The organism is Tistlia consotensis USBA 355, from assembly GCF_900177295.1.
GTDB lineage: Bacteria > Pseudomonadota > Alphaproteobacteria > Kiloniellales > DSM-21159 > Tistlia > Tistlia consotensis.
Genome location: NZ_FWZX01000022.1, coordinates 1 through 57,671 on the forward strand (window position 1 = coordinate 1; position 57,671 = coordinate 57,671).

The 57,671-nt window shown below is 71.6% G+C and carries 41 protein-coding genes (1 of these 41 running past the window's edge); 22 read left to right on the forward strand and 19 right to left on the reverse strand.

Going from position 1 to position 57,671, the window contains the following annotated elements; translation table 11 throughout:
• Positions 1-8,588: beta strand repeat-containing protein (locus tag B9O00_RS21765; RefSeq protein WP_143596308.1), on the reverse strand; the 8,588-nt coding region annotated here is incomplete at its 3' end.
• Between the two features lie 19 nt (positions 8,589-8,607).
• Entirely contained in the window at positions 8,608-9,090 is a 483-nt protein-coding gene (locus tag B9O00_RS21770) for an LEPR-XLL domain-containing protein (protein ID WP_159460288.1), read from the reverse strand.
• A 354-nt stretch (positions 9,091-9,444) separates the two neighbouring features.
• Here B9O00_RS21770 and B9O00_RS21775 point away from each other — a divergent pair, with 354 nt between their 5' ends.
• Complete coding sequence (locus tag B9O00_RS21775; RefSeq protein ID WP_085124850.1) at positions 9,445-10,689, forward strand: threonine synthase; 1,245 nt, start codon at positions 9,445-9,447, stop codon at positions 10,687-10,689.
• An 18-nt stretch (positions 10,690-10,707) separates the two neighbouring features.
• Here the strand turns inward: B9O00_RS21775 and cysS are convergent, their stop codons facing one another.
• On the reverse strand, positions 10,708-12,237 hold the full coding sequence (cysS, locus tag B9O00_RS21780) for a cysteine--tRNA ligase (RefSeq protein ID WP_085124851.1): 1,530 nt from the start codon (positions 12,235-12,237) through the stop codon (positions 10,708-10,710).
• Between the two features lie 292 nt (positions 12,238-12,529).
• Between cysS and B9O00_RS21785 the strand changes: the two genes are divergently transcribed.
• From B9O00_RS21785 to B9O00_RS32640, 4 genes are all read left to right on the forward strand, one after another.
• The gene (locus tag B9O00_RS21785; RefSeq protein ID WP_143596309.1) at positions 12,530-14,365 is read left to right on the forward strand and encodes an autotransporter assembly complex protein TamA; all 1,836 of its coding nucleotides are present in this window, start codon (positions 12,530-12,532) and stop codon (positions 14,363-14,365) included.
• The gene (locus B9O00_RS21790; RefSeq protein ID WP_159460289.1) at positions 14,365-18,870 is read left to right on the forward strand and encodes a translocation/assembly module TamB domain-containing protein; all 4,506 of its coding nucleotides are present in this window, start codon (positions 14,365-14,367) and stop codon (positions 18,868-18,870) included. Before B9O00_RS21785 ends, B9O00_RS21790 begins: the two co-directional genes overlap by 1 nt.
• 78 nt (positions 18,871-18,948) lie before the next feature.
• A complete protein-coding gene (locus tag B9O00_RS21795) occupies positions 18,949-19,371 on the forward strand; it encodes a helix-turn-helix domain-containing protein (RefSeq protein ID WP_085124854.1) in 423 nt (140 codons plus the stop codon).
• Between the two features lie 74 nt (positions 19,372-19,445).
• On the forward strand, positions 19,446-20,186 hold the full coding sequence (locus B9O00_RS32640) for a hypothetical protein (protein ID WP_159460290.1): 741 nt from the start codon (positions 19,446-19,448) through the stop codon (positions 20,184-20,186).
• 759 nt (positions 20,187-20,945) lie between these two features.
• On the opposite strand, the gene B9O00_RS21810 is transcribed toward B9O00_RS32640, so the two are convergent.
• Positions 20,946-21,224 (reverse strand): hypothetical protein, encoded by a 279-nt coding sequence (locus B9O00_RS21810; RefSeq protein WP_085124857.1) that lies wholly within the window; start codon positions 21,222-21,224, stop codon positions 20,946-20,948.
• 202 nt (positions 21,225-21,426) lie between these two features.
• On the opposite strand from B9O00_RS21810, the gene B9O00_RS21815 reads away from it, so the two are divergent.
• Positions 21,427-21,891, forward strand: coding sequence for a helix-turn-helix domain-containing protein (locus B9O00_RS21815; RefSeq protein ID WP_085124858.1), 465 nt, complete (start codon positions 21,427-21,429; stop codon positions 21,889-21,891).
• A 165-nt stretch (positions 21,892-22,056) separates the two neighbouring features.
• On the opposite strand, the gene B9O00_RS21820 is transcribed toward B9O00_RS21815, so the two are convergent.
• A complete protein-coding gene (locus tag B9O00_RS21820) occupies positions 22,057-23,733 on the reverse strand; it encodes a ShlB/FhaC/HecB family hemolysin secretion/activation protein (RefSeq protein WP_143596311.1) in 1,677 nt (558 codons plus the stop codon).
• A 211-nt stretch (positions 23,734-23,944) separates the two neighbouring features.
• Here B9O00_RS21820 and B9O00_RS21825 point away from each other — a divergent pair, with 211 nt between their 5' ends.
• From B9O00_RS21825 to B9O00_RS21860, 8 genes are all read left to right on the forward strand, one after another.
• The gene (locus B9O00_RS21825; protein ID WP_085124860.1) at positions 23,945-25,381 is read left to right on the forward strand and encodes a FecR domain-containing protein; all 1,437 of its coding nucleotides are present in this window, start codon (positions 23,945-23,947) and stop codon (positions 25,379-25,381) included.
• Positions 25,382-25,473: 92 nt separating this feature from the next.
• Entirely contained in the window at positions 25,474-27,816 is a 2,343-nt protein-coding gene (locus B9O00_RS21830; protein ID WP_085124861.1) for a CHASE2 domain-containing protein, read from the forward strand.
• A gap of 250 nt (positions 27,817-28,066) precedes the next feature.
• A complete protein-coding gene (locus tag B9O00_RS21835) occupies positions 28,067-29,194 on the forward strand; it encodes a TRAP transporter substrate-binding protein (RefSeq protein WP_085124862.1) in 1,128 nt (375 codons plus the stop codon).
• Positions 29,195-29,295: 101 nt separating this feature from the next.
• A complete protein-coding gene (locus tag B9O00_RS21840; RefSeq protein ID WP_085124863.1) occupies positions 29,296-29,925 on the forward strand; it encodes a TRAP transporter small permease subunit in 630 nt (209 codons plus the stop codon).
• A gap of 3 nt (positions 29,926-29,928) precedes the next feature.
• A complete protein-coding gene (locus B9O00_RS21845) occupies positions 29,929-31,284 on the forward strand; it encodes a TRAP transporter large permease (protein ID WP_085124864.1) in 1,356 nt (451 codons plus the stop codon).
• 20 nt (positions 31,285-31,304) lie between these two features.
• A complete protein-coding gene (locus tag B9O00_RS21850) occupies positions 31,305-32,702 on the forward strand; it encodes an amidase (RefSeq protein WP_085124935.1) in 1,398 nt (465 codons plus the stop codon).
• Positions 32,699-32,878, forward strand: coding sequence for a hypothetical protein (locus B9O00_RS21855; protein WP_085124865.1), 180 nt, complete (start codon positions 32,699-32,701; stop codon positions 32,876-32,878). Before B9O00_RS21850 ends, B9O00_RS21855 begins: the two co-directional genes overlap by 4 nt.
• Before the next feature lie 42 nt (positions 32,879-32,920).
• Positions 32,921-33,466, forward strand: a complete 546-nt coding sequence (locus B9O00_RS21860) for an SEL1-like repeat protein (RefSeq protein WP_085124866.1) — start codon at positions 32,921-32,923, stop codon at positions 33,464-33,466.
• Between the two features lie 6 nt (positions 33,467-33,472).
• On the opposite strand, the gene B9O00_RS21865 is transcribed toward B9O00_RS21860, so the two are convergent.
• The 5 genes from B9O00_RS21865 to B9O00_RS21885 all read right to left on the reverse strand — a co-directional run bounded on the left by B9O00_RS21865 (position 33,473) and on the right by B9O00_RS21885 (position 37,557).
• Positions 33,473-33,655 carry a hypothetical protein gene (locus B9O00_RS21865; protein WP_085124867.1) on the reverse strand — a complete coding sequence of 61 codons (183 nt, stop codon included), beginning with the start codon at positions 33,653-33,655 and terminating at the stop codon, positions 33,473-33,475.
• A gap of 54 nt (positions 33,656-33,709) precedes the next feature.
• Positions 33,710-35,125 (reverse strand): dihydropyrimidinase, encoded by a 1,416-nt coding sequence (hydA, locus tag B9O00_RS21870; protein ID WP_085124868.1) that lies wholly within the window; start codon positions 35,123-35,125, stop codon positions 33,710-33,712.
• A gap of 17 nt (positions 35,126-35,142) precedes the next feature.
• Positions 35,143-35,910, reverse strand: a complete 768-nt coding sequence (locus B9O00_RS21875) for a hypothetical protein (protein WP_085124869.1) — start codon at positions 35,908-35,910, stop codon at positions 35,143-35,145.
• A 142-nt stretch (positions 35,911-36,052) separates the two neighbouring features.
• Positions 36,053-36,652 carry a class I SAM-dependent methyltransferase gene (locus B9O00_RS21880; RefSeq protein WP_085124870.1) on the reverse strand — a complete coding sequence of 200 codons (600 nt, stop codon included), beginning with the start codon at positions 36,650-36,652 and terminating at the stop codon, positions 36,053-36,055.
• A gap of 302 nt (positions 36,653-36,954) precedes the next feature.
• Positions 36,955-37,557 (reverse strand): PAS domain-containing protein, encoded by a 603-nt coding sequence (locus B9O00_RS21885; RefSeq protein ID WP_159460291.1) that lies wholly within the window; start codon positions 37,555-37,557, stop codon positions 36,955-36,957.
• 172 nt (positions 37,558-37,729) lie between these two features.
• Here B9O00_RS21885 and B9O00_RS21890 point away from each other — a divergent pair, with 172 nt between their 5' ends.
• Positions 37,730-37,918, forward strand: coding sequence for a DUF3008 family protein (locus B9O00_RS21890; protein WP_085124872.1), 189 nt, complete (start codon positions 37,730-37,732; stop codon positions 37,916-37,918).
• An 11-nt stretch (positions 37,919-37,929) separates the two neighbouring features.
• Here the strand turns inward: B9O00_RS21890 and B9O00_RS21895 are convergent, their stop codons facing one another.
• The gene (locus tag B9O00_RS21895) at positions 37,930-38,331 is read right to left on the reverse strand and encodes an SRPBCC family protein (RefSeq protein WP_085124873.1); all 402 of its coding nucleotides are present in this window, start codon (positions 38,329-38,331) and stop codon (positions 37,930-37,932) included.
• Between the two features lie 100 nt (positions 38,332-38,431).
• Positions 38,432-39,811: an enoyl-CoA hydratase/isomerase family protein gene (locus B9O00_RS21900; RefSeq protein WP_089229695.1), complete on the reverse strand. Its 1,380-nt coding sequence runs from the start codon at positions 39,809-39,811 to the stop codon at positions 38,432-38,434.
• Positions 39,812-40,160: 349 nt separating this feature from the next.
• On the opposite strand from B9O00_RS21900, the gene B9O00_RS21905 reads away from it, so the two are divergent.
• From B9O00_RS21905 to B9O00_RS21925, 5 genes are all read left to right on the forward strand, one after another.
• Entirely contained in the window at positions 40,161-40,538 is a 378-nt protein-coding gene (locus B9O00_RS21905; RefSeq protein WP_085124875.1) for a thioesterase family protein, read from the forward strand.
• Positions 40,539-40,567: 29 nt separating this feature from the next.
• Positions 40,568-42,715, forward strand: a complete 2,148-nt coding sequence (locus B9O00_RS21910) for a thiamine pyrophosphate-dependent enzyme (RefSeq protein WP_085124876.1) — start codon at positions 40,568-40,570, stop codon at positions 42,713-42,715.
• A complete protein-coding gene (locus tag B9O00_RS21915) occupies positions 42,712-44,238 on the forward strand; it encodes an indolepyruvate oxidoreductase subunit beta family protein (protein WP_085124877.1) in 1,527 nt (508 codons plus the stop codon). The genes B9O00_RS21910 and B9O00_RS21915 overlap by 4 nt, the downstream gene beginning before the upstream one ends.
• Before the next feature lie 19 nt (positions 44,239-44,257).
• Positions 44,258-45,943, forward strand: coding sequence for an AMP-binding protein (locus tag B9O00_RS21920; protein WP_085124878.1), 1,686 nt, complete (start codon positions 44,258-44,260; stop codon positions 45,941-45,943).
• Between the two features lie 75 nt (positions 45,944-46,018).
• Positions 46,019-47,053: a winged helix-turn-helix transcriptional regulator gene (locus B9O00_RS21925; protein WP_085124879.1), complete on the forward strand. Its 1,035-nt coding sequence runs from the start codon at positions 46,019-46,021 to the stop codon at positions 47,051-47,053.
• Positions 47,054-47,140: 87 nt separating this feature from the next.
• Here B9O00_RS21925 and B9O00_RS21930 read toward each other — a convergent pair whose 3' ends face one another.
• The 7 genes from B9O00_RS21930 to B9O00_RS21960 form a co-directional block, all read right to left on the reverse strand.
• Positions 47,141-48,697, reverse strand: coding sequence for a class I adenylate-forming enzyme family protein (locus B9O00_RS21930; RefSeq protein WP_085124880.1), 1,557 nt, complete (start codon positions 48,695-48,697; stop codon positions 47,141-47,143).
• Positions 48,698-48,772: 75 nt separating this feature from the next.
• Entirely contained in the window at positions 48,773-49,525 is a 753-nt protein-coding gene (locus tag B9O00_RS21935; protein ID WP_085124881.1) for an SDR family NAD(P)-dependent oxidoreductase, read from the reverse strand.
• Positions 49,522-51,927 carry a xanthine dehydrogenase family protein molybdopterin-binding subunit gene (locus B9O00_RS21940; RefSeq protein ID WP_085124882.1) on the reverse strand — a complete coding sequence of 802 codons (2,406 nt, stop codon included), beginning with the start codon at positions 51,925-51,927 and terminating at the stop codon, positions 49,522-49,524. Before B9O00_RS21940 ends, B9O00_RS21935 begins: the two co-directional genes overlap by 4 nt.
• Positions 51,920-52,681: an N-acyl homoserine lactonase family protein gene (locus B9O00_RS21945; RefSeq protein WP_085124883.1), complete on the reverse strand. Its 762-nt coding sequence runs from the start codon at positions 52,679-52,681 to the stop codon at positions 51,920-51,922. Before B9O00_RS21945 ends, B9O00_RS21940 begins: the two co-directional genes overlap by 8 nt.
• A complete protein-coding gene (locus tag B9O00_RS21950) occupies positions 52,678-53,163 on the reverse strand; it encodes a (2Fe-2S)-binding protein (protein WP_085124884.1) in 486 nt (161 codons plus the stop codon). The genes B9O00_RS21945 and B9O00_RS21950 overlap by 4 nt, the downstream gene beginning before the upstream one ends.
• Positions 53,160-54,035: an FAD binding domain-containing protein gene (locus B9O00_RS21955; protein WP_085124885.1), complete on the reverse strand. Its 876-nt coding sequence runs from the start codon at positions 54,033-54,035 to the stop codon at positions 53,160-53,162. The genes B9O00_RS21950 and B9O00_RS21955 overlap by 4 nt, the downstream gene beginning before the upstream one ends.
• 171 nt (positions 54,036-54,206) lie before the next feature.
• Positions 54,207-55,247: a winged helix-turn-helix transcriptional regulator gene (locus B9O00_RS21960; protein WP_200808627.1), complete on the reverse strand. Its 1,041-nt coding sequence runs from the start codon at positions 55,245-55,247 to the stop codon at positions 54,207-54,209.
• A 374-nt stretch (positions 55,248-55,621) separates the two neighbouring features.
• Here B9O00_RS21960 and B9O00_RS21965 point away from each other — a divergent pair, with 374 nt between their 5' ends.
• Both B9O00_RS21965 and B9O00_RS21970 read left to right on the forward strand, forming a co-directional pair.
• Entirely contained in the window at positions 55,622-57,451 is a 1,830-nt protein-coding gene (locus tag B9O00_RS21965; protein ID WP_085124887.1) for an ABC transporter ATP-binding protein/permease, read from the forward strand.
• Positions 57,448-57,671 carry the start of a glucoamylase family protein gene (locus tag B9O00_RS21970; RefSeq protein WP_085124888.1) on the forward strand. It continues 1,027 nt past the right edge of the window, so 224 of the gene's 1,251 nt are visible here — the first part of the coding sequence; its start codon is at positions 57,448-57,450; its stop codon lies off the right edge, out of view. Before B9O00_RS21965 ends, B9O00_RS21970 begins: the two co-directional genes overlap by 4 nt.

Sequence of the window (57,671 nt, forward strand, 5' to 3'; positions counted from 1 at the left end):
GACAGCGTCGCCCCGCCCGGGCTCGAGGCATCCTCCGGCACAGACGTCAGCGTCGCCGAGCCGCTCGCCACCGGCGCGTCGTTGACGGCGGTCACCGAGCCCGAGAGCGTCGCGGCGTTGCCGGAGATCGCGGTGATGCCGCCGGTTGCCGAGGAGATGTCCTGGGTCCCGGTCGTCACCGCACCCGAGGAGTTGTCGATGACGCGGAAGCTCAGGCTGCCCGGCGTGCCGTTCCAGTCGGCTGCCGGCACGAAACGGATGCTGTCCGTGGTCTTGAGGACCAGCGCGTTGCCGTCGGCCCGCGTGCCGATGTCCGTCCAGCCCGAGCCGCTGTCGTACTGCCAGACGCCCTGCGTGCTCGTCGCCGCGTTGCCGACGATCGCGACGCCCGCCAGCGTGTTGGCATGGCTGCCACCGCTGCCGCTGGTCACCTCGTCGGCGCTGTCGTCGAAGGAGCTCGCGAAGAGCGTGGCCACGGTCGAGCCCCCGCCGGTCGCGTCCTCGGCCGTGGTCAGGCTGGCGTCGCTCGCGACCGGCGCGTTGTTGACGCCGGTCACCGAGGTGCCGATGGCGACCGAGCCGGAGGAGTAGACGGTGGTGCCGCCGGTGGCGCTGCCGCCCGAAAGGTCGACCGTGCCGCCGCTGGTCACGGCACCCGAGGAGTCGTCGATCAGCTTGACCGACAGGCTGCCCGGCGTGCCGTTGAAGTTCGAGGCCGGCAGGAAGCGGACCAGGGTCGAGCCGCTGAGCAGCAGCGCGCTGGACGAGGAGGGCGAGCCGACCGCCGTCCAGTGCGCGCCGCTGTCGGTCGAATACTGCCAGACGCCCTCGCTGCCGCTCGCCGCATTGCCGACGATCGCGACGCCGGCCAGGGCGTTGGCGCTCGACCCGCCCGAGACCGTGTCGGTCGAGTCGTCGAAGCTCGCCGTCACCAGGCTGGCGACCGTGGCCCCCGAGGGATCGGCGCTGTTCTCCGCGATCGCGGACAGGGTCGCGCTGCCCGAGGCGACCGGCGCGTCGTTGACCGCGCCGACCGTGACGTCGACCGTCCGAGTCACCTCCTGGGCGCCGCCGGTGCCGGTGTTGCCCAGGTCGTTGACCAGGATGGTCACGGTCGCCGGGCCGTTGAAGTCGCCGGTCGGCTTGTACTGCAGGCCGTTCAGGGCGGCGTTGATCTCGGCCAGCGTGCCCTTGAAGGTCATGGTCGTGTCGCCGGTGCCGTCGCCGCTGCCGCTCGTCGTGCCGCCGTCCGCGCCGAAGGCGTTCGTCGTCTCGGTGAAGGCGAAGTCGAGGCCGCTGGTGGTGCCGAGCGTCGCCGTGCCGTTGGTCACCGTGATGCGCACCATCACGTCCTGGGTCGGCGAGTCGGCGTCGGCGAGGGTGATCTGGTTGCCGTTCCCCGAGGAGAAGGTGAGGGTCGCGTCCTCGCTGACCGAGGCCGTGGTCGGGCCGCCGAAGACCGGCGCGTCGTTGGCGCCGCCGACGGTCAGGGCGATCGACGCGCTGTCGGTCAGCACGTTGCCGCTGCCGACGTTGCCCCTGTCGCTGATCGCGAGGCTGATCGAATCGCTGCCGGTGTAGTCGGTGTCCGGCGTGTAGGTCAGCTTGGCCAGCGCCGTGTTGAGGTCGGCGATCGTGCCGGTCAGGGTCACCGAGTGGCTGCCTGCGCCGGTCGCGGTGACGCCGCTGGTCGCCGAGGTGAAGTCGAGCGAGCCGTAGGTCGCGCCCAGGGTCACCTGGGCCGTCGTGTAGCCGCTGTTGTCGACGTCGGCGGCGTCGGCGACGCTGACGCCGGTGATCGCGGTCGTGGTGTTCTCGCCGATCGTGAAGCTGCCGGTCGCGGCGGCGACGTCCGGCGCGTCGTTGACCGGGGTCAGGGTGATCGCGACGCTCTTGCTGTCGGTGCCGGAGCTGCCGGCGGCCCCGTTGTTCTCGCCGTAGCCGCGGTCGTCGACCGAGACCGACAGCGCGACCGTGCCGCCGATGTTCTGGCTGTTCCGGTTGCTGGCGCCGAGATAGCTCAAGGTCGCGAGCGCGGCGTTGAGGTCGCTCACCGTGCCGCGGATCGTCATCGAGCCCGAGCCGTTCGAGCCGGCCTGGAAGCTGACGTTGCTGGTCGAGCCCAGGGTCAGCGTGCCCTCCGGCACCGAGAGCGTGACGTCGACGGCATTGCTGCGCGCATCGACGTCGCTGATCGAGATCGCGTCGGCGCCGGTGAAGGCGAAGGAGACGTCCTCGGTCGCGGTCACGGTCGCCGGGCGGGTGATCACCGGCGCGTCGTTCTGCGGCGTGATACCGGTGATGTCGAGCGTCGCGCTGTCGGTCAGCGTGCCGCCGCTGCCGCGGTTGCCGCGGTCGCTCAGCGTCACGGTGATGGTGTCGCTGGTGCCCGGATCCTCGCCGGAGCGGTAGGTCAGGGTCGCCAGGGCCGCGTTGATCTCCGCCGCCGTGCCCTGGATCGTGAAGCTCTGGCCGCCGTTGCTGCCGCTGCTGAAGGCGAGGCCCGTCGTCGTGCCGAGCGTCAGGCTGGCGCCGCTGGCGCCGGCGCTCAGCGTCACCTGCAGGGGGTTGCTCTGCGAGCCCTCGCCGCGCGCCACGTCGACGTCGGCGACCGACAGGCCGGTGATCGACAGGGCGGCGTTCTCGGTGGCCGGATAGGCGAAGGTCGTGCCGCCGGCGGTGGTCAGCACCGGCGCGTCGTTGACCGCGCTGACGGTGATCGGCAGGTCGCGGGTGACCGACTGCGGCGCGCCGCTGCCGGCGACGCCGTCGACGGTCGGCGCCGAGTGGCCGTTGTCGTCGACCACGATGCGCAGCGTCTCGCTCTTCGGCGAGCCGTACTGCGTGTTGAAGTTGGTGTCGGGCTGGTACTCGAGGCGGGCCAGCGCGGCGTTGACCTGGGCGGCGGTGCCGCTGATCGTCACCGAGGTGAAGCCGGCCGTCGTGCCGAGGCCGGTGACGCTGTCGACCGAGACGCCGTCGCCCGTCGGGTCGGCGTCGAAGCGCAGGTCGCCGTTCGACGAGGGCAGCGAGACGGTGACCGTCAGGGTCGAGGACGCACCGTCCTCGGCCAGGTCGACGTCGGAGACGACGATCGGATGGCCGGAGCCGTCCTTGACGTCGACCCAGCCGGCATCCTCGGCCAGCACGACGATGCCCGCGTTCGACGAGGCGGTGCCGCTCAAGGCCGAGCCGTTGACCGAGACGACCGGCGCGTCGTCGACCGAGGTGACCCGGATGTCGATGTCGCTGGAGGCCGTCTGCGCGCCGCCGGAACCGGTGTTGCCCTGGTCGTCGGCCAGCACGGTCAGCCGGAAGGTGCCATAGTCGTTGCTGGCCGGCGTATAGACCATGCCGTTCATCGCGGCGTTGATCGCCGTGGCCGTGCCGGTCAGCACGACCGTGCCGCTGCCGTTGCCGGTCACCGTCACGCTGCTGGTCGTCGCCAGGGTGAGGATGCCGGGCGAGCTGCCCTGGACGCTGTTCTCGTTGCCGAGGTTGCTGAGCGTCAGCGTGACCTTCAGGTTGGCGCCGGCGTCGACGTCGCCGACCGTGACCTGGTTGCTGCCGCTGAAGGTGAAGCTGCCGTCCTCGGCGATCTGCGCCTTGTTCGGCGTGGTGATCGCCGGCGGGGTGTTGACGACCGGCGGGTCGTTGACCGCGTTGACGGTCAGCGCCAGCGTGCCGGTCGCGGTCAGGATGCCGCCCGCGCCCTCGTTGCCGCGGTCGCTGGTGGCCACGGTGATCGTCGCCGAGCCGTTGTAGTCCTGGGCCGCCCGGTAGACCAGGTTGCCCGAGGCCAGCATGGCGTCGATCTGCGCCTTGCTGCCGGCGACGGTCACCGCCGAGCCGCCGCTGCCCGAGACGACGGCGGCGCTGAGGCCGGAGTTCTGCACGATCAGGGTGCCGTTGGAGGCGGTCAGCGTGACCTGCAGGGTGCCGTCGTTGACGCCGTTGGCCTCCGGATACTGCGCCTCGATGTCGGTCACGACGATCCCGGACAGCGCGAGGTTCGTGTCCTCGTTGACGCTGAGGCTGACCGTCTGGCCGTCGAAGTCCGAGCCGTCGTAGGTCATGCCCGGCTTGTCGTTCACCGGGCGCACGGCGATCGCCACGCTCGCCGACGCGACCTGGGTGCTGGAGGTGCCGGTGTCCGGCGTGTTGACGATCGCTGGGCTGTTGCCGTCACCCGGGTCGCGGCCGCTGTTGCCGTTGTCCGAGAGCGTGACGCTCATCGATTCGCTGCCGCGCAGGTCGTTGAAGTCCTGCGTGCCCTGATAGCGGACGCCGCTGCCCAGCGCCGTGGTCAGCTCGGCGACCGTGCCGGTGACGGTCAGGGTGCCGGTGCCGTTGCCGCTGACCGAGAAGGTGCCGCTGGTGCCGTCGCTCGACTGCGAGACCAGCTGCAGCGTGCCGTGGGCGACCCCGAAGGTCAGGGTCAGCGTGCCGTTCGTGGTCTGCGAGACGTCGATGTCGGAGACCGAGAAGCCGGTGATGACGACCGAGGTGTCCTCGTTGACCGTCACCGAGGTCGGGGCGGTCAGCACCGGGCTGTCGTTCACCGGGCCGACGTTGATGTTGAAGGTCGCGCTCGGCTCGCTGCCGCCGGAGCCGTCGGAGACGGTGAAGTTGAAGCCGTCGGTGTGATTCTCGCTATTGTCGTGGATGTACTTGATCTTGTTGGCGGCGAGATCGGCGAGCGTGAAGGCGCTGCCGACGCCCAGCGTCTTCTGGCTGCTGCCGTCGTCGAGCACCAGGCGGCCGTACTGCACGGCGCTGGTCAGGCGGATCTGGACCTGGGTGCTGCTGTTGTCCGGATCGGTGATGTTGAGCATCGCCGTCGTGATCGTCGCCGTCTCGCCCTCGTAGGAGACGGTGCCCGGCAGGCCGCTGTTGGTGACAATCGTCGGCGTGTCGTTGACCGGCGTGACCGAGATCGAGACGGTCGAGGTGTTGCCCAGGGCGCTGTGCGGGTCGGTCGCCGAGTAGGTGAAGGAGTCGGTGAAGTTCTCGCTGCTGTCGTGGACGTAGGTGACCAGGCCGCCGGTCAGCTGCGCATAGGTGAAGGTCGCCCCGGCCGTCGCCGCCACGCCATTGATCTCGACCGTGCCGTGGCTCGGCAGGCTCTCGACCTTGTAGGTCAGGGTCGAGGTCGCGTCGTCGCTGTCGCTGGCGTGGATCAGCGCGGTGCCGAGCACCTGGGTGCCGCCCTCGGCGACGGTGAAGGAGCTGCCCGAGGTGAGCGGCGCGTCGTTCACGTTGCTGACGCTGAAATTCAGCGTGTACTGCGCGCTGGTCGACTCGCCGCCGCCCGGCACGTTGCTCGCCTGGTCGGTCAGCCGCACCTTGACCAGGTCGGTGGCGGCGTCCGGCTCGCTGTTCGGATCGTGGAAATAGGCGACCTCGCCGGCGGTGACCTGGCTCGGCGTGAAGCGGTCGCCGGCGGCGAGCGCCACCCAGACGCTGTTGGCGCTGTCCCAGACCCGGATCGAGCCGCCGCCCGGCAGCTGGTCGATGACGTAGACGAGCTGCGTCGCCGAGCTGTCGGGGTCGACCGGCGAGAAGTTCGCGCTGGTCAGCGCGACCGCGTTGTCGATGCCGCTGAGGTCCTTGCTGGTGTAGACCGTGGCGACGTCGTCGGCCTCGGCAAGCGAGAGCGTCGTCGAGCTCTGGGTGATGTCCGGCTGGTCGTTGACCGGCGTCACCAGCATGCTGAAGGTCCGGCCGGTCGCGTCGGGCGTGTTGGCGTCGCCGTCCGAGACGCTGAAGACGAAGGAGTCGCTGGTCGTCTCGCTGCCGTCGTGGCTGTAGGTGATCAGGCCGCCGTCGATGTCGGCCTGGGTGAAGGTCGAGTTGACCGTCAGCGCGACGCCGTTGCGATAGAGCGTGCCGTGGGCGGTCGCCGTGGTGACGGTGTAGGTCAGGCCGGCCGCCGCGGTGTCGCCGTCGCCCGCGGCGAGGTAGCTGCTGGCGATGACGTTGCCGGCCGAGCCTTCGGAGACGATCAGCTGGCTGTTGGCGGAGAGGCCGGGCGAGTTGCCGCCGGCCGTGGTGGCGCTGCCGCCGCCGGTGCTGCTGTCGACCTGCGACTGGGTCAGCAGCACGATCGGCAGGACCTGCGCCTGGCTGGTCGTCGTGCCGTCGGACACCGTGAAGGTCGCGGCGTAGCTGCCGGCCGTCGCCAGGGCGCTCGACACGAAGACGACGTGCCCGGCGTCGATGTCAGCCTGGGTGAAGCTGGTGACCGCGACCCCGGCGTTGGTCGACAGCTCGAACTGCGCGTTGGCCGGCACGCCGCCGGTGATCGTGTAGGTGATCGCGCCGGCCGCCGTGTCGGCGTCGGTGAAGGTCAGGGTCGATCCGCTCAGCGTCGAGCTGCTGCCGACCAGCTGCGAGATCCGCCCGATCGTGTCGACCGTCGGGTCGTTGAGCGGCGTCACGTTGATGTCGAAGGTGCCGTCGACCGCCGCGCCGTCGCCGTCGCGCATCTTGTAGGTGAAGGAATCGTCGGCGGTGCTCGGGTTCGAGTCCGGCTCGGCGCCGTCGTGGCGGTACAGCAGCTTGCCGGAATCGACATCGGCCTGGGTGAAGGTGGCGCCGTCGCCGAGGCGCACGCCGTCCAGATAGAGCGCCCCCTTGCTCGGGCCCGTCATCACCGTGTAGGTGACGCGCGCGCGCACCGAGTCCGGGTCCGCGATGTCGAGGTTGACCTGGCCCGCGCCGTGGCCGCCGATCGTCGCGCTGCCGCCCTCGTCGACCGTGAACATCGTGCTCGAGACGCCGGACTGCGCGGGCGGGTCGTTGACCGCGGCGACGTTGAGCGTGACCGTCGTCGGCCCGGCCGTCGAGGGGGTCAGGTGGGTGTTGCCGTCGGTGACGCTGACCGAGAAGCTGGTCGAGGCGAGCGCGCCTTCCGGCTCGGCCCCGGTCTGGATGAAGCGCAGCTTGCCGGCATTGACGGCGGCCTGGGTGATGGTGTCGCCGATCACCGCGTCGACGTAGCCGGCGCCCTTGTCGATGACCAGGCGGCCGACCGCCCCGTTCGGCAGGCTGTTCAGCGTGTAGGTGATCAGGCTGGCGTCGCCGTCGGCATCGGCGGCGGTCAGCGCGACGGTCGAGTAGTCGGTCGCCTCCGGGCCGATCCGCTCGTTGACGCTGATCGCCGTGCTGGAAACCGAGATCGCGGCGTTGACGTCGGTGACGTGGACCGTGAAGGCCTGGGCGGTCAGCTCGCCGCCGGCGCCGTCGCGAACCGAATAGGTGAAGCCGGCGCTGTAGTCCGAGCTCAGGTTGCTGCCGGAATAGCGGAACTTGATCAGGCCGTCGACGACGTCCTGATAGCTGAACAGGGCGCCGATCGTCGCCGTCACGTCGGTGCCGCCGATGGTCTTGGTGATGCGCACGTTCGACGGCAGCGACTCGACCCGGAAGATCAGCTGCTCGCTGGTGTTGTCGGGGTCGCTCGCGACCAGGTCGGTCAGCTGCAGGGTGTAGGTCTGGTTCTCGGCGAAGCTGACGCTGGCCGCGCTGACGCTGGGCGCGTCGTTGACCGGCGTGACCGGCTGCGAGGCCGTCGCCGAGGCGAGGCTGAAGGGCGTCGCGTTGCCGCGCGTCGAGGCGTCGACCTTGGTGCCGATGGTGCCCAGCGAGCCGTCCCAGACCACGTAGGTCAGGGTCGCCTCGCCGCTGAGGTTGCTGTCCGGCCTGAAGCGCAGCTTCGCCGCCGACGAGAGCAGCAGCGCCTGGCTTTCCGAGACCGGGCCGACGTCGCTCCAGTGGGTGCCGTCGGTCGAGTACTGCCAGGTGCCGCTGAGGCCGCCGAGCGCGGTGACGGCGATGCCCAGGCTGTCGCCGTCGACGTCGGTCGCCCGGTCCTGGCCGTTGATCGTGATCAGCGAGGCGACGGCGAAGCCGGCGTTGTCGATGTCGGAGACGTCCTCGACGATCGGCGGCAGCACGACCGTCGAGGTGTCGCTGTGGACCGGCGCGTCGTTGACCGCGGTCACGACCTGCGTCGCCGTGCGGCTGCTGACGCCGAAGGCGCTGTCGCCGCCGGTCGAGGAGATCGCGACCGTCTCGCCGTTGGATCCGCTGGTCTGGTCCCAGGCGCGGAGCGTCAGCGTCACCGTGCCGTTGAAGTCGGCGTTCGGCTGGAAGCGCACGTAGGTGTGGCCGTCGTTCGCCAGCAGCACCGCCGAGCCGTCGCTCGGGCTGACGATGCCGGTCCAGGTCGTGCCGTCGTCGGTCGAGAACTGCCAGGTGCCGCCGCCGCTGCCGTCGTCGGCGCCGACCACCGCGACGCCGCCGAGGGCGCCCGAGTCGACGTCGGTGTAGCCCGAGCCGGTCAGCAGGTCGGCGACGCTGGAGCCGTGGTTGGCGGTGCTGGAGATGTCCTCCGCGATCGGCGCCAGGATGGCGTTGCCGCCGAGGTCCGGCGCGTCGTTGACCGCATGAATCGTCACCGTCGCGGTCGAGGCGGTCGAGTGCAGGCTGCTGTCGGCCGGATCGACGACGACGTACCGGAAGGTCGCGTTGCTGTCGCGGTTCGAGGCCGGCGTAAAGCGCAGGTCGACGTGACCGCCGCTCACCGTCAGCGTGGTGCCCGAGTCACCCAGCGTGATCGGGCTGCCGTCGGCCTGGGTCAGGGTGCCGCCGTCGACCGAGAGGATGCGGATCTGGGTCGGCGTCCTGGACCCGGCTGTCGACGAAGACGATCTGCTGCACGTCGCTGCGGCGGTCGTCGGGTGCGGCGGTGACCGCCGTCGGCACGAGGCCGCCGGCATCGCCCGCGGCGGTGCCGTCGGTGGTCGTGACGGTGCCGCCAGCCGCCGTGTCGCCGGTGCTGCCGTCGGCCGTCCTGCCGCTGTCCTGGCTGCCGGCCTCGTGCCCGTCGGCCGTGCCGTCGCTGGTGATCGCGACATCGGCGGGCGCAGCGGTCGAGGCGCCGCTGTCGGTCGCGGTGGCGGCCGGCTGCTGCGTCGGGTGGCTGTCGACGTCGGCCTGGGTCTCGTGCTGGCTGTTGTCGGCGACGTGGTCGATCGTCACGACCGCCGCGGCATCGAGGAGCACGCGCGGCTCGAGCAGCAGCATGTGCGAGTGAGCCCCGGTCGCGCCGACCGGCCGTCGCCGCCGCAGGATTCCGGCGCCGTTCGCCCCCTCGTTCAACGACATGCCCCAGCTTCCCCCAAGAGATGGGCCGCTGCCCTCGACAGGCCCTTTTCAATCCATTGGCGAAAGATAGCCGGCCGCCACTGTGTGCGCCAGCGAAATCTGTTAACCTATCGTTTACAGTTTAATTTACACGAGAGTTAATTGCACTGCCCCGCGCACTTCACGCACGATCGGTGCAGGCAAGGGGTTGAGCGGGATATATTCGAGATGTGACGAGGCGGCCGGCAGGCGCTATTCTTGAGACCTTGGTTAATCAAACTGTGAGCAGACACCTTGGGCCGTTTACCAAACTTTGTCACTCATCTGGAATGCTCCGAGACCGGACGAGAGTATGCCCCGGGAAGGAAGTACAACCTTTCCGATAGCGGAAAACCCCTGCTGGTGCGCTACGACCTGGCCGCCCTCGGCAAGGCGCTGAGCAAGCGCGACCTTGCGGGGCGGCGGTCCGGCGGCTTCTGGCGCTATGCCGAGTTCCTGCCGGTCGCGGCCCCCGAGAACCGGATCAGCCTGGGCGAGGTCGAGACGCCGCTGATCGCGCTCGACCGCATCGGCCGCGACCTCGGCCTGCCGGACGGCCGCCTGCTGGTCAAGGACGAGGGCCGGCTGCCGACCGGCTCGTTCAAGGCGCGCGGCCTGGCGCTGGCGGTCTCGATGGCCAAGGAGCTGGGCGTCACGGACCTCGCCATGCCGACCAACGGCAACGCCGGCGCCGCCCTGGCCGCCTACGCCAGCCGTGCCGGACTGACCTCGACCGTGCTCTGCCCGGCCGACACGCCGGAGATCAACCTCTCGGAGATCGAGGCCCAGGGGGCCACGGTGCTGCGCGTCAACGGCCTGATCAACGACTGCGGCAAGCTGGTCGGCGAGGGCAGGTCGGCGCGGGGCTGGTTCGACGTCTCGACCCTGAAGGAGCCCTACCGGATCGAGGGCAAGAAGACCATGGGCCTGGAGCTCGCCGAGCAGCTCGGCTGGCGCCTGCCCGACGCGATCTTCTATCCGACCGGCGGCGGCACCGGCCTGATCGGCATGTGGAAGGCCTTCGACGAGCTGGAGAGGCTCGGCTGGATCGGCTCCGAGCGGCCCAAGATGATCGCCGTCCAGGCCAGCGGCTGCGCGCCGATCGTCAAGGCCTGGGAGGCCGGCGAGGAGCACGCCCCGCTGTGGCAGGACGCCCACACCGTCGCCGCCGGCATCCGCGTACCGGTCGCGATCGGCGACTTCCTGATCCTGCGCGCGGTCCGCGAGTCGGGCGGTTTCGCCATCGCGGTCGACGACGAGCGGATCCTCGCGGCCCGTGACGAGGTCGCGCGCCGCGAAGGGCTGCTGCTCTGCCCAGAGGGCGCGGCGACCTTCGCGGCCTGGCTCGCCGCCCTCGACCGCGGCTGGCTGCAGCCCGAGGCCGAGGTCGTGCTGTTCAACTGCGCGACCGGCCTGAAGTACCCGCTGCCGACGGTGACCCGCAGCCTGGACCGCAACAGGCCGGTCGACTGGGCCAGCCTGACCAACCGCGACGCCTGACGCGCCCGGCCGCCCGCCTCAGGCCGGCAGCGGCAGCCACTCCCAGGCCGTGCCGCCCGGCTCGTCGCGCAGCGCGACGCCCTCGGCCAGCAGAGCGTCGCGGATCGCGTCGGCCCGGGCGAAGTCCTTGGCCTTGCGCGCCTCCTGCCGCTCGGCGAGGCGCGCCTCGATCTCCGCCTCGGTCACGGTGCGGCCGGCCGGCTTGATCGCCAGGTCCTCGGGCGCATAGGTCAGCAGGCCCAGGCCGAGCGCCAGCTCGTAGACCGCCGCCAGGCGCAGCGCCGCCTCGGGCCTGAGCTTCCTGTCGAACAGCAGCTCGCCGAGCAGGGTCAGCGCGACCGGGGTCGCGAGGTCGTTGGACAGCGCCTCGTCGAGCCGGTCGACCCAGCTCCGCTCGGCCTCGGACAGGCCCTCGGCCAGCGCCGCGATCAGGCCGGTCAGGGCGCCGCCGCGCGAGGCGCGGTGCTCCCCGGCCAGGTGCACGATGGCGGCGGCCTCGGGAACCTCGGCTCTCAGCTCGCCGACCCGGCGCAGCAGCCGGCGCAGGTGGGTGCGCGCGCCGACGATCGCCTCCCAGTCGAACTCGAGCTCCGAGCGGTAGCTCGCGGTCAGCAGGAACAGGCGGTAGGCGGCCGGATGCAGGCCCTGGTCGACCAGGCTCTGCAGCGTCAGGAAGTCGCCGCTCGACTTCGACATCTTGGCCTGGCGGACGATCAGGAACTCGTTGTGCATCCAGAGGTTCGCGCCGCTCCGCTCCGAGCGGGTGTAGCCCTGGTTCTGGGCGATCTCGTTGCAGTGATGGACCTGGCGGTGGTCGATGCCGCCGGTGTGGATGTCGAACTGCTCGCCCAGGTACTTGAAGGACATGACCGAGCATTCGAGGTGCCAGCCCGGCGCGCCGACACCCCAGGGCGAGTGCCACTCCATCTGGCGCTGCTGGTCGCTCGGCGACCGGCGCCAGATCGCGAAGTCGGACGGGTTGCGCTTGCCGCCGGGCCCGGCGACCCGCTTGCCGGCCTCCTGGCCCTCCAGGTCGAGCAGGCCGAGACGGCCGTAGTCGCTGGCCTTGGCGGTGTCGAAGTAGAGGCCGTCCTCGAGCTGGTAGGTGTAGCCGCCGGCCTCCAGGGCGAGCGCGAAGTCGATCATCTCCTGGATGTGGTCGGTGGCGCGCGGCCAGACCGAAGGCTGCAGGATGCCGAGGCGCTCCAGGTCGCGGAAGAAGGCCTCCGTATAGTAGGCCGCGACCTGCCAGATCGTCTTGTTCTCGCGCCGCGCCGCGAGGTCCATCTTGTCGTCGCCCTCGTCGGCGTCCGAGGTCAGGTGGCCGACGTCGGTGATGTTGATGACGTGGGTGACGTTCCAGCCCTTGAGCGTCAGGGCGCGGCGCAGGGTGTCGGTGAAGACGTAGGCGCGCAGGTTGCCGATGTGCGCGAAGTGGTACACGGTCGGCCCGCAGCTGTAGACGCGCACGTTGTGCGGATCGATCGGCTGGAAGATCTCCAGCCGGCGGCCGAGGGAATTGAACAGCTGCAGCGGGCGTTCGGTCATGGTGCTCGTCGGGTGATCGGGGGCCGGCGCGGCCGGGGCGCGACACCATAGCCGGACGGCGCCCCAGGTCAAAGGCACCGGCGGGCCGAGGCGCAACGGCCGGCCGCCTGGGGCTGGCGCGACCGGCTCGACGCTATATCTGGACGGCGGCGCGAGCTAGGTTGAGGCGAGACGAGCAGGGACCGACAGCCTTCCAGTGGCATCTTTGAAACGCCTGACGCCCCAGCCTTCGGCCAAGCCACGCCCGGTCTGCCGCGCGCCCCGGCTCGCTCTCCTGCCCGCCGTCCTCCTCGTGCTGCTGCTGCCGCTGCTGGCCCGGCCGGCGGCCGCCGAAGGCCCGGACCCGGAGGACACGACCACGGCCGCCGGGCAGTCGCCGGCGACGGCGATGCCGGCCGCCGGCGAGCGCGCGCCGGGCGACGAGTCCGTGCCCTACGAGGTCTCGATCGCGGGCGACCTGCCGGGCGACCTGCAGGGCCAGCTCGAGGAGGTCTCGCAGCTGATCGCGCTGCAGGACCGGCCGCCGGACACCATGGCGGCCCTGCGCCGGCGGATCCGCGACGACGTGAGCCGGCTGGAGTCGGTGCTGCACTCGCAGAGCTACTTCGACGGCAAGATCGAAAGCCGGGTCGAGGCGGACAGCCGGCCGGCCCGGGTCACGCTGACCGTCGAGCCCGGCATGGAGTACCTGCTGGAGTCCTACAGCATCGACTACCGCCCCTCGGACCCCGGCCCGAAGGCACCCCACGACGCCGCCGACCTGGAGCTCAACATCGGCATGCGGGCCCGCGCCGAGCCGATCAAGCAGGCCGAGGACCGCCTGATCCGCCGGCTCGGCAACCACGGCTACCCCTACGCCCGGATCGTCCAGCGCCGCTATCTGGTCGACCACGCGCGCACGGTCATGGATGCGCAGCTGACCGTCGACACCGGCCCCAGGGTCGACTTCGGGCCGCTCGCCATCGACGGCCTGACCGACGTCTCCGAGGACTACCTGCGGCGCATCGTGCAGTGGCCGAAGGGGACGGTCTTCGACCGCCGCGAGATGGAGAAGGTGCGCCGCCGCATCATCGAGACGCATCTCTTCGACACCGTGCTGCTGGAGCCGCCGGACAGCCCGCCGGGCGACGGCGTCGCACCGGTCAAGGCGACCCTGGCCGAGAGCAAGCACCGCAGCGTGGCGCTGGGCGCCGGCGTCACCAGCGCCCAGGACCGCTTCCAGCTCAAGGCCAGCTGGGAGCACCGCAACCTGTTCCACGAGGGCGAGAACCTGCAGCTGACCGCCAAGGCGTCGCTGCTGCTGCAGGCGCTGAGCGCGGACTTCCGCAAGCCGAACTTCCTGGCGCTCGACCAGAGCCTGATCGGCCAGAGCTCCTTCAGCCGGGAGCGCAGCGACGCCTACAACGCGCTCTCCTTCGACAACTTCGGCGGCCTCGACCGCAAGCTCTCCGAGCACTGGAGTGGCCGCGCCGGGCTCGCCTTCGAGCTGTCGGAGATCACCGATCAGTTCTCCAGCTCGCGCTTCGCCCTGGTCGGCGCGCCGCTGACCCTGACCTACGACACCCGCGACAACGTGCTGAACCCGACCAGCGGCATCGAGCTGACCCTCGGCACCGCGCCCTGGCTGAACAGCGACAACCTGCAGGACCTGTTCATCGTCAACGAGGCGAGCGGCTCGACCTACTGGGCGCCCTTCGACGACGACAGCCTGGTGCTCGCGGCGCGCGGGCGCTTCGGCACCCTGACCCTGGCCGACAACCGCGAGGTGCCGGCGACCAAGCGCTTCTACGCCGGCGGTGCCAGCCTGCGCGGCTACCAGTTCCGCAGCGTCGGCCCGCTCGACAGCGAAGGCGACCCGACGGGCGGCCTGTCGGTGCTGGAGGGCGGCCTGGAGCTGCGCTTCCGCTTCCTCGACGACTACGGCATCGTGCCATTCGTCGACGGCGGCCAGGTCTACGACCAGCGCCTGCCGGACCTCGGCCAGGACCTGCAGTGGGCGGCCGGCATCGGCTTCCGCTACTTCACCTCGATCGGCCCGCTGCGCCTCGACCTCGCCTTCCCGCTCAATCCGCGCCCCGGAATCGACGATTTCTTCCAGTTCTACCTGTCGATCGGGCAGGCCTTCTGATGGCGGAGGACAAGGGCCCCTTGCGCGCGAGCGATCGACCGGTGCCGGAGGGCGCGCCCGGTGCCGGCAGCCGGGGCCGCGGGCGGCGGCCTGTGCGGCTGCTGCTCCGGAGCCTGCTGGCGCTGCCGCTGGTGCTGCTCGGCCTGGTCGGGCTGCTGCTCGCGGCCCTGCAGCTCCAGGGCGGCCGGGACCTGCTGCGCGATGCCGTCGTCGCCGCGGCCAGCGGCCCCGACTTCAGGCTCGGGATCGGCCGCATCGACGGCGCCCCGCCGGGCCGGCTGGTGGTCGAGAACCTGCGCCTCGGCGACGCCCAGGGCACCTGGCTGACCGGCGACCGCATCGAGCTCGACTGGTCGCCGCTCGCCCTGCTCGGCGGCACGCTCGACGTCGCGCGGCTCTCGGCCGGCCGCATCGCCCTGACCCGCCTGCCGGCCGGCAAGGCCCCCGCCGAGCCGACGCCGGGCGGCTTCACCCTGCCGACCCTGCCGCTGGCGATCCGCCTCGACCGCCTCGAGGTCGGCGAGCTGGCGCTCGCGGCGCCGGTCGCCGGCGAGCCGCTCGACCTGTCGATCGAGGGCGCGCTCGCCGCCGAGCAGCAGGGCCTGATCGACTCGCATCTGCGCATCGCCGAGCGCGACGGCCAGGGCTCGGTCGCGGCCAAGGCGATCTATCGCCTGGCCGACCGGAACCTGTCGGTGTCGCTCGACGCCTCGGCCCCGGCCGGAGGGCGGATCAGCCGGGTCTCGGGCCTGCCGGGCGCGCCCGGGCTGGCCTTCTCCCTGTCCGGGGACGGGCCCCTGCCCGGCTGGCAGGGCCAATGGCGTGCCGAGGCCGGCCCGGTGGTCACGGCCTCCGGCCGGCTCGGCCTCGACTCGCTGCAACCGCTGTCGCTGACCCTGAGCGGCAAGGCGATCCCCGGATCCGACTTCCCCGCCGAGGCGGCGGCCTGGGTCCGGCCGGCCCTCTCCCTCGACCTCGCCGCCGACTACGCCGCCGACACGCAGAGGGCGACGCTGACGGTCAGGGACCTGTCGAGCGGCAGCCTGGCGGCGAGCGGCCGGGCCGAGGCCGCGCTCGCCGAGGACCGGGCCGATGCGCAGCTCCAGCTGACGCTCGGCGATCCGGCGCCGCTCCGGGAGCTCCTGCCCGGGCTGAGCCTGCAGGGCGGCCGGATCGCGATCACGGCGAAGAAGCGGGGCCAGCGCGCCACCCTGACCGCCGAGGGCAGCCTCGAGCGGCCCGTCCTGGCCGGCGACGACGGGCTGGGCTTCGAGACGCTGGAGCTGCAGCTGGACAGCCGCGAACTGGCGCTCGACGCGCCGCTCTCCGGCGGCGCGCGCGCGCGGCTCGAACTGACCGGCAAGGGACCGCTCGGCGATCCGGCGGCGACCGGCCTGCTCGCGCCCGAGACCCGCCTGACGCTGGTCGCCGCGCCAAGCGACCAGGCCATGACGCTCGACAGCCTCGAGCTGGTCAGCGGACCGCTGCGGCTGACCGGCCAGGGCCGCTACCGGCTCGCCGGAGACGAGGCGGGCAGCGGAAAGCTGACCGCGCGGCTCGAGGAGGGCGATCTCTCGCGCCTCTCGGGGCTCGCCGGCCTGGACCTGGGCGGCAGCCTCTCGATCGCGCTCGACGGCAGCCTGCGGCCGGACGGCAGCGGCCAGGCCAGCCTGTCGGCCGCGCCACAGGACCTGCAGCTCGGCCAGCCGGCGCTCCAGGCACTGCTCGGTGCCCGGCCGCTCCTGACCGCCCAGGCCGAGCGCACCGCCGACGGCCGGATCCGGCTGACGGCGGCCGAACTGAGCGGCACGCCGGTCGGGGCGGCCCGGGACGGCAAGCCGGCGCAGGGCAGCCAGACACCGCTGCGGCTGCACGCCGAGGGCTCGCTGTCGCCGGCCGACGACCAGCTCGACCTGACGGCCTCGCTCGCCCTGCCCCGCCTGGCGGTGCTGCAGGACGCCGGCCTGCCGCTGTCCGGCGCCGCGACCCTCGATCTCACGGCCTTCGGCCCGCTCGCCGCGCCGCAGGCGGTCTGGGCACTGCGCGGCGAGGGCCTGTCCTACCAGGACACGCGGGCCGACATCCTGAAGATCGACGGCACCACGACCGGCCTGCCCGACGGCCCCCGGGGCCACGTCGACCTGGCCGCGGCGACCGGCGCCGGGCCGCTGAAGGGCGCTTTCGACTACGCCCTGGCCGGCCGGACCGCGCGGCTCGACAAGCTGTCGCTGACGCACGGCCGGGACCGGCTGAGCGGCGACCTCGCCGCCGACCTGCCGAGCGGCACGGCCGACGGCAGCCTGAAGCTGTCGCTCGCCGACCTCTCAACCCTGACGCCGCTGGTCGGCGCGGACCTCGCCGGCTCGCTGGACGCCGCCGTCACCCTGAAGACCGAGGCCGGCCACCAGGGCGCGCGCGCGACGGCCAGGGCCCAGGGCCTGCAGGCCGCCGGCATGACGCTCGGCAGCCTGGAGCTGACCGCCAGCGGCCGCGACCTGACCGGGACTCCGGCGCTGACGGCGGAGGTGACGGCCAGCGATCTGGCCGCCCCCGACGTCGCCCTGAAGCGGCTGACCGCGAAGGCCGAGGGCAGCCTGGAGAAGCTGAGGCTCGAGGCGTCGCTCGCCGGCAAGGCGCTGCAGCAGGACCTGGAGGCCTCGGGCCGGGCCGAGCTCTCGCTCGACCAGGCGACGCGGGTCCGCCTGACCGCGCTGCAGGCGAGCCTGGGCAAGGAGGAGCTTTCCCTGAAGTCGCCGGCGAGGCTGCTGCTCGACCGCGACCGCATGCAGGTTGCGGGCCTCGACCTGGGCGTCGCCGAGGGGCGGATCCGGCTCGATGCCGACCTCCAGCCCGGCAAGCTCGACGCGACGCTGAGGGCCGAGGACCTGCCGGTCCGCCTGGCGGCGCTCGCCGAGCCGACGCTGGAGCCCCTGGGCAAGGTCGACCTGACGGCGCGGCTGAGCGGCCCGCCGCCGCGCCCGAAGGGCACGCTGACCCTGGTCGCCAGCGGGCTGCAGCTCGATGCCGGGAACGGCAGCGACGTGCCGCCGCTCGACGCCAGGATCGACGGCCGCCTGGCCGACGGCCGGCTGAGCGCCGACGGCCGCATCTCCGGATTCGCCAAGGCGCCGCTGACGCTGCGCGCCGAGCTGCCGCTGCTGGTCACCACGGCACCGCTTTCGGTGAGCCTGCCGCCCGACCGGCCGCTGAAGCTGCGCGCCAACTGGGACGGGCAGGTCGAGCAGCTGATGGCCGTGGTGCCGGTCGATACCGTGCGCTTCGGCGGCCAGGGCAAGATCGACTTCGGGCTCGACGGCACGCTGGCCGCCCCCGTCGCCTCGGGCAGCGTCTCGATCGAAGACGGCTTCTACGAGAACTACCTGCTCGGCATGAGCCTGAAGCCGGTCACCCTGGAGATCGACGGCCAGGGCGAGCGGATCGAGATCAAGCGCTTCTCGGGCCGGGACAGCGAGGGCGGCAGCCTGAACGCCCAGGGCATCGTCGACCTCTCGGGCAAGGCGCCGCGCTTCGATCTGACCCTGAAGGCCGACAAGGCCCACCTGGTGCAGCGCGACGACGTCAACGGCTCAGTCGACGCCGACCTGGCCCTCAAGGGCACGACCGAGGGCGCCAGCCTGGCGGGCAACGTCCGGGTGCTGCCGACCGAGATCCGGCTGATCAACGCCCTGCCGCCCTCGGTCACCGAGCTCAAGGTGGTCAACGTCAACGACAAGACCCCCGGGCCGCCGGAACCGCAAGGCGACGGCAAGACCCCAGGCATCGACGGCCTGCAGTGGCTGTCCCTGGGAGTCGACGTCACGATCCCGGGCCAGGTCTTCGTGCGCGGCCGCGGCCTCGATTCCGAATGGCGCGGCACGCTGCAGATCGCCGGCACCGCCGAGCAGCCGCGCATCCGGGGGCAGCTCAGCCCCGTGCGCGGCTCCTTCGACTTCGCCGGCCGGGTCTTCACGCTGAGCCCGAATTCGACGATCCAGTTCCTCGGCTCGGCCACGCCCGACCCGCAGCTCAACATCACCGCGACCTACCAGAGCGAGTCGCTGACCGCGAACATCAACATCACCGGCTCGGTCAGCGACCCGCAGATCGGCCTCACCTCGAGCCCCGACCTGCCGGAGGACGAGATCCTGGCGCGGGTCCTGTTCGGCAAGTCGAGCGGCAAGCTGTCGGCCGGCGAGGCGGTGCAGCTGGCGCAGGCCGCCGCGACCCTGGAGGGCAGCAGCGGCGGCATCATGGACCTGGCGCGGCGCACCCTCGGCGTCGACGTGCTGAGCTTCGCGCCGGGCGACAGCGGCAGCGACCTGGGCAGCCTCAAGGTCGGCAAGTATATCAGCGACGACGTCTTCATCGGCGCCCAGCAGGGCGCGACACCCGGCAGCTCGACGGCGATCGTCGAATGGGACCTGACGCCGAACATCACGGTCGAGAGCGAGGTCGGCGCCGCCAACGGCAGCAACGCCAGCGTGAACTGGAAATGGGACTACTGAGCGCCGGGCGCCCGCCCCGCCGAATGTGCACATTTTGAATCAAACCAAAAAAGTAGTAAGGTCACCGAGAAAGCGATAATGCTGACCATGAACGCTGTCGAGACGAAGGAGCTGGGGTTGTCGGAAGGCGGTGAGACGCTCGGCGAGCGCGTCCGTCGCTTGCGGCAATCGCGTGGCCTGACGCAGGCAGCCTTGGGAAAACTGGTCGGCATGTCGCAGCAGACGGTACACACGATCGAGCAGGGCGATTCGCAGCGGCCGCGCCGCCTGCCCGAGCTCGCCCAGGCGCTCGGCACCAGCGTGGACTTCCTGGCCTACGGCACCGGGCCGCGCGACGTCGCCAGCGAGCGCCACGCCGTACCGGAGCGGCCGCCGGAGAGCTTCCAGATCCGCTCCGTCGGGCCGGGCCAGATGCTGCTGCGTATTGAACAGGTCGTCACGATCGACCAATTCCGACGTATCGCGCTGATCCTCGCCGAGCCGACCGAAGAAGAGCGTTAGAGATGCGGACGCTGAAACTGGATCTCGACAGCCTGGACACGGCCGCCGCCGAGGTGGCCGAGACGAAGGAGCCGTTGCGGCTGATCGTCAAGGCGCCGAAGTGGCAGCTCGACGAGCTGCACGACGATCGCGAGACCGCCCAGCGGCGGCTGCAGGAGCTGGCCGCCTACCGCGACCGCCCGGCCAACGTGGTGTCCTTCTCCGGCTACACGGCGCTCGCCGCGCCCCCCGACCGGCGCGACGGCGGCCGGATGCCGGAGGTCGTCGCGGCCTGGGATCGCTTCGGCCATCGCTTCAACGGCGAGTTCGCCGGCGCGCTCGACGAGATCGGCCTGCTCGACCGGGCGATCGTGTTGCGCCAGGGCGCGGATGCCGGCCTCTACTATGCCTTCATCGGCGACGGCCACTGCCGTCGGTTCGGCCGCGCCTGGGTGCGGCGCTCGCTCGGCCGGCGCCACGATGCCGTCGGGCAGCACGACGAGGCCTACAGCGCCTGGTGTGCCCATCACTATGCCGATGCGGTCTCCGGGGACGTTCCCAGGCGCCATTTCGTCGATGCCGTCATCGCATCGCTCGACCCCGACGCCCCCCGGGATCCGCGTGAACTACGATCGTGTGCTCCTCCTGACCTCCCTGGCGAACGGCAAGCCTGCACTGGTCGTGGTCAGCGAGGTCAGACCCGCGCTTCTGCCGATTCGATGATCCGGCTGGCGTCGGCCATCGCCTCCTCCTCGTCCATCCAGATCAGCGCCAGGTCGAGGTCGCCCTGGTCGACCGAGCCGCGCCAGATGATGTCGCGGCCGATCCGGCGATAGCCGTAGGCGGCGACCACGCCCTTCTCGATCAGCACGGGATCGACCATGGAGATGGTCGTGCGCTGGCGCCAGAGCAGCCATGCGAGAGCGCGCGAGAGACGCGGCATGACCTTCGCGACGCCGCGGCCGCGCAGGTCGGGATGCGCGAAGGTGCTGCCGGAATAGACCAGCGATCCGGTGATCGTCTCGGCCTCGGGCACCGTGCAGGTGCAGCTCTCGCCGGCGCTGGCGCGCTCATGCGGGCTGTAGAACAGGCTGAGATCCTCGAGCGCCTCGGTCAGCGAGCCGTTCAGGTGGTAGTGGCGCGCCGCCTGCACGGTCAGGCAGCGTCCGTCCCGGTCGCGCCCCTCGATCCAGAAGGCCTCGCCGCCCTCGAAGCGCGCCGGGTTGAACATCGGCATCAGGCCGAACCAGCCGAGGTGCCGGTAGCTCGCGTTCACCTCTGGAAGGCCCGTGAGGTCGCCGTGCAGGATGAGACTGAGGCCGTTGCGCTCGGCCCAGGCCTCGGCATGGTTGACCATGCCGGTGCATATCCGGTGGCCGTTTGATAGGTCGCGCGCGGTGGAGAACAGATTCGTAGCGGTCATGACGACGCCTCCAAGGGGTTACCAGAGGCTGCATCATGACGCTCGGAGCGGTTGGACTCCTAGAGTGTTAACACACCATTAACACTGGTGGTCGAAATTTCCGGTTGAATAAGGGCTTCCGTAGCCCCGCGACGTGATCGTCGCAGCGGCCGAGGCGACCGACCTGATCGGATCAGGCGACGCTGTGAAGCCGGACACGCGCCTCGCGCGCAGGCTCGACCGTGCAGATCTCGATCTGCAGGGCGTCGCAAAGGCTCCAGGCCACCACCGTGTGGGGATCCGCGGTGACCCGCAGGGCGCCCGCCTGGTCCGTGGCGAGATAGAGCAGGCCGTTCTCCGTGACCTCGCCGTTCGGCTCCGCTGCGATCAGCTGATTCGGGTCGCTCCCCGACGCGACGGCATCGGAGACGGACGAAAAAGCGCGAAGTGTGCGGCGGCAGACGAAGAGCATGGGGCTCTATACTCCCAAGGGTATGGCTGACCGTATCGTCTTTGCCCGTCTCACGCAACCACTTAGCGTGGCCGAACCGCCCTCCGATGACTCTTTTTGCCGGTGTCTGGTTCAGAAAACGAAATTTCCGGTTGCGATAACCGGAAATCTGGTTTTTAGTCAGGGAAGTTGGTGAACCCATTAAGCGGGAGACGGGTAGGAGATGAGCACCTCGGTTGCCAAGATGGCCGTCAAGGAGCGCCGGCACGGGCGCGGTGGGTCGCGCGAGCTGCGCAACCTCGACAAGAACTTCAACGAGACCGTGGGAGAGCGGCTGCGCGCGGCGCGCCTGTCCCTGGGACTGAGCCAGACCGAGCTCGCCCAGCGGCTGGGCCTCTCCTATCAGCAGGTGCAGAAGTATGAGGTCGGCACCAACGGCCTCAGCCTGTCGCGCGCCTTGCAGATGGCCGGTGCCCTCGGCATCACCCTGGACCGGCTGATGCCGGACGCGCCGCAGCCGACCGCCGGCAGCGACGGCCAGGACCCGATGGCCCTGGACCGCGGCACGCGCCGCATGGCCCGGCTGTACCACGGCCTGCCGCCGCGCAAGCGCGCGCTGGTCAAGCAGTTCGCCGAGCTGCTGGCGAACGCCACGCTCGACGAGAGCGACGACGCCGAAGCCGCCTGAGCGAGCCCTGCCCGCCTCTTCTGCCGCCGCCTCGGGGGGCGCTGCACAAACGGGTACAGGGGCTCGACCCGGCGGGTCGTGCGAAACGGGCGCCGCCTGGCACGGGCGGCGCCCGTTCGCGTCTCCGCTCGCTCCGTCCCGAGCGCCCGCGCGCCCCGGGCCGCCTCAGAAGCGGCCGGTGACGGAGAGGAAGAAGCGGGTCGACTTGCTGCCGGTCTCGTAGGGCACCCGGGTCAGCGGGCGCGCCACCTGCAGGTCGAGCGAGAAGCGGTGGTCGACGAGGTCGAGGCGCAGGCCCGCGCCAGCCGACGACAGGGTCTGGCGGGCATAGTCGCCGGAGGCGTTGTCGTTCCAGACCTCGCCCCAGTCGTAGAAGCCGTAGACCTGGAAGGAGTTCAGCCAGAAGGCCTCGTCGAAGCTCTGGCCGTAGCGCAGCTCGGCCGCGGTCGCGAAGCCGTCGTCGCCGGAGACTTCGTAGTAGTTGTAGGCACGCCCGTACTGCCCGCCGCCCAGGCCGAACTCCTCGCTCGACAGCAGCGGCGTCTGGGCGATCTGGCCGGCGACCGAGACCTGGGCGCCGATGTAGTCGCCGATCCGCTGGTCGCGGCTGAAGTAGCCCTTGAGCTTGGTGAAGTCGCTGCGGCCGTCGCTGCGCGACAGAGTCGCCGCGCCGGGATCGCTGGCGTCGAAGACCGGCAGGCCCTGGCTGAGCTCGAGCCCGGCGTAGTGCGTCGCGTCGAGGAAGCCGCCGGCGGCGTAGTCGGCGCGCAGCCGGATCACGCGCAGCCGGTCGTCGACGATCGTCGCGCCGAACTTCTCCTCGGTCGAGTTCTGGTAGTCGAAGGTCAGGCCGAGACGCAGCGTCTCGTCGCGCCGCCGCACCACCGGATGGCTGAGCTTCACGGTGACGCCGGTGCTGCGGATGCGGTCGTCGGTGCCGCTGTACTCGGCGCCCGGCGTGGCGTCGCTGGTCGAGACGAGCAGCGACAGCTTGGTGCCCTGGCTGCCCAGCGGCTGCGTGTAGGAGAGCTCGTAGTAGCGCAGCTCGCCGGGCTGGTTCGGCACGATGAAGCTGCCGACCTGCAGGCGCTCGCCGCCGCCGAAGAAGCCGTTCGTGCCAGCCGCGGTCCAGAGCTCGAGCGGCCCGATCGCGTGGGTGCCGCGGTTGTCGAGGTAGGTCAGCAGGTCGAAGCGCTGGACGTCGAGCGTGACGATCAGCTCGTAGTCGCCGCGATCCTCGTCGAGCGCCCGGACCCGGCTGTCGGTGACGTCGATGCCGTCGAGATCGCCGATCAGCAGCAGCTGCCGCTCCAGCGTGGCCAGCGTGAGCGGCCGCTCGGCCTCGATCGGAGCGACGTAGCCGCCGAGATCGAGCCGCTCGCTGCCGGCGCCCTCGAAGCTGACCTTGCGGATCGCCCCCTCGACCACCCGCAGGCGCAGGATGCCGCTGTCCAGGGCCTGGGGCTCGATGACCACGCGGGTCAGCAGGTAGCCGTGCTCCCGATAGAACCTGGTGATGCGGTCGGCCAGGGCCTGGATGTCGTCGAGCGTCAGCGAGCGCGCCAGGTCGTTCGCGTAGAGCTCGTTGAGACGGGCCGGGGGAAAGGCCGTCGCGCCCTGGATCTCGACGGCGGCGAGCACGACGCTCGCCGGGCCGGTCAGCGGTGGCGTGGGCCCGATCGGCGCCGCCAGCGGCGGCGGCGGCGGCCGCTCCTGCTGCTCCGTGGCACCCTCCGGCGACTCGGCGCCGGGCTGGCGCTCGCGGATCTTCGAGGTCTCCGACTGGTCGAGCTGGGCGTGGGCCGGCAGCGCCAAGGCGACGACCAGCAGCGGCGAAGCCAAAGCCGCCGCTCGCGTTGCGCGTACTAATACTCGCGGTATTTTCGCCATTTCTTCTTGCCGCGCCGCACCTTTTTCTCGACCAATATCCTTTCCGTCACACATGACACAACAATATTATCTTCAATTTGACTGATATCACAATATTAACAATATATTTTACTTCGAAGATGAATGATATTGGAGTAACCTGCTCGGCTCAAGCAAGGTCCGCATGATGGGACCGTCGGCTTTCCAGGCAGGAACCGCCACGATGAATGCGTCCATGCCCTCTCGCTCCGCAAGCGTCGCCCTTCCGAGACCCGCGCGGCCCGTTGCTGCGCTCCGTCTGCTCGGATTGCTGTTCGGTCTGGCCGTGCTGCTGATCGGCATGCCGGTCCGGGCCGACGAGGCCTGGACGATCGCCACCCAGACCGGCGAGGTCCTGGTGGTGCGGCCGGGCGCGCAGCCAGTGGCCCTGACCCCGACGACGCGCGTCGAGAACGGCGACAGCCTGGTCACCGGGCCGACCGGCCGGGTCGTCCTGGTGCGCGGTGCGACCACGATCGTGGTGGCGCCGGACAGCCGGATGAGCCTGCCCGAGCCGGCCGGCGCGGGCCTCGGCGTGCGCATCCTGCAGCAGCTCGGCACGCTGCTGTTCAAGGTCGAGAAGCACGAGACCCCCTACTTCGAGGTCGAGACGCCGTTCCTGGCGGCGATCGTCAAGGGCACGACCTTCAGCGTCCGCGTCGATGCCCTGGGCGCCAACGTCCACGTCGTCGAAGGCGCGGTCCAGGTCGACGCCTTCGGCAGCAACCGCTCGACCCTGGTGCGGCCGGGGCAGACGGCGCACGTCTCCGGCGACGGCAAGGGCGCGCTCTCCGTCGAGGCCGGCTCGGGCCCGCAACAGCAGACCGACGGGACGAGCCAGCAGGAAGCCTCCAACGACGCGACGGCGGCCGGCACGGATACGACCGCCTCGGCCAGCGCCACGGGGCTGTCGATCAGCTCGGCCGTGACCGCCGAAATCGATATCGCGGCGGCCAGCGACGGGCTGGTCCGCATGGATTCCGCCTCGACCGCGGCGCGCGGCAATGCCTACGGCCAGCAGCGTAGCGTCGCGACCTACGGCACCACGAGCTCGACGAGCCAGGGCAACGGTGCCGCGACCTCCGCGGCGGCCCGGGCGCGCAGCGCCAGCGCGGGCAATCTCGCCTCGCCCGCCCAGGACAATGCCGTCCTGTCCGGCAACGCGCCCGGCAACAGCGGCAGCAGCAACGGCAACGCCGGCAACAGCGGGAAGAGCGCCACGGCCGGCAGCAACGGGATCGGGAACTCCGCCAGCAACGGCAAGAGCGACACCGCCGGCAGCAACGGGAACGGAAACGCCGGAAACAACGGCAAGAGCGACACCGCCGGCAGCAACGGCAACGGAAACGCCGGAAACAACGGCAAGAGCGACACCGCCGGCAGCAACGGCAACGGCAATTCCGGAAACAACGGCAAGAGCGACACCGCCGGCAGCAACGGCAACGGCAATTCCGGAAACAACGGCAACAGCAGCAACAACAGCAGCAGCAGTAACAACGGCAAGAGCGATACCGCCGGCAGCAATGGCAATGGCAACGGCAACAACAACAGCAACAACGACAACAAGGGCAAGAAGAGCTGAGGCCCGTCGCCGCGCGGTCTTGCCGCCGCCGGATCGCGAGCCGGGAGCATGGCAGCGGCGCGGGCCGGCCGCGCCTCGAGGAGGCGAATCCGGTGCGGCTTGATTCCCTCTCCCGGCTCGCGGCGCTGCTGATCCGGCCCTGGTCGCCGCGCCGCCACCGCGGCCTGCGCCAGGTCGCCGCCCTCAACGTCCTGATCCTGGCCGGGACTCTCGGACTCTACGCCGCCGGCTGGCTCGACGGCCTGGAGTACCTGCTGATGGATCGGCGCTTCGAGCTGATCCGCGGCCAGGCGAGCGGCGACCTGGTGATCGTCCAGATCGACGGCAAGAGCATCCAGCAGGCCGGCCGCTGGCCCTGGCCCCGCGACCGCTTCGCCCGGCTGATCGACCGCCTGTTCGAGGCCGGCGCCACCGACGTGGCCCTCGATGTCGACTTCAGCAGCATGTCGTCGCTGAGCGGCGACGCGGAGCTGGCGGCAACGCTGCGGCGCTACGGCGGCCGGGTCATCCTGGGCGCCTTCAACCAGAAGGACGAGGCCGGCCAGCCCTCCGCGGCGCTGCTCGACGTCCGGCCGCTGCAGATCTTCGCGAACAGCGCGGCGGTCGCCGGCGTCAATGTCGACGTCGCGCACGACGGCGCCGTGCGGCGCTACCCGATCGGCCAGTTCGACGGCCGCTCGTTCCGGCCCTCGATGGGCGCCCTGCTGGCCGGCAACGCACGGCTGGACTTCCCCTTCTTCTACATCGACTTCGGCATCGATCCGCGGTCGATCCCGCGGCTCTCGGTCGCCGACATCCTGGACGGCCGTTTCGACCCGGCAGCGGTGCGCGGCCGCAAGGTGATCGTCGGCGCGACCGCGCTCGATCTCGGCGACTATGTCACCGTGCCGGTCTATCGGGCCCTCTCCGGGGTCACCCTGCAGGCGCTGGCCTACGAGTCGCTGGTCGAGGGCCGCGCCCTGAGGCGCAGCGGACCGGCGGTCACGGTCGCCGTGCTGCTGATGCTGGCGCTGGGCGCGGCGGCCGGCGCGCGCCGCTGGTCCTGGCGCCGGGCGACCCTGGCGGCGCTCGCGACGAGCCTCGCCTGCCTCGCCCTCAGCGTCGCGGTCCAGGCGGCCTGGCCGCTCAGCCTCGACATCGCGCCCTGGCTGGTGCTGATCGGGTTCTTCGTCGGCGTGCGCAGCGTGCGCGAGATCGAGAGCCAGGCGATCCAGATCTTCAAGCAGCGGATGGCCGGCGCCTACCGCCGGGCGCTGATGGCGCAGGTCGTCGAGGACAGCTTCGACGGCATCGTCATCACCGACAGCCTGGGGCGCGTCGAGCTGTTCAACTCGGCGGCGGCCGAGATCCTCGGCCTGCAGGCGAGCGAGGTGCACGGCCGGCCGCTGGCCCGCATCCTGCCGACCTTCGAGGCTTTCCAGCAGCCCGTCGAGCCGGCGGATCCCGCCCAGGGACGACTGATCACCTTCGAGCGGGCGGACGGACGGCGCTGCATCCTGGAGCTCCAGGTCGGCCGCTCCAGCATCCAGGTCAGCCGCAATCCCCGCGAGCGGCGCAGCCGCACCCGCGAGGTCACGGTCTTCACCTTCCGCGACGTGACCGACCGGGTTCAGGCCCGCGAGGCGGAGCGCGCGGCGAGCGAGCGCGCGATGCTGGCGAGCCGGGCGAAGACCGAGTTCCTGGCCAACATGAGCCACGAGCTGCGCACGCCGCTCAACGCCGTCATCGGCTTCTCGGAGATGATCGGCGAGGAGATGCTCGGCCCGATCTCGCCGCCTGCCTACAAGGGCTACGCGCAGGACATCAACGCCAGCGGCCTGCACCTGCTGCGCATGGTCAACGAGGTGCTGGACGTCGCCAAGATCGAGGCCGGCAAGGTCCAGCTCGACGAGGAACAGTTCCCGCTCGCCGGCCTGGTCAACAGCTGCGCCGGCATGATCCGCGGCTCGCTGGGCATCGACCACCGCCGCCTGGTGCTGGACGGTGCCGCCGACCTGCCCTACGTCAGGGGCGACGAGCGGCTGCTCAAGCAGGTCGTGCTGAACCTGCTCAGCAATGCCGTGAAGTTCAGTCCCGAGGATCGCGACATCGTGATGACCGTCGGCATGGCGGCCGAGGGCTGGGCGAAGATCTCGGTGCGCGACTACGGCATCGGCATCCCGTCCGACCGGCTGACAGACGTGCTCAAGCCCTTCGTGCAGATCGAGCAGGCGATGAACCGCAAGCACGAGGGCGCCGGGCTCGGCCTGCACATCGCCTCGACCTATGCCGAGATGCACGGCGGGCACATCGAGATCGAGAGCCGGCTCGGCGCCGGCACCGTCGCCTCGCTGTGGCTGCCGCCCGATCGACTGCTGCCGCGCGACGCGGCACGCGCGCGACGCCACATCAGGCTGGTGCTCGACCGCGACCGCGACCAGGGCAACAGCGGCTGAGCCTGCGGTCCTGCAACCGGATCCGGCCATGGCCCCGCGAGCGTTCCGACGTGCCGGCAGGGAGCGGCACCGGCTCCGCGCAGCGGTCAAGCAGCAGGCGTGGTGCGGAGCGCAGGCTCCCGCGCACGTTGCCAAGACAACCGGATTCCCCGTACCATCATATTCGGACAGGATAGAACTGTTCGTCAAAACGTCCCCGCAAGCGCGGACGACAAGGCAATCGACAATGCCGACCTAGGGAGGAAAGAAAGTGGAAAGCAAAAGCCTGAATCGTCGGAAGTTCCTGAAGACCGGTGCCGTCGCCTCCGCCGGCGTCGCCGCCAGCGCCCTCGCCGCACCGGCCGTCCTGGCCCAGTCGCCGCGCGTGCTCAAGATGCAGACGTCCTGGACGTCGTCGGACATCTTCCAGGACATGGCCAAGCAGCTCGCCGACCGGATCGACGCGATGTCCGGCGGCCGCCTCAAGATCGACCTGCTGCCCTCGGGCGCCGTGGTCAAGTCCTTCCAGGTGCAGGATGCCGTCAACGACGGCGTGCTCGACGCCTCGCATACCGTGCCGGCCTACTGGTACGGCAAGAACAAGGCCGCCTCGCTGTTCGGCACCGGCCCGGTCTACGGCTGGGACGGCGCGCAGATGCTCTCGTGGATCAACTACGGCGGCGGCCACGAGCTCTATACCGAGCTGGTGCAGAAGATCCTCGGCCTGAATCTGGTCGGCTGGTTCTGCATGCCGATGCCCGAGCAGCCGCTCGGCTGGTTCAAGCAGCGGATCACCTCGGCGGCCCAGATGAAGGGCCTGAAGTACCGCACCGTCGGTCTGGCCACCGACGTCATGCAGGCCATGGGCCTGAGCGTCACCCAGCTGCCGGGCGGCGAGATCGTGCCGGCCCTGGAGCGCGGCGTGATCGAGGCCTTCGAGTACAACAACCCGACGTCCGACAGCCGCTTCGGCGCCCAGGACGTCTCCAAGGTCTACATGCTCGGCTCGTTCCACCAGGCCGCCGAGACCTTCGAGGTGATCTTCAACAAGGACGTCTACGACGGCCTCGAGCCCGACCTGCAGGCGATCGTCAAGCATGCGGTCGAAGCGGCCAACACGGCCAACTTCGGCATCGCCATGGACAACTACTCCAAGGACCTGCAGAAGCTGATGACCAAGGACGGCGTCAAGGTCTACCGCACGCCGGACGACGTCCTCGAGGCCCAGCTGAAGGCCTGGGACGAGGTCATCGGCAAGCTGAGCGGGGACGCCTTCTTCAAGAAGGTCCTCGACAGCCAGAAGGCCTGGGCCGAGCGGGTCTGCTTCTACATGCTGACCAACCAGGCCGGCTACAAGATGGCCTACGACCACTACTGGCCGGGCAAGCTGAGCTTCTAGGCTCCAGCGCGGAAAGCACCGGACAGGCCGGGACGCCGCGACGGCGTCCCGGCCGCTCGTATGACTCCCCCGGCAGGACTCCTGGGAGCGCAGGCGACGGCATGGAACGCTACATCCACATCTGCGACACGATCAGCGCCTGGTTCGGCAAGGCCTTCGCCTGGTCGATCCTGATCATGACCTTCGGCACCGGCTACGAGGTCTTCGTGCGCTACGTGCTGAACGACCCGACCAACTGGGCCTTCGACCTGCAGTACATGATGTACGGCACCCTGTTCATGATGGCCGGGGCCTATACCCTGTCGCGCGACGGCCACGTGCGCGGCGACGTGGTCTACCGGCTGCTGCGCCCGCGCGTGCAGGCCAGCATCGAGCTGGTCCTCTACATCATCTTCTTCTTCCCGGGCATCACGGCCCTGGTCGTCACCGGCTGGAAGTACGCCTCCCGCTCCTACCGCTACCTCGAGGTCAGCGTGATGAGCCCGGCCGGCGTGCCGATCTTCCACTTCAAGTTCATCATGGTCGCCGCCGCCGCGCTGCTGTTCATCCAGGGCACCGCCCAGGTCTGCCGCTGTCTGCTGTGTCTCAAGAACGGCTACTGGCCCGAGCGCGAGGAGGACGTCGAGGAGATGGAGAAGCTGCTCAAGGAAGGCGACGTGGCGAAGGTGCTCAGCCACGGCAGCGAGGCCATCGACATCGTGCGGCCCGAGCAGCCCGAGCGGAGGAGCTGAGCGATGACCGATCCCCAGATCGCCGTCTTCATGCTCGGCATCTTCATCTGCATCATCCTGCTCGGCTTCCCGATCTGCTTCACCCTGATGGCGCTCGGCGTCGGCTTCGGCTACTACGCCTATTACGATCCGGCGCGCATGCACACGATCTTCGACAACCGGATCTTCGACCTGCTGGTCAACCAGACCTATTCGGTCATGTCGAACGACGTGCTGACCGCGGTGCCCCTGTTCCTCTTCATGGGCTACATCGTCGAACGCGCCAACATCGTCTCGCGGCTGTTCTCGACCCTGCAGATCGCGGCGCGGCGCGTGCCGGGCTCGATGGCCGTCGCCGCCCTGGTGACCTGCGCGCTCTTCGCGACCGCGACCGGCATCGTCGGCGCCGTGGTCACGCTGATGGGCCTGCTCGCCTTCCCGGCGATGCTGAAGGCGCGCTACGACGCCAGCTTCGCGTCGGGCGTGATCTGCGCCGGCGGCACGCTGGGCATCCTGATCCCGCCCTCGATCATGCTGATCGTCTACGCCGCGACCTCCGGCGTCTCGATCGTCCAGCTCTACGCCGGCGCCATGCTGCCCGGCCTGCTGCTCGCCGGGCTTTACATCCTCTACGTCGTCGGCCGCGCCTGGCTCAATCCGAAGGTCGCGCCGCCGCTGCGCAAGGAGGACATGGAGGAGATCTCCACCGGCCGCCTGCTGCTGATGCTGGCGACCTCCTTCGCGCCTCTCGCCGTGCTGATCCTCTCGGTGCTCGGCGCCATCCTGTTCGGCCTCGCCACCCCCTCGGAGGCGGCCGCGGTCGGCGCCCTCGGCGGTCTGATCCTGGCGGTCGTCTACCGCGCCCTGACCTGGGACCGGCTGCGCGAGTCGGTCTACCTGACGGTGCGCACCTCGGCGATGGTCTGCTGGCTGTTCGTCGGCTCCTGGACCTTCGCCTCGGTGTTCTCCTACCTGGGCGGCGAGCAGCTGATCGGTGATTTCGTGCGCGGCCTGGACATCTCGCCGCTGGCCTTCCTGATCATGGCGCAGATCATCATCTTCCTGCTCGGCTGGCCGCTCGAGTGGTCGGAGATCATCATCATCTTCGTGCCGATCTTCCTGCCGCTGCTGCCGCACTTCGGCATCGATCCGCTGTTCTTCGGTATCCTGATCGCGCTCAACCTGCAGACTTCGTTCCTGACGCCGCCCATGGCGATGTCGGCCTACTACCTGAAGGGCATCGCGCCACCGGAGGTCCAGCTGGTGCAGATCTTCCGGGGCTGCATGCCGTTCCTGTTCATGGTCGTGATCTCGATGGCCATCCTCTACCTCTTCCCCGGCATCGCTTTCTGGCTGCCGGCACTGGTCTACGGGCACTAGACGATGATGGACGGCGCATGATGACCGACGTGACCAGACTTCCCGTCGTCGAGCTGCGCGACCGGCTGGCCGCCGGCGCGCTCTCGGCGCTCGAGGTCGCCGAGGGCTTCCTGGCCCGCTGCGAGGCCGTCGAGCCCGAGGTCCGGGCCTTCGCCTTCCTGGACCCGGAACACGTCCGGGCGCAGGCGCGCCGGCTCGACGAGCACCGCAAGTCGGGACGGCCGCTCGGCCGGCTGCACGGCCTGCCGGTCGCGCTCAAGGACACCATCGACACCGCCGACATGCCGACCGAGAACGGCACGGCGGTCGACAAGGGGCGGCGCCCGGAAGAGGACGCCGTGGCGGTCTCGCGCCTGCGCCAGGCCGGGGCGCTGATCTTCGGCAAGACCGTGACGACCGAGCTCGCCTACTTCGCCCCTGGCCCGACGCGCAACCCGCACGACCTGGAACGCACGCCCGGCGGCTCGTCCCAGGGCTCGGCGGCCGCCGTCGCCGCCGGCATGGCGCCGCTCGCGGTCGGCACGCAGACCGCCGGCTCGGTGATCCGCCCGGCGGCCTTCTGCGGCATCGTCGGCTTCAAGCCCAGCTTCGGGCTGATCCCGCGCAGCGGCGTGCTGACCCAGTGCCGGGAGCTCGACACCCTGGGCACCTTCGCCCGCGACCTGGAAGGCGCCGCCCTGCTGGCGGAGGGGCTGCAGGGCCACGACGAGGGCGATCCGGACACCCGGCCGCTCGCCGCCCTGCCGCTGCTCTCGGCCTGCGGCGAAATGCCGCCCTATCAGCCGCTCTTCGCCTTCGTCAGGGGGCCGACCTGGGACCAGGCCGCCGCCGACACGGTCGAGGCCTTCGCCGAGCTGGCCGGGGCGCTGGGCGAGATCGGCGGCACGGGGCCGGACGGCGAGGGCATCTGCGACGAGGTCGAGCTGCCCGAGGAGTTCGCCGAGGGCATCGAGGCGCAGCTGCGCCTGCAGCACGTCGGCATCGCACGCAACTACGGCCACTACCTCGACCGCCACGGCGAGCTGATGAGCCCGGTGCTGCGGCAGGCCGTCGAGCAGGGCCGGGCGCTCTCGGCGATCGAGTTCCTCAACGCCAAGGACTGGGCCGCCGTGCTGCGCGACGGCCTGGACCGCCTGTTCGAGCGCTACGACGCCATCCTGACGCCGGCGGCGCCGGGCGAGGCGCCGCGCGACCTGGCGATCACCGGCAAGCCGGCGTTCAACGCGCTCTGGACCCTGCTCGGCCTGCCGGCGGTGACCCTGCCGCTGCTCGCCGGCGAGAACGGCATGCCGCTGGGCGTGCAGCTGGTCGGCCGCAAGGGCGAGGACGAGCGGCTGCTCAGGACCGCGGCCTGGCTGCAGCGCAGCCTGACGGCCGACGACGCATCGACAACGACCCGGGAGGCGAAACTGGCATGACCCCGCTCGACAAGGTGCTGGCGCTGCTCGCCATCGTTTCGTTCATCGCCTTCATGGGCATCCTGGTCGCCTTCGTGCCGCAGGTCGACCTGATCGTCGTCGTCTTGATCGGCGTGGGCCTTGCGCTCTACGACTTCTATCGGACGGCACAGGGCCGGGTGAACAAGAAGATGTAGCCGGCCCGAGCTGCGCCGGCGGTCCGGGGGAGAGGCACGAGGATGACGCTCACGGGGATCTACAGGCTCGGCTGCTGCCTGCTGCTGCTGGCGCTCGGCGGCTGCGTCGGCGCCGCGATGGAAGGCGCCAACATCACCAAGGACAAGGTCGTCTACGAGAAGCACATCGACGCGGCGCGCGCCGGCAAGGCCGAGGCCGAGTTCGAGGTCGGCCAGGCGCTGTGCTGCTCGATCGGCGACCGCCAGGGCTTCTACGACACCCGCGCGGCGACCGACTGGCTGTGCAAGGCCGCAGGCCAGGGCTACGCGCCGGCCTCCCAGAAGCTCGGCCAGATCTACTCCGGCAACGTCGTCCAGGGCGTGCGCCTGATGCGGCGGATCGCCGAGAAGATCTCGGACCGCCCGACCAACCTGCCGCTCTCCTACACCTGGCTGAAGGTCGCCGAGGGCCAGGGCTCGAGCGATGCGGCGGAAGACGCCAAGGAGCTCTGGTCCGGCCTGAACGAGCTGCAGAGGACAAAGGCGCGCGCGCTGATGCAGAGCCCGAAGCCCCTGCCCTGCCGCTGGGACGAGGTCTTCCCGCAGTAGCGGCGCTCAGCCCGCCACCGGCCGCGGCTCCCGGGTGCGGCCGCGGCGCACCGGCCTGATCGTGCCGGCGAGCGCGCGCAGCAGCCGGCCCCGCCCCGCCCAGGCGGCGCGCAGCAGGCCGAGGCCATGGGTCCGCGGCACCGGCTGGCCGGCGACGGCGAGGCCGAGCAGGCGCCGCAGCCGGCGCACAGGCCCCGCTCGACGACCTCGGTCAGGCTCTTCGCACGCCGCCGCACGAGGCATTCACGAAGACGGAGGCCCGAGCCGGTCGCAAGGCAGGAAGCGGCCGCGTCCGTAGGCCTCGCTGACCCGGCCGCGGTCCCAGATCCGCTCGCCGCGCGACAGGGTGACGACCGGCCAGCCCTCGAGCTCGCGGCCCTCGTAGGGCGTGTAGTCGCAGGCGTCGTGCAGCTCGGCGTGGCGGATCGTGACGCGCTTCGCCGGGTCCCAGATCGCGATGTCGGCGTCGCCACCGATCGCGAGGCCGCCCTTGCGCGGGTAGAGGCCGTAGATCCGCGCCGGGTTGGTCGAGGTCGCGGCGACGAACTGCTGCAGGGTCAGGCGGCCCTTGCCGACGCCCTCGTGGAACAGCAGCGGCAGCCGGGTCTCGATGCCGGGCACGCCGTTGGCGACCTTGCGGAAGTGCAGCTCGTCGCCGTGGGCACGCTTGCCCTCCCGGCCGTCGAGGCGGTAGGCGCAGTGGTCGGACGAGACCAGCTGGAAGGCGCCCTGGGCGATGCCGCGCCACAGCGCGTCGGCGTCCTGCGGACCCCGCGGCGGCGGCGAGCAGATGAACTTGGCGGCCTCCCAGCCCGGCCGCTCCAGGTCGGCCTGGCCGAGGAACAGGTACTGCGGGCAGGTCTCGGCCAGCACCGGCAGGCCCCGGTCCTGGGCCCAGCGGATCTGCTCCAGGGCCTGGGCCGAGGAGACGTGGACCAGCAGCACCCGGGCGCCGGCGACCTCGGCCAGCGCGATCGCCCGGTGCGTCGCCTCGCGCTCGACGGCCGGCGGCGCGGCGCGGCCGTGGGCGCCGAGCCCGACGTCGCCGGCGCGCTCCAGCCGCTCGGTCATCCAGTGCACGCAGTGGCCGTTCTCGGCATGGACCATCAGCAGCGCGCCCTCACGCCGGGTCAGGTCGAGCAGCTCCAGGATCGGCTCGTCCTCGAGCATGTAGCCGGGGTAGGTCATGAAGACCTTGAAGGAGGTGTAGCCCTCGGCGATCAGCGACGGCAGCTCCTGGCCGACCACCGAGGCGGTCGGCTGGCGGATGATCAGGTGGAAGGCGTAGTCGATCAGCGAGCGGCCCTCGGCGCGCCGGTGGTAGTCCTCCAGCGACTGGCGCAGCGGCCGGTCGGGCACCTGGTTGGCGAAGGGCAGGATCGTCGTCGTGCCGCCGCAGGCGGCGGCGCGGCTGGCGCTGCGGAAGTCGTCGGCGTGACGGGCGCCGGCATAGGGCGGCTCGTCGACATGGCAGTGCGCGTCGACGCCGCCGGGCAGCACCAGCAGGCCGCACGCGTCGATCTCGTCGCGGCCCGGCGGCAGGTTCTCGCCGATCGCGGCGATACGCCCGCCGGCGATCGCCAGGTCGGCGACGAAGCTCTCGCCCGCGGTCGCCAGGGTACCGCTGCGGATCACCAGGTCGTAGCCCGTCTCGCCCATCGCCGCCCGCATCCTTCTTACAGCAGCTCGTTGAACAGCAGGTCCGGCAGGCTGTCGCGCCGGCGCATCAGCTCGTAGCCGCCGTCCGGGCCCAGCAGCCCCACCTCGGGTCGCAGCCGGCCGTTGTTGGCGGTCAGCTGATCGTAGCTGTAGGCACCGACGTCGAGGAAGGCGATCAGGTCGCCGACGCCCGTGCCGGCGGCGAGCCGCCGCTCCGGCGGCAGGCGCAGCAGGGCCTTCTCCAGCACCGCGCGCTGGCCGGCCAGCGCCGTGCCCGCGGCGAGCAGCGACTGCAGCAGCGCCTCGCCCTCGACGTCGTGGAAGGCGTCGCCGCTGTCGCACAGCGGGCCGACCAGCCGGAAGGCCGCCTGCCCGGACTCGTCCAGGCGGTTCGCCGTGACCGCGTGGTAGTACCATTTGTTGGCCAGGCTCTCGATCAGCACGTTGTAGCCGGCGTCGAGGATCAGCCAGTCGCGCCCGGCCCGATGCTTGGCGCCCTCGACCCGCGCCAGCAGCACCGCCGCCTCGCCGACCAGGCTGCGCCCGGGCTCGAACAGCAGCTCGACCTGCTGGCCGAGCGCCGCCTGGATCGCCGGCACCACGACCTCGGCCACGGCGTCGGGATCGGCCTCGGCCAGGAAGAGTTCGTCCTGGGGCGCGTGCGCGGCACCGCGCAGGTCGGGGATGGCGAAGCCGCCGCCGAGGTTGAGATGCTGCACCGTCTGGCCGAGCGCGACGCCACAGCCTGGTCGAGGCCCACCTGGCGGAAGGCTCGCTGGTCGCACCCGTCCCGACCCAGCTGCCGGCCGAGGCCGTCTTCCAGCTGGTCATGCCACGGGGCGGCCGCCACGGCCCGAGGCCCGGCTGATGCGCGACTGGCTGTTCGGGACGGCCCACGAGGGGCCGCCCGAGCGCTCGCTGCCGGGATCAGCCTGACGCCCGCCTGTAGCGCCAGACCGTCGCCGGATAGACGTTCCAGGGCACGAAGGCCGTCCGGTCGACGACGACGCTGGGGCCGAGGTCGGTCACCGGCGGGCGGAAGAAGTAGGTGAACTGGATGAACTCCGCGGCCGGCGCATGCCGGTCGAAGAGCGCCGTGCGCAACAGTCCCTGGCGCAGTGCGACCGGCTGGGTCAGCAGCGGCAGGCTGGAGACGACCGCCTGGACGCCCTCGAAGGGCAGGTCGGCGAGGTGGCGCTCCAGCTCGAAGGCGCTGTCCAGGCGGACCAGCAGGCCGGGGAAGGCGCTGCGCAGGAAGCTGGCGAACTCCGGCGCGATCTCCAGCGCGACGATGCGGTCCGGCGCGAAGCCGCGCTCGATCAGGGCGTGGGTGACGACGCCGGTGCCGGGGCCGAGCTCGACGACGCCGCCGGGCCGCGCCGGGTCGAGGGTCCGCACCATGGCCCGTGCCAGGGCGGCGCTGCTCGGGATCTGTGCGCCGGTGCGCAGCGGATCCTTGACGAAGCGGCGGAAGAACAGGCGGTTGCCGTCACGGCCGAGACCGCTCAGGCGTAAGGACGACGACATCTCTCGGCTCCCGTATCGTGCCGCAGGAGGCCTGGAGCCTCCCCGCCACATCCGGAAACCGGACGCGTCGGCAGACAATCCGACTGTAGGTTGAGCATCGGCGCCCTTTCAACAAGACAGACATCGCAATCGCGCCGGCGCGCACGGAAACGGCCGACGGAAAGACAGTGGTCCAGAATGTCCGGGCCCGTGAAGCGGGCCCGGCGGTGCAGGATCGTTCCCGCAGGAACATGGCAGCAGGCGGGCACTCTGCTCAAGGGGCAGTCGGCGCAGGGGTGCCCCGCCCGCCGTCCCGGCCGCTGTCAGCAACCTCGCAGGGGCATGTAGTGGATGTCCAGCTCGGGAGCCGGGCTGCCCGAGGCCGGCGTCCGCCACTCGATGTCGGTGATGCCGATCAGGCCGACGACCTCGTCCGATTCGCCGTCGCCCAGCGGCAGCAGCAGGCGGCCGCCGACCGGGAAGCGGTCGTTGGCGCGGTAGATCAGGCCATGCATGTAGACGGCGCAGCCCCCGTCGATCAGCGGCTGCCAGCGCTGGATCACCAGGCACGCCTTGTCGGGGGCCATCAGCTCGGTCAGGAGCGCGCCGCGCATCGAGCGGCCCTTGAAGATCTCCTCGATCCTCGCGCCGGCCAGGCGATAGCGCCAGACCGCCGGCGGCGGCACCCGATCGGCCAGGTAGATGCGGTCGAGCGCCCAGCCGAGATCGAGCGGATCGATCGCCTGGCGCGTCGGCCATCGGCCGTCCAGGCACTTCGAGCGCCAATAGGCGAGCAGGCGCCGGAGCCGCTCCTCGACCATGACCTCGAAGTCGGGAGTCGACCAGTAGCGCGCCGGATCGTCGGGATCGTCGGTCGGCGCCGCGATCCGCCGCGACGAATCGGGCGTCGTCTCCTCCCTGTGCAAAGGCCTGCGTCCTCGCCCCTCCGGCCAGCTCCGGCCGCCGCCGCCCTTGTAGCGCCTTTTGCCGCTGCTGTTGAAGGCCGAAGGCGCCGACCATCTCGGCCGGCGAACCGCTGCGCCGGCCGGGCGTTCCCTGGCTTGTCGGAGGGTGCGGGGCCCGATGGAGAAAGCGATCATGCCCGCCAAGTCCCAGTCCCAGCAGAAGGCCGCCGGCGCGGCGCTCGCCGCCAAGCGCGGCGAGACCGAGGTCGGCGCGCTCAAGGGCGCCTCGAAGTCGATGTACGAGTCGATGAGCGAGCAGGAGCTCGAGGAGCTGGCCTCCGGCAAGCGCCGGGGCAAGCCGGAGCACAAGTCGAGGTCGTGACGGCCCGCCGGTCAGCCGGGAGGCGCGCCGAAGGCCCGCCGCATGGCGGCCGCGGCCTGCTCCATCAGGCCATCGACGGTCCCGGCGAGGCCGTCGGGCAGGAAGTCGGCGACCCAGACCAGCCGGCTCTCGCCGGGCCCGACCTCGAAGACCTGGAGCGAGGCGTTGTGGTGGCTCAGGCGACCGCCGACCGCCGCCCAGACGAGGCGCCGCGCCGCCTCGTCGAGGTCGACGATCAGCTCGCGGACCACCAGGCCGCCGGCGAAAGTGACAAGGCGCGAGCCCTCCTCCAGCCGCGTGTCGACGACGAAGCCCGGCACCAGCCGCTCGTGCAGCGCCCCGACGTCGCGCACCGCGTCCCAGACCGCCCCGGCCGGACCGGCGACCCGGATCTCCTTGCGCAGCGAGGCCATGGCGGCCGCCCCCTTGCTCGTGGAGCTGCTTGGCTAGCACGCTCCCCGGGGCGGCGGCTGGCGGGAAACGGACCCGACAGATGCCCGGCCGGGCCTTCGCTCAGGCGGCGCGGTTCTGGGCGTTCCAGAAGCGCTCGAGGTTGCTGATCAGCGCCGGCGAGAAGTGGCAGAAGGCCTGCTCGCGGGCATAGACCGCCATGAAGGCGCGAAACTTCCCGAGCGGCTCGTCGGCGATGCGGAAAGCCCGGCGGTTGGCCGCGGCGCTGACCACCCCCGAGGTGGTCAGGCGGGTCGTGACCTCGTCCAGCGTCGCCTCCAGCTGCCCGGCCGGCACGACCTCGTCGCAGACCCGCCGCCCGTCCGGGCTGTCGAAGTCGAGCCGCTGGTCGTACATCACCAGGCGCCGCGCCAGCCGGTCGCCGACGAAGCGCTGCAGGCGCAGGTTGGCGGCACCCGGGATGATGCCCTCCTTGCGCGCCGGCAGGGTCATGTAGCCGTCCTCGGCGCCGATGATGTAGTCGGTGACCAGCAGGTACTGGCAGCCGCCGCCGATCGCGAACTTCTCGACCAGCGAGACCCAGGGCTTCTCCAGCGTGTCGCCGGTCTCCTCGTCGGGCGAGACCGCCTCGTGCGCCAGACCCCGGTAGATCTTGTTGATGAAGCCCATCTCGCGCACGAGGTACCAGAGATAGGGGATCTGGCCGTAGTAGAGCCGGGTCAGGTTGATGCCGGTGCAGAAGACGTTGCGGCCGTCGTACTTGCCGCCTTCGATGGTGGCGCCGCGCAGCACGCAGATCGAGGTCCGGGGGTCGAGCAGCGCCAGGTCGACGGCGGTCTCGACCTGGTGGACCGTGCTCTCGTCCTCGGCGTTCAGGAAGCGCGGGTTCTTCATGTAGACGGTCGAGACTGCGCCCTTGCGCTCGTAGACCGCGGTGCCGAGGTCGATCCGCTCCTCGCGCTCCAGGCGCGGCGCCAGCGCCAGCGCCTCGGCGCGCGGCAGCAGCATGGCGTGGCAGAGATGCAGGCCGCAGTCGGGATCGGCGAGGAAGGCGTTGAACAGCAGGCCCTGGTCGATCTCGTGGCCGTCCTTGTGCTTCTGCGGAAAGCGGTCCTCGGCCTCGATCCGCGCCCGGGTCGGCGCCAGCCCCGGCACCGCCTCGGCGGCGGCCTCGGCCAGCGCCTCGACCCGGCGGTGGCGCGTCAGGCCGTCGGTGAGCGACCGGTAGAGCGCCGCGCCGTGGGCGGCGAGGAAGCGGCGCCGGGCGGCGCGCGCCGTCTCGAGCAGGCTCTCGGCCAGGCGCTGCTGCTCGGCCGAGCGGTCGCGCTTCGCCGGCAGGCCGTCGAGCAGCGCCAGCCCCTCGAGCCAGAAGCCCGAGAAGCCGGCCGCGTCGGCCCGGTAGTCGCCGGCCGGCGCCGGTGCTCCGGCGGTCCAGGCGGCGACCGCCGCCGGCGTGGTGTTCTGGCTCTCGGACCCGCTCATGGAACGCCCCCCGCTGTACATCGAGACTGGTCGGCCGAGCATAATAGTTCAAATTAGCAAGTTCAATCCGATGCGGCGGCGCCGACGACCGGCGCATCTCCGGCGGGCAGGCGCGGCCGGGCAGGAGCGGCCGGCCGTGCCGGCGATCCCCCTCTCCTGTCGCGGACGGCAAGGGAAGCGCGACGCCGGGGCCGCCTCACCGGTCTCGCCTCCGCTTGCGGTAACTCGGTGGGAAAACCGGGCGTTTCGACGCGAAGTTCGAATGAAGCTGGCTCGCACTTGCATAGGTGAACCGCCATCCGCATACTTCGCCTCGAAACGAGAAGACCCGGAGGGAGGCGGCGGCGGCATGATCGAGGTCGGGGCGAAGGAGACGCGGAGCGTCGTGGTCGACGACCGGCGCGCGGTCAGCTTCATGGGGCCTGAGCTGCGCGTCTACGCGACTCCGGCGATCGTCGCCGACGTCGAGATGGCCTGCCGCGACCTGCTGCTGACGGGCCTCGAGCCGGGCTGGGACAGCGTCGGCGTGCGCGTCGAGATCGATCACCTGGCCTCGGCTCCGCTCGGCGCCGAGGTCCGCATCGGGGTCGCGGTGACCGAGGCGTCGGAACGCCGCGTCGGCTTCTCCGGGACGGTGCGCCACGGCGACACGGTCCTGGCGGAGGTCAAGCACCAGCGCGCGGTGGTCTCGCTCGAGCGGCTGAAGCAGCGCCTGGCCAAGCAATAGGCCGGGGCGGCGGCAGGGGGAGAGCGGCCATGCCCGAGCGGTCCTTCGCCGAAGAGGTCAGGCAGCTGGAGATCGGCGCCGGCGAGACCTTCGAGGGCGAGGGCATCCTGGCCGTGACCAAGGCGCTGCTGCAGTCCGGCGTGTCTTACGTCGGCGGCTACCAGGGCGCGCCGGTCTCGGCGCTGGTCGACGTGCTGAGCGACGCCCAGGACCTGCTGGCCCGGCTCGGCATCCACCTGGAGACCTGCGCCAACGAGGCCGGTGCCGCCTCGATGCTGAGCGCCTCGATCAACTACCCGATCCGCGGCGCCGTCACCTTCAAGTCGATCGTCGGCACCAACGTCGCCTCGGACGCGCTGTCGAACCTCAGCTCGCCGGGCGTCACCGGCGGCGCGCTGATCGTCGTCGGCGAGGACTACGGCGAGGGCTCCTCGATCATCCAGGAGCGCAGCCACGCGGTCGCCATGAAGTCGCAGTTCTGGCTGCTCGACCCGCGGCCCGACCTGCAGAAGATCGTCGACCTGGTCGAGCAGGCCTTCGAGCTGTCCGAGGCCAGCAGCACGCCGGTCATGATGGAGCTGAGGATCCGCGCTTGCCACATGACCGGGCGCTTCGAGGCCAGGGACAACCGGGCGCCGCGCTTCTCGACCCGCGACCTGCTGCCCGGCCCGGTGTTCGACAAGGACCGCATCTCGCTGCCGCCGGCGACCTACGTGCAGGAGAAGCTGAAGACCGAGGTCCGCTGGCCGGCGGCCCAGAGGTTCATCGCCGAGCGCGGCCTCAACGAGGTCTTCGCCGGCGAGGCCGAGGCTCAGGAGCTCGGCCTGATCCTGCAGGGCGGCATGTACAACAACGTGATCGCCGCGCTGCGCGCCCTGGGCCTGGCCGACGCCTTCGGCAACAGCCGCATCCCGCTGCTGGTGCTCAACTGCGTCTATCCCCTGGTGCCGGACGAGGTCGCCGACTTCTGCTGCAGCCGCAAGGCCGTGCTGGTCGTCGAGGAGGGCCAGCCGAACTTCATCGAGACGGCGGTCAAGGCGCTGCTGTCCGACGCCGAGCTGGCGACCCGGGTGCACGGCAAGGACTGCCTGCCGATGGCCGGCGAGTACGTCGGCGCGGTGCTGCTCGACGGCCTGGCGAAATTCTTCGCGAAGGCGCGAAGCACGGCGGTGCCGGCCGGCGCCGCGGCGGCGCGGGTGCGCGCCGTCGAGGAGAGCCGCCGGCAGGCCCTGGAGGTCCTCGGCGCGCCGGTGCCGACGCGGCCGCCCGGCTTCTGCACCGGCTGCCCGGAACGGCCGGTGTTCAGCGCCATCAAGCTGGTCCAGGAGCGGGTCGGCCCGGTCCACGTCAGCGCCGACATCGGCTGCCACTCCTTCGCGACGCTGGAGCCCTTCAAGGTCGGCAACACGATCCTCGGCTACGGCCTCGGCCTGGCCTCCTCGACCGGCCTGTCGTCGATGATGCGGAACCCGGTGGTCTCGATCATGGGCGACGGCGGCTTCTGGCATCAGGGCCTGACCACCGGCATCGCCAACCACGTCTTCAACAGGGACGAGGGCGTGCTGCTGATCCTCAAGAACGGCTACTCCTCGGCGACCGGCCACCAGCACATCCCCTCGACCGGCAGCAACTCGCGCGACCAGGCCAGCGGCATGGACATCGAGGCGGCGCTGAAGGGCGTCGGCGTCGACTGGATCCGCACGGTCGACAGCTACCGCGTCGGGCGCATGGTGACCGCCCTCAAGGAGGCGGTGCTCGCCCGCGGCAAGGGCCTGCGCGTGATCATCGCCGACGGCGAGTGCATGCTGGCGCGGCAGCGCCGCGAGAAGCCGGCGACGGCGAAAAGGCTGAAGGCCGGCGAGCGGGTCGTGCGCACCCGCTTCGGCGTCGACGAGACGACCTGCACCGGCGACCATTCCTGCATCCGCCTGTCGGGCTGCCCGACCCTGACGGTCAGGTCGACCGGCGATCCGCTGCGCCGCGCCCCGGTCGCCCACGTCACCGACGGCTGCGTCGGCTGCGGCAACTGCGGCGAGGTCGCCGAGGCGGCGGTGCTCTGCCCCTCGTTCCACAGGCTGGAGATCGTGCAGAACGCCGGCTGGCCGGAGCGCCTGCTCGCACGCCTGCGGCGGCGCACGATCGCCTGGCTGCAGCCCGGGGCGAAGGCCGGCGCATGACCGCCGGGAGCCCGCGCAACGTCGCGATCCTGATCGCCGCGCTCGGCGGCGAGGGCGGCGGCGTGCTGGCCGACTGGGTCGCCGCGGTGCTGCGCGATGCCGGCTACCTCTGCCAGACGACCTCGATCCCCGGCGTCGCCCAGCGCACCGGCGCCACGACCTACTACATCGAGTACTGCAGCGTGCCGCTCGCCGAGCTCGGCCGGCGCCGGCCGGTCTTCGCCCTGACCCCGGTGCCCGGCGAGGTCGACGTCATGCTGGCCTCCGAGCTGATCGAGGCCGCCCGCGGCGTGCAGAACGGCTACGTCACGCCCGAGCGCACGACGCTGATCGCCTCCAGCCACCGGATCTACGCGACCGCGGAGAAGATCGCCCCCGGCGACGGCCGCTTCGACGACGGCCGGGCGCTGAAGGCGGTCCACGAGCTGGCGCGCCGGGCCGTCGTCTTCGACATGGCGCGCGCGACCGAAGCGGCCGGCACGGTGATCAGCGCCGTGCTGCTGGGCGCGCTCGCCGGGGCCGGCGCGCTGCCGGCCGGCCGCGAGACCTTCGAGGCGGCGATCCGCGCCGGTGGCCGCGGCGTCGAGGCCAGCCTGAAGGGCTTCGCCCTCGGCTTCGAGGCGGCGCGGGGCGAGCCGCCGGCGACGGCCGGCGCCGATCCGGAACCGAGCGGACCCGCGACGGCGCCCGAGGACTTCCCGGTCGAGACCCGCTACGTCGTCGGCCAGGGCCTGGCGCGCTGCCGCGACTACCAGGACCGCCGCCACGCCGAGGCCTACCTGGCGCGCTGCCGGGAGATCCTGGCGCTCGACCGCCGGCTCGGCGGCGCCGACCGCGGCTGGCTGCTGACCAACGAGGCCTGTCGCTTCCTGGCGCTGCGCATGACCTACGAGGACGTGATCCGGGTCGCCGACCTGAAGTCGCGGCCCGAGCGCTACGCCACCCTGCGCCGCGAGAGCAGGTCCGGCGAGCAGCCGCTCCGCATCACCGACTTCTTCAAGCCCGGCCCGGAGGAGCTCTGCGCCCTGCTGCCGGTCGGCCTCGCCGAGCGCTTCCTGGCGGCGCTGCGGCGGCGCGGGCTGGAACGGCGCTTCCATCTCGGCCTGCCGCTGCGCAGCGACACGGTGACGGGCTTCCTGCTGCTGCGCCTGGTCGCCCGGCTGCGCGGCCTGCGGCGCGGCTCCTGGCGCTGGGCGCAGGAGAGCGCGGTGACCGGGCGCTGGCTGGCGGCGACGACGGCCGCGGCGGAGCTCGACTACGCCTTCGGCGTCGAGGCCGCGCGGACCGCCGACCTGGTCAAGGGCTACAGCGACACCTACCGCCGCGGCCTGGAGAGCTTCGACCGGCTGCTCGCCGGCCTGGTCGAGCCGGCGATCGCCGCCGGCCGCCAGGACGCGGCAGGTCTGGCGCGGGCCCGGACCGCAGCCCTCGCCGACCCCGAGGGCGGGGCCCTGGAGCGCTACCTCGCCGAGCTGGAGCAGCCGGCGGCGGCCGGTGCGCCGGAACGCCGCGCCGTCGGCTGACGCAGGCAGGGAAGGGGACATGACGCCTGCGACGACGCCCGGCACCGAGCCCGACCGGAAGCCGCCGGCGCCATCCTGCGTCGCCGGCCCGAGCGACGGCCCGCTGCTCGACACGACGATCGGGCAGGCGCTGCGCCTGACCACCGAGCGCCACGGCGGGCGCGACGCGATCGTCAGCGTCTTCCAGCGGCAGGCCCTGAGCTACGCCGGCCTCGACCTCGCGGCCGACCTGGTGGCGGGGGCGCTGCTGGCGCGGGGCATCCGGCCCGGCGACCGGGTCGCGATCTGGAGCGCCAACCGGATCGAGTGGCTGATCGCCCACCACGGCGCCGTGCGCATCGGCGCCATCGTGGTCACGGTCAATCCGGCGTTCCGCAACGAGGAGCTGGCCTACATCCTGGAGGACTCGGGTGCCCGGCTGCTGTTCGCGGCGCCCGGCTTCCGCAGCTTCTCCTTCACCGCGGCCGTCGCGGCGGTCCGGCCGCGCCTGCCGGCCCTGGAGACGGTCGTCGTCTTCGGCGACGATGCGCCCGAGGGCATGGAGAGCTGGACCGGCTTCCTGGACCGCGACGCGGACCCGGCGGCAGTCCGCGCCGCCGAGGCCGCCGTCGCGGCCGACGATCCCTGCAGCCTGCAGTACACCTCGGGCACCACGGGCCGGCCGAAGGGCGCCCTGCTGACCCACCGCAACATCCTCAACAACGGCTACTTCGTCGGCCTGCGCCAGCACCTCGGGCCGAAGGACCGGATCTGCCTGCCGGTACCCTTCTTCCACTGCTTCGGCGTGGTGCTCGGCGGGCTGGCGGCCCTCGTCCACGGCAGCGCCCTGGTGCTGCCCGGCGAGTCCTTCGATCCGATCGAGACGCTCGCCGCCATCGCCGCCGAGCGCTGCACCGCGCTCTACGGCGTGCCGATGATGTTCATCGCGCTGCAGGGCCATCCCGAGTTCGGCCGCCACGACCTGTCGACGCTCAGGACCGGCTGCATGGGGGCGGCACCCTGCCCGCTCAAGACCATGACCGACGCGGTCGAGCGCATGCACATGCGCCAGATCACCGTGGTCTACGGCATGACCGAGACCTCGCCGATCTCCTTCCAGTCGCTGAGCAGTGACGACCTGGAGACACGGATCTCGACGGTCGGCGCGATCCAGCCGCACCTCGAGGCCAAGGTCGTCGATCCGGTGACCGGCCGGACCGTCGAGCGCGGCCAGCGCGGCGAGCTCTGCGTGCGCGGCTACTCGGTGATGCGCGGCTACTGGCAGCGCCCCGAGGCGACGGCCGAGGCGATCGACGCGGAGGGCTGGATGCACTCCGGCGACCTCGCCGTGATGGACGGGCGCGGCTACGTGCAGATCGTCGGCCGGCTCAAGGACACGATCATCCGCGGCGGCGAGAACGTCTACCCGCGCGAGATCGAGGAGTTCCTGCTGACCCTGGCGCCGGTCGCCGAGGCCTACGTCTTCGGCCTGCCCGACGAGCGCTACGGCGAGGAGGTCTGCGCCTGGATCCGCCTGAGGCCGGGCGCCGAGACCGATGCGGAGGCGCTGCGCGAGCTGTGCCGCGGACGCATCGCGACCTACAAGATCCCGCGCTCGATCCGCTTCGTCGAGGCCTTCCCGGCGACCGCCAGCGGCAAGGTCCAGAAGTTCCGCATGCGCGAGGAGGAGCTGGCGCTGCGCGGCGAGGCGCCGGAGCAGGCCTGAACCCTCCGGCCTGAACCCTCCGGCCTGAGCGCCGCGCCCTGGACTCCGGCGCCGAAACGGGCGACCAGGGAGCCGATGGAAGCGCACTGGACCCCGATCACCCCGGAAGCCGCGCGCCACGCGCCGGACAGCGCGGCCGTGCGTCCGGACAAGACCGCGCCGGAGGGCTTCGAGCGGGATTCGACGATCTCCGACACCCTGCAGATCCTGGCCGACCCCTGGCGCTTCCTGGTGATCCGCGAGGCCTTCTTCGGCGCCCACCGCTTCGGCGAGTTCGCCGGCCAGCTCGGCATCCCGCGCGCGACCCTGGCCAAGTGCCTCGCGCGCCTGGTCGAGAGCGGCATCTTCGAGGAGCGCCCGCTGGCCGCCGGCAGCTCCTGGAAGCGCTACCTGCTGTCGGAGCGCGGCCGCGACCTCTATGCGATCTTCCTCGGCCTGATGTGGTACGGCGACAAGTGGCTCTGCGAGGGCCTGCCGCCGGTCGCCCTGTTCCACCGGCCGACGCGCCGCTGGTTCTCGCCGCGCATCGTCTGGGAGCACGACCTCTCGGCGGTCGATCCGCGCAGCGTGTTCTTCCGCATCCGCGAGGGCTACTGGCGGCCGCGCCAGGCGCGGGCCGAGCGCAGCCGGCGCATGTCGCGCTCGGCCGAGCCGCGCGGCCGGCGCCCCTCCTCGGTCGAGCGCACCCTGTCGATCGTCGGCGACCGCTGGACCTTCCTGATCCTCCAGGAGTTCTTCCACGGCAACAAGCGCTTCGAGGATTTCTCGCACAACCTCGGCATCGCCTCGAACATCCTGGCCGACCGACTGAACAACCTGGTCGCCGGCGGCCTGATCGAGAGGCCGTCCGAGGGCGCCGGGCGCTACCTGCTGACCCGCAAGGGGCTCGACATCTACGGCCCGATGATCCTGATGAAGAGCTGGGGCGACCGCTGGTGCCGTAGCGAGGCGGAGATCACCTCGCAGTTCGTCGCCCGCGCGAGCGGCACCGTGACCCGGGCGATCGTCGTGGTGCCGGGCCAGACCACGCCGATCAGTGCGCGGGACGTGGGCTACATGACGACCTACGCCCTCGACGACTCCGTCAGCCGGACGACTGCCAGGTCGTGACCCGCTCGCCATCCCCGCCCCCTCTGTCGTCATCCCTGCCTTCGTGGGGGACGACGAAGGAGAAGAACGGAAACGACGGCGCGGTCCCTACTCCAGCGTCTCCTTCAGCCTGAAGCGGATGATCTTGCCGGAGCCGGTGCGCGGGATCTCCTCGACCAGGCGGACCAGGGCCGGCACCTTGTAGGCCGAGAGGTAGGTGCGGCAGTGCGCCAGCAGCGCCTCGACGTCGACTGCCCGCTCGGGCTGCGCCACGACGAAGAGCGCCGGCACCTCGCCGAGGTGCTCGTGGGCCATGCCGACGACGGCGCAGTCCAGCACCTCCTCCCAGAGGTTGACGACCTCCTCGATCTCGGCCGGCGCGATGTTCTGGCCGCCGCGGATGATCAGCTCCTTGAGCCGGCCGGTGATGGTGATGAAGCCCGCGGCGTCGCGCTTCGCGAGATCGCCGGTGTGGTACCAGCCGTCGCGCAGCGCCGCCGCCGTCTCGGCGGGCTTGTCGTGGTAGCCGAGCATGACGTTGGGCCCGCGCACGATCAGCTCGCCCTCGGCGCCGGCCGGCACCTCCGCGCCGCTCAGCGGATCGACGATCCGGACCTCGAGCCCGGGCAGCGCCGGGCCGCAGGAGCCGGGCACCCGCTCGGCGCCGAGCGGGTTCATCGTCACCATGGTCGAGGTCTCGGTGATGCCGTAGCCGTCGAGCAGCGGCACGCCGAAGCGCTCCTCGAACTCGCGGTTGAGCGTCGCCGGCATGATCGCGCCCGCCGAGACGCAGACCCGGAGCGCCGGGAAGCGCAGGCCGGGCTGCTGCTGGGTCGCCTGCAGGAAGTAGTGGAACATCGTCGGCACGCCGGGGAAGAAGCTGTAGGCGCCGCTCTGCAGCAGCCGCACGGCCTCGCCGGTCGAGTACTTCTCCATCAGGTACTCGCTGGCGCCGACCGCCAGGATCGAGAGCACCGAGAGATTGAGCGCATAGGAGTGGAAGAGCGGCAGCGGCGACAGCACGGTGTCGTCGCGCGCCAGGCCGGCGAGCGGCGCCCAGCAGGCCGCCGTCACCCAGAGCATGCCGTGGACGGTCAGCAGCACGCCCTTGGCCCGGCCCGTCGTGCCCGAGGTGTAGAGGATGAAGGCCGGCACGTCGATGTCGCGGGGATCGCGCGGCGCCGAGGCCGGCTCGCGCGCGGCCAGCTCGGCGAAGCGCAGGCCGCCCGGGGTCTCGGCCGCCCGCTCCGGGCCACGCTCGACCAGGATCGGCGCGATCGCCTCCGGCACCTCGCCCCTCAGGCCGTCGAGCAGGGCGACCCGCTCGTCGGTCGTCACCACGGCCCGGCAGCCGGCGTCGGCCAGCCGGTAGGCGACCTCGCCGGCCGTCGCGTCGTAGCTGATCGGCACGGCGACGCCCCCGGCGCGCACGACGGCGAGGCAGCTCTCGACCCACTCGACCGAGTTGGGCAGGAAGATCGCGACGCTCTCCCCCGGCTGGACGCCGAGGTCGGCGAGGTGGCCGGCGAGCCGTCCCGTGACGGCCTCGAGGTCCGCGTAGGTCACGGCCGAGCGGGCGTCGCGGAAGGCGATCCGCTCGCCCTGCGCCGTCGCCTGGCGCTCCAGCAGCTCCGGGACCGGCGCGATCAGTTCGCTCTGAAACACCTTCTCCTCCTCCCTGGCTGAACGGCGGTGCGAGGGCCCTCGCGCGTCTTGCCGCGCGCCCCGGGGCCCCAAAGCTCACACCATCGAGAAGCCGCCGCTGATCGAGATCGTCTGGCCGGTGATCCAGCCGCCCTGGGCCGAGGCCAGCAGGGTCACCAGCGGCGCGATGTCGTCGGGCTGGCCGAGCCGGCGCAGCGGATAGAGCCGGGTCAGCTTGTCGCGATTGGCCTCGACCCAGCTGCGGTCGTGGGCGGTCTCGATCAGGCCGAGCGACAGGGCGTTGGCGGTGACCCCGGAGCGGCCGAGCTCGCGGGCCAGCGACTTCATCAGCGCGACGACGCCGGCGCGCGCCGCGGCGACGATCGAGAGGCCCGATTCGCCGACCCGCGAGGAGTCGCCGATCAGGCTGATGATCCGGCCCTGGCCGCCGGCCTCCAGGTGGGGTGCCGCGGCATGGCAGCAGTGGATCGCGCCATAGAGGCAGGTGTCGATCTGCCGGTGCCACTCCTCGGGAGTCGTCTCGACGAAGCGCTTGCGCAGCGCCAGGCCGGCGTTGTTGACCAGCACGTCGAGGCCGCCGAGGTCCTTGGCGACGGCCGCGACCATCGCCCTGACCGCCGCCAGGTCGGCGACGTCGGCCTGGTAGGCCTTGGCGCGGCCGCCGGCCCGGGTGATCTCCTCGACCACGGCCGCCGCCGCCTCGGCCGAGCCGCGGTAGTTGACGGCGACGGCGGCACCCTCGGCCGCCAGGCTGACGGCGATCTCGCGGCCAACGTCGCGCGCGGCGCCGGTGACCAGGGCGACCCTGCCCTCCAATCCGAGCTTCATCTTTCCTCACCCGTGCTCTGGTTGTCCTGTCTCTGCTGTGCCCGCTCGATCAGCCGGAACAGCCGCTCCGGCGTCGCCGGCAGCTCGTCGATGCCGATGCCGAGCGGCGCCAGCGCGTCCGAGAGCGCGTTGGCGATCGCCGCCGGCGCGCCGATCGTGCCGCCCTCGCCCATGCCGCGGAAGCCGCCCAGCGTCGCCGGCAGCTCGCCCTCGACGTGCAGCACCGTCATGGGCGGCACCTCGGGCGCCGAGGGGATCAGGTAGTCGACCAGGCTGGCGGTCAGGTTCTGGCCGTCGGCGTCGTAGACGACCTCCTCGTAGAGCGCCGCGCCGACGCCCTGGGCGACGCCGCCGTGGACCTGGCCGTCGACGATCATCGGGTTGATGATCCGCCCGCAGTCCTCGGCGACCAGGTAGGCGCCGAGCGTGACCCGGTAGGTCTCGGGATCGATCTCCAGCGTGGCGACGTGGGTCGCCGAGCTGGTCGTGCCGTAGTAGGGATCGTAGAGCCGCGTCGCCTCCAGCTCCTCGCGCTTGTCGTGCGGGATCCGGCCGATCTCCGAATAGACCGCGCGGGCGATCTCGCGGAAGCTCATCGAGCGGTCGGTGCCGGCAACGGTGACCCGGCCGTCGCGCGCCTCCAGGTCGGCCTCGGCCGCCTCCAGGAGGTGCCCGGCGGCGCGCAGCAGCTTCTCCCTGACGACCCGCGACGCCAGGATCGCGGCGCCCCCGGCCAGGACCGCGCCGCGGCTCGCGTAGGTGCCGGTCGCGTTGGGCACGGCGTCGCTGTCGCCCTGGACGATGCGGATGTCCTCGAGGCGCGCGCCGAGCTCGTCGGCGACGACCTGGGCCAGCGTCGTCTCCAGGCCCTGGCCGTGGGAGGCGATGCCGACCGCCGCCGTGATGCCGCCGGTCGAGTCGATGCGGACCACCGCGGTCTCGGTACCGGTGTTGATCGGCATGCCGGGGGCGACCGAGATCTTCGAGCCGATGCCGGTCAGCTCGGCATAGGAGGCGAGGCCGATGCCGAACCAGCGGCCCTCCGCGCGGGCCTGCCGCTGCTTCTCGCGCAGCGCCGGGTAGCCGGCGCGCGCGCAGGCAGCCTCCAGGCATTCGGTGAAGCCGGAGCGGTCCCAGACGATCCCGGAGCCGATCTTGTAGGGGAAGTCCTCCGGTCGCACGAAGTTGCGCAGGCGGATCTCCTTCGGGTCGAGCCCGAGCTTCCGCGCCGCCAGGTCCATCAGGCGCTCGGTCGCGAAGACCGCCGCCGGCCGGCCGACGCCGCGATAGGGCCCGGTCGGTGCCTTGGAGGTCGCGACCGCGCGGACGTGGGCCTCGTAATGCTCGATGCGGTAGGGCCCGGGCAGGAAGCCGACGACCTGGACCGGCTCCAGCCCGGCGGTCCAGGGATAGATCGAGTAGGCCCCGGTGTCGCCCAGCACCTCGGCCCGCAGCGCCAGGACCCGGCCCTCGGCGTCGAGCGCCATCTCGGCCTCGACGATCTCGTCGAAGGCCTGGCTGGTCGCGGTCAGGTCCTCCAGCCGGTCGCTCGTCCACTTGATCGGCCGGCCGAGCCGGCGCGCCAGCAGCGAGACCAGGATCTCCTCGGGATAGAGCGAGCCCTTGCCGCCGAAGCTGCCGCCGACGTCGGGGGCCACGACCCGCAGCCGGTGGCCCGGCAGGTCGAGCGCCTCCGACAGCGCGTCGCGGACGATGCCCGGAATGCCGCTGGCGCTGTGCAGGGTCAGCGCGCCGCGGCCGGCGTCCCACTCGGCGAGGCAGGCCCGGTTCTCGATCGCCCCCGGGCTCTTGCGGCGGAAGCGGAAGCTGCCGCCGACCCGGTGGGCCGCGGCGGCGAAGGCGGCCTCCGGCTCGCCGCGCCTGAAGCGGCGCTCGACCAGCACGTTCGTGCCGATCTCCTCGTGCAGCAGCGGCGCGTCCCCGGCAGCCGCCGCCTCGGGATCGATCACCGTGCCGAGCGGCTCGAAGTCGATGTCGACCAGCTCCAGCGCGTCCTCGGCGAGGTAGCGGCTCTCGGCGGCCACGGCGACGACCGGCTCGCCGACGAAGCGCACCTTGCCCTCGGCGAGCGGTCGCAGCGGCGTGCCGTGGTAGCTGGCCATGCGCGAGGCGGCGACCAGCGGCTTCGCCAGGCCCTCGAGGTCGGCGGCCGCGACCACGGCGACGACGCCCGGCGCGCCCCGCGCCGCCTCCAGGTCCAGCCCGCGGATCCGGGCGTGGGACATGTCGCTGCGCCGGAAGGCGACGTGCAGCAGGCGCGGCGGCGCCAGGTCGTCGACGTAGCGGCCCTGGCCGGCCAGCAGACGCGGGTCCTCGGTGCGCCGGACCCGCGCGCCGACGCTCTTCGGCCGCGCCGCCAGGGTCTCGACGGGCTCAGTCATAGGCCTCTGGTCCCTTGCGCAAGCTCCGCCACTGCGCCTCGTCGTGGCCGCAGAGCACCGTGGCGCCGCCGGCCTCGAGGCGCCGGATCTCGTCGAAGGTCCTGGCCAGCTGGTCGGCGCTCCAGGTGTTCTTGGGGATGATCTCCCGGTCGAGATTCTCGCGGAACGGCACGGCGTCGGAGGCGAGCAGGAAGGTGCCGCTGCGCTCCAGCGTCGCCAGGGCGCCGATCAGGCCCGCCGTGTGGCCGGGCAGCGGCAGCAGCACCAGGCGACCGTCACCGAACAGGTCGCGCTGCCCGGCGATCGCCTCCAAGGGCATCGGCTGGTCCCAGTCCTGCGGGAAGTAGCCGGCGGCCGCGGCCTCCGGCGCGCGCGCGGCCGCCAGCTCCTTCTCGTGGACCACGACCGTCGCCTTGCGGAAGTAGCCGTTGCAGCCGCAGTGGTCCGGGTGGAAGTGCGAGTTGACCACGACGTCGATGTCGTCGGGCGACAGGCCGAGCGATGCCAGGCCGGCCGGCAGGGTGTCCGTCTCGTCCATCAGCGGCACCATGGCGCGGGCCAGCTTGCCCCAGCGCGCCTCGGGGTCGCTGCAGACGGAAGGGTGGCAGCCGGTGTCGAACAGCACGTTGCCCTGGGCGTGGCGCAGCAGCAGGCAGGAGACCGGCAGCTCGACCGTTTCCTCCCGGTCGGCCGCCGGGAAGTAGATGAACTTCTTCATGCGCAGCCGGCCGCCGGACAGCACGTGCATCTTCATGACGAGGGCTCCCTCCTGCGCTGCGCGGCGGCGCGAACCGCCGCGACGATGTGCTCGTAGCCGGTGCAGCGGCAGAGGTTGCCGGACAGGCCCTCGCGGATCTCGGCGTCGCTGGCCAGCGGATACTTCTCGATCAGGTCGAGCGCGGTCATCAGCATGCCCGGCGTGCAGAAGCCGCACTGCAGGCCGTGGTGCTCGCGGAAGGCCTCCTGCAGCGGGCTCAGCGCCTCGGCCGGGCCCAGGCCCTCGACCGTGACGATCCGGCAGCCCTCGGCCTGCACCGCGAACATCAGGCAGGCGCGCGCCGTGCTGCCGTCGACCCGGACCGTGCAAGCGCCGCAGACGCCGTGCTCGCAGCCGACATGGGTGCCGGTCAGGCCCAGGACCTGGCGCAGGAAATCGCTGAGCAGCAGGCGCGGCTCGACGGCCTCCTCGACCGGGCTGCCGTTGACCGTCATGCGGACCAGGCGCTTGCCGCTCATGCCCGGCCTCCCGCGGCCTGCGCCGCCGCCTTCTCCAGGGTGCGCCGGACCAGCACGCCGGCGAGGTGCCGGCGGTAGTCGGCCGAGGCGTGGAGGTCGGTGTTGGGCTGGACCCGGCGGCGCACCGCCTCGGCGGCGGCCGCGAACAGCTCGGCCCCCGGCGCCTCGCCGTCGAGCAGCGCCTCGGCCGCCCCGGCGCGCAGCGGCGTCTCGTCGACGCCGGTCAGCGCGACGTGCGGCTCGGCGATCCGGCCGTCCTGCAGGCGCAGCGTCACCGCGGCGGCAGCCAGGGCGAAGTCGCCGCTGCGCCGCGCGACCTCCTCGAAGGCCCAGCCGGAGCCGGCGGCCGGCCGCGCGAAGGCGACCTCGATCAGCAGCTCGTCCTCGGCCAGGCCGGTCGCCAGGGGACCCAGGAAGAAGTCGCGCGCCGCGATGCGCCGGCCGCCCGAGGGCGAGGCCGTCGCGATCTCGGCGTCGAGCAGCAGCGCCATCATCGGCAGCTCGGCCGCCGGGTCGGCGTGGCTCAGGCTGCCGCCCAGGGTGCCGCGGTTGCGGATCGCGAGATGCGCGACCTCGGCCATGGCGGCGCTCAGCACCGGCAGATGCTCCCTCAGCTCCGGCGCGGTCTCCTGGCGGTGGTGCCGGGTCAGGGCGCCGACCCGGATGCGCGCCGGCTCGACCGCGATGAAGTCGAGTCCGGGGATGCGGTTGATGTCGACCAGCAGCGCCGGCTGCAGCAGGCGGAAGTTCAGCATCGGCACCAGGCTCTGGCCGCCGGCGACGATCTTCGCCTCGCCGCCGGCCCGGGCCAGCGCCTCGAGCGCCGCCTCGACGGACTCGACCGCCAGGTAGTCGAAGGCCGCCGGCTTCACGACCCGCCTCTCACCGGCCCCCGGGCCGCCGCCAAGGGCCGCCGACTGGTCTGGATGACGGTTCCGCTCATGACTCCCTGGCGCAGCGAGCGGCTCGTGGCGGCCGCCTTCGTGACTTTCATTACAAGACTATCTGGCCGGCAGGCTGTCAAGGCGCCGGAGCCGCCTGCGCTACTTCAGCGCCAGCGCCGCCTCGGCCGGGTAGTTCATCCGGTAGGCCATGGCCCGCGGCTCGATCGGCTCATGGCAGCGGTCGCAGACCATGACCGGGGTGAAGTCCCGGCCGCAGTCGCGGTGGGTCAGGACCAGGGGCGGCTCGCCGCCGGACAGCCAGCGGTCGCCCCAGACCATCATCATGATCATCGAGCCGTAGAGGTCCTTGCCCTTGGCGCTGAAGCGGTACTCGAAGCGCTCGGGCAGGTCCTGGTACTTGCGGCGTTCCAGGATGCCCTCGGCGACCAGGCGCGCCAGGCGGTCGGCCAGGATGTTGGAGGCGATGTTGAGCCGGGCCTGCAGCTCGTCGAAGCGGCGCGCGCCGAAGAAGGCCTGGCGGATCACCAGGAAGCTCCAGCGGTCGCCGATGATCTGCAGCGTGCGCGCGACCGAGCAGGGCCGGCCGCGCTCGAACTGCGAGGGATCCGAGGCGCGCCGCGAGCGCTTCAACGGCTCCAGCGGCGCGCTGCCGGCGCCGGGCCCGTCGCGGTAGGTCACGCGGGTCGCCTCGACCGCGCCGCCGCAGGCCGAGCAGGCGACGAAGGGATGGCACTCGAGGGCATGGCCCTCGCCCCCGCAATCCTTGTGGATCAGGGTCAGCGGCGGCCCGGCGCCATCGGCCAGCCAGCGGTCGCCGAAGCTGAGCAGCGCGATGAAGCTGGCATAGAGGTCGAGGCCGACCCGGGTCAGTCGGTACTCGTGGCGGCTCGAGGTCTCCGACTGGCGGACCTGGCGCAGGATGCCCTGGCGGGTCAGCTTCTTCAGGCGCTCGGCCAGGGTGCCGCGCGGCAGGCCGAGCCGGACCCGGAAGGTCTCGAAGCGGCGCGCGCCGAAGAAGGCCTCGCGGATCACCAGGAAGGTCCAGGCGTCCGACAGGATGGCGACGGTGCGGGCGACCGAGCAGTTGCGCTCGCGCGGCCTGGCGCCGGCCGCCGCCCGGGTGCGCTTGGCGGCCGGGGGCCGGGTGCCCTCGGCGCGGATCGCGGCGACCTTGCTCAAAGGCCGGCCTGCGGGACGTCGGTCGGTGCTGCGCCGCCGGCCGGGGCGCGGCCCGAAGCGGGCGGGAAGGCGGCGGAACCTGTCATGACGCCCATTTAAGAAGGCCGCCTGCGCCGCGGCAAGTCGTTCGAGTGCCGACGGCACCCTGCCGCGGCACGGCCGCCACCCGGCCGACGCGACCCGCTTTCGCCAAAGTCGGTCCCCAGCATCGTCGGCCGGGCGCGCCTTCCGACCCGGCTTTCCGGTCGGCGACAAGCGTCGTTGCGGCATGGCTCGCCGTCGCGCTGCCCGTCGAATCGCAGCTGCCGGGCGCGTGGCCGCCTGGACTATAGTGCGGGCCCCAGGGTGCCAGAAGCAGAGGATCGGTCGCGTCCATGGCCTCGGTCGCAGAGCCACGCGGAACGGCCCGCGCGAAAGCCGGCGGCGGCCGGCGTCAGGGCAAGGGGCCTGGAGGCGGACAGCCCGGCCGCGGCGATCTGAGGCGCCATGTCGAGGCCTTCCTGCGGGCGGTGCACCGCTTTCCGCGCCGACGCCGCATCTATCTGCTGACCGCGGCGATCGTCGCGGTGCTCTGCGCCACTGCCTACGGCCAGATCCGGCTGAACGCCTGGCAGGGCGACTTCTACGACGCCCTGGCCAAGCACCATCTGACCGCCTTCGTCCACCAGCTGCTGGTCTTCGTCGCGATCGTCGCCGGCCTGCTCACGCTCGGCGTCTCGCAGACCTGGCTGCAGGAGACGATGAAGATCGACCTGCGCGACGCGGTCAGCCGCGACCTGCTGAACCAGTGGCTGCAGCCGCGCCGCGCCTACCAGCTCGCCTGGGCCGGCGACATCGGCGATAACCCGGACCAGCGCATCCACGAGGACAGCCGGCACCTGACCGAGCTCTGCTCCGACCTCGGCGTCGGGCTGCTGCAGGCTTCCCTGCTGCTGGTCAGCTTCGTCGGCGTGCTCTGGGTGCTGTCCGAGCGGGTCGTGCTGCAGTTCGACGGCCAGCGCTTCAACGTGCCCGGCTACATGGTCTGGTGCGCCCTCGCCTACGCCCTCGCCGGCTCCTGGGCGACCTGGCGGGTCGGCCGGCCGCTGATCCCGCTCAACGCCGAGCGCTACGCCCGCGAGGCCGACTTCCGCTTCGCCCTGGTGCACCTCAACGAGGCGGCCGAGGCGGTCGGGCTCTACAGCGGCGAGCACGAGGCGCGGCGCGACCTCGGCCATGCGCTGGAGGAGACCCTGAAGGTGATGCGCCGCCTGGCCCGCGGCCTCGCCAACCTGACCTGGGTGACCGCCGGCTACGGCTGGCTCGGCCTGGTCGTGCCGATCGCCGTCGCCTCGCCGGGCTACTTCAACGGCAGCCTGAGCTTCGGCGACCTGATGATGGTCACCGGCGCCTTCCTGCAGGTCCAGCAGTCGCTGCGCTGGTTCGTCGACAACTTCTCGCGCATCGCCGACTGGCGCGCGACCCTGCTGCGCGTCATGACCCTGCGCCTCACCCTGCCCGAGCTGGAGACGCTCGGCGGCAGCGCCAGCCGCATCACCTTCGGCCGCCACCCGAGGGGCCATCTCGCGCTCGATTCCCTGCGCATCCAGCTGCCGGACAAGCGGGTCAGCCTGACCGAGGGCGACCTGGAGATGAAGCCCGGCGAGCGCGTCGTCATCACCGGCGGCGCCGGCGCCGGCAAGTCGATGCTGTTCCGCGCGATCGCCGGCCTCTGGCCCTGGGGCAGCGGCCAGGTGCTGCTGCCGCCGCCCGAGGAGCTGCTGTTCCTGCCGCAGCGCCCCTACCTGCCGATCGGCACGCTGCGCCGGGCCCTGGCCTATCCGGCTCCGGCCGAGGTCTTCGCCGAGGCCGAGTTCGAGCGCGTCCTGCAGCGGGTCGGCCTCGGCCGCCTGCACAGCCACCTCGACGAGGAGCGGCGCTGGGACAAGCAGCTGGCGCTGGACGAGCAGCAGACCCTGGCCTTCGCGCGCCTGCTGCTGCACCGGCCGGCCTGGGTCGTGATGGACGATCCGCTGAACGCCCTGGAGCTGGCGCGGCGCAGCGAGCTCTGCGGCATCTTCGACCAGGAGCTCGCCGGCACCGCGGTGCTGGCGGTCGGCCGCACGACGGCGGCGGCACCTTTCTTCGGCCGGGCCGTTCCCGTCATCGAGGAACCGGACGGCGTCGACTTCCGACTGCCGCAACTCGGGAGCAACAGTCCATGAGCGATGCCCTCTCCGCACCCGATCGGGACCTGCTCGACGAGCTGCAGCGCCGGACCTTCGGCTATTTCCGGGACTTCGCCCATCCGGTCAGCGCGCTGGCCCGCGACCGCGCGAAGAGCGACGACGACGCGGGCGACGACTTCTGCGCCCTCGGCGGCAGCGGCTTCGGCGCCATGGTGCTGGTCGTCGGGGTCGAGCGCGGCTGGATCACCCGCGCCGA

Coding starts and splice junctions, on each gene's coding strand:
- B9O00_RS21950 (WP_085124884.1), bottom strand. CDS start 53,163: ATGAGCGGCAAGCGCCTGGTCCGCATGACGGTCAACGGCAGCCCGGTC.
- B9O00_RS21845 (WP_085124864.1), top strand. CDS start 29,929: ATGACCGATCCCCAGATCGCCGTCTTCATGCTCGGCATCTTCATCTGC.
- B9O00_RS21815 (WP_085124858.1), top strand. CDS start 21,427: ATGAGCACCTCGGTTGCCAAGATGGCCGTCAAGGAGCGCCGGCACGGG.
- B9O00_RS21850 (WP_085124935.1), top strand. CDS start 31,305: ATGACCGACGTGACCAGACTTCCCGTCGTCGAGCTGCGCGACCGGCTG.
- B9O00_RS21890 (WP_085124872.1), top strand. CDS start 37,730: ATGCCCGCCAAGTCCCAGTCCCAGCAGAAGGCCGCCGGCGCGGCGCTC.
- B9O00_RS21945 (WP_085124883.1), bottom strand. CDS start 52,681: ATGAAGATGCACGTGCTGTCCGGCGGCCGGCTGCGCATGAAGAAGTTC.
- B9O00_RS21905 (WP_085124875.1), top strand. CDS start 40,161: ATGATCGAGGTCGGGGCGAAGGAGACGCGGAGCGTCGTGGTCGACGAC.
- B9O00_RS21795 (WP_085124854.1), top strand. CDS start 18,949: ATGCTGACCATGAACGCTGTCGAGACGAAGGAGCTGGGGTTGTCGGAA.
- B9O00_RS21940 (WP_085124882.1), bottom strand. CDS start 51,927: ATGACTGAGCCCGTCGAGACCCTGGCGGCGCGGCCGAAGAGCGTCGGC.
- B9O00_RS21810 (WP_085124857.1), bottom strand. CDS start 21,224: ATGCTCTTCGTCTGCCGCCGCACACTTCGCGCTTTTTCGTCCGTCTCC.
- B9O00_RS21900 (WP_089229695.1), bottom strand. CDS start 39,811: ATGAGCGGGTCCGAGAGCCAGAACACCACGCCGGCGGCGGTCGCCGCC.
- B9O00_RS21915 (WP_085124877.1), top strand. CDS start 42,712: ATGACCGCCGGGAGCCCGCGCAACGTCGCGATCCTGATCGCCGCGCTC.
- B9O00_RS21860 (WP_085124866.1), top strand. CDS start 32,921: ATGACGCTCACGGGGATCTACAGGCTCGGCTGCTGCCTGCTGCTGCTG.
- cysS (WP_085124851.1), bottom strand. CDS start 12,237: ATGACCGAACGCCCGCTGCAGCTGTTCAATTCCCTCGGCCGCCGGCTG.
- B9O00_RS21925 (WP_085124879.1), top strand. CDS start 46,019: ATGGAAGCGCACTGGACCCCGATCACCCCGGAAGCCGCGCGCCACGCG.
- B9O00_RS21920 (WP_085124878.1), top strand. CDS start 44,258: ATGACGCCTGCGACGACGCCCGGCACCGAGCCCGACCGGAAGCCGCCG.
- B9O00_RS21965 (WP_085124887.1), top strand. CDS start 55,622: ATGGCCTCGGTCGCAGAGCCACGCGGAACGGCCCGCGCGAAAGCCGGC.
- B9O00_RS21895 (WP_085124873.1), bottom strand. CDS start 38,331: ATGGCCTCGCTGCGCAAGGAGATCCGGGTCGCCGGTCCGGCCGGGGCG.
- B9O00_RS21880 (WP_085124870.1), bottom strand. CDS start 36,652: ATGTCGTCGTCCTTACGCCTGAGCGGTCTCGGCCGTGACGGCAACCGC.
- B9O00_RS21770 (WP_159460288.1), bottom strand. CDS start 9,090: ATGCTGCTGCTCGAGCCGCGCGTGCTCCTCGATGCCGCGGCGGTCGTG.
- B9O00_RS21855 (WP_085124865.1), top strand. CDS start 32,699: ATGACCCCGCTCGACAAGGTGCTGGCGCTGCTCGCCATCGTTTCGTTC.
- B9O00_RS21840 (WP_085124863.1), top strand. CDS start 29,296: ATGGAACGCTACATCCACATCTGCGACACGATCAGCGCCTGGTTCGGC.
- B9O00_RS21910 (WP_085124876.1), top strand. CDS start 40,568: ATGCCCGAGCGGTCCTTCGCCGAAGAGGTCAGGCAGCTGGAGATCGGC.
- B9O00_RS21935 (WP_085124881.1), bottom strand. CDS start 49,525: ATGAAGCTCGGATTGGAGGGCAGGGTCGCCCTGGTCACCGGCGCCGCG.
- B9O00_RS21790 (WP_159460289.1), top strand. CDS start 14,365: ATGGCGGAGGACAAGGGCCCCTTGCGCGCGAGCGATCGACCGGTGCCG.
- hydA (WP_085124868.1), bottom strand. CDS start 35,125: ATGGGCGAGACGGGCTACGACCTGGTGATCCGCAGCGGTACCCTGGCG.
- B9O00_RS21825 (WP_085124860.1), top strand. CDS start 23,945: ATGATGGGACCGTCGGCTTTCCAGGCAGGAACCGCCACGATGAATGCG.